A 56,728-nucleotide genomic window follows, 5' to 3' on the forward strand; every position below is an offset into this window, starting at 1 on the left:
CACGCGAAAACCCAGGTCGCTCTGAAAACGTGCGGCCACAATGCCGGTAAAAACGCGAGATTGACCCGCCGCAGGCTCGACGGTCGCCGTCCTGATGAGTGGCGGCCGGGAGCGCGGATCGTCAGCGGCTGATAGAGGTTCGCCGCAGCCAGTCAGAATGACCGGCAGCAGGCAGATGACGGACAACAAAGGGAGATGCCGGAGCATGGGTTACCTTACTCAAGGGAAGTATGAGGACGCCATTCTCTGACTAGTGACCAATTATGTCAATGGTCACAAACTACGGAGCGAGACTTCTAAGTACTAATGCAGCCAATTGGCTTGCATCTTCTCCGGCCGTATCAAGTGAGGATTGCAATTGAAGTGGATCGGCAAGAGGTCTGAGTACCAGATAGACGGCGGCGGCCGTTTCATCCAGCGGCGTTTTACGCTCAAATTCCCCGGCAGTACGTCCTGCGCGCAGGATGGCGAGCACGATTTCACGCAGGGAATCCTCATATTGCACAGCAGCAGGCCAGTGCTCACGCGAGGAGGCGGCGGCGATGTCATACAACCGACGCTCGCGGAAAAACAGCTCGCAGCCTGCCACAGCAAGCGTCTGAAACAGTTGCTTTATTTTTTCCGTGGCGGAAGGTGACTGCTCCAGCGCAGCGTTCAGCCTTTCCGTGATATCCGTAAGGCAATTGGCGCAGATGACTTCACCGATTTCCTGCTTAGAACCGAAAAACTTGTAAATATAGGCTTTGGAGAAGCCGATTGATCGCGCGAGATCGGATACGGTGGTTTTCTCAAAGCCGTAATGGCTAAAGTACTCCATGGCGGCAGCCACAATCTGATCGCGGATGGTGTGGTCGGAAGGCCCACGCGTGGCGGCGGTAGTTTTTTTCTCTGTCATATTTCAACTTTGCTCGGTGAGCTGATGTAAACGATGAGTGACCAGTGGATATTTTGGTCACAATTTCTCATCGCTTCAAGGCCTGATTGCTATCATCACAATCTCAGCGGAATCTCTGAAAAACCGCTTTCGGTAATGTCGTGCGCCCTGCCCGACATAACGCTGGCGTAAATTGGCCGGGCTGCGGGAATTATCATCTACGCTTCTTAAGTGAAATTTAACTTTTACCCGGAGAACGTAGTGCCAACTTTGAATTCCAGTCCTCAATCCGATCTGAAACGTTCATTCATAGCCACCCTTCCACTGGGTATCGGTATGATGGCGGCAATTGATGAAGTGGTATTTCATCAGATTCTGGCCTGGCATCACTTCTTTGACTGGGGCACACCCGCGTTTAGCCTGCTTTCAGATGGATTATTGCACGCAGGCGAGCTGATTCTTTTCGTGCTTGGTTTTTTCATGTTTGCGGACCTGCGAAGCCGTGGAAAACTCAACCGCACGGCAGCATGGGCAGGATTCATTGTGGGGTTGGGTGCGTTTCAACTGTTTGATGGAATTGTTGATCACAAGCTGCTCAGGCTGCATCAGATCCGCTATGTTGATAACGTGCTGCTTTATGACCTTATCTGGAATCTGTCTGCTGTGCTGTTATTGGTGGCAGGCTTGCTGATTTATCGTCACGCGCGGTCTGCTCTATCCGCTAAAACGGAAGTTTGATCCGTGGATCCCATGATGCATCCTGCGGCGATGCCCCATTCAGTCGCGCTATTTATTCTTTTGGTCATAGCTCCTGCTGTCATTCTCATTTTTTATTTGATCGCCGCTGTCCGTTTACGCCGGGTTGCCCACTGGAGCGCCTGGCGCATGGCCAGCTTCACCGCCGGCATCGTCATGATCGTGGCATCCATGCTGCCGCCTTTGGCTAACTGGGCGCATCATGACTTACGCGGTCATATGTTGCAGCATCTGTTACTTGGAATGTTTGGACCTCTCGGATTGGTATTTGGGGCGCCCGGCTCACTGATATTACGCACTCTATCCGCACGGTGGGCGCGCGCTATGATGGCTATTCTCCGCACCCGCCCGATACGCTTTTTAATCCATCCATTTACCGCTGCTTCGCTGGATATTGGCGGGATGTATCTTCTTTATCTCACTCCGTTATATGCGTTGAGCATGGCCATTCCTGCCTTGTTTATTTTCCTGCATCTGCATTTTGTCCTCTCCGGCTACCTGTTTACCTGGTCTGTTGCCGGGCCCGATCCCGCGCCTCACCGTCCATCGAGAACTGTGCGTCTGGCGGCAATTTTTTTTGCTACGGCCGCTCACGCTATTCTTGCGAAGTTGATGTACGGCTTCGGATACCCACGTGGAACCTTAGCCAGCGCTGAAGAAATTCAGCAGGCTGCGCAGTGGATGTATTACGGCGGAGATATTGCCGAGTTTTGCATTATCGTCGGCTTTTTTGCCGCGTGGTTCCGGCAACGCAGCACGCTGCCAGAAATGCTGGTGGGGAAATAATGACCATTTCATGACAAAATTATTTGCCAATATGAAAAGTAATAACATTTGTAGGTAAGACGTGGTTACCGTAATCAATAATGTGGCTATCATTGCCCTTTGAACACCCGCTGGCTCCAAAGGACTGTCTGCTGCTATGCCTGTAAACTTTGACCTTAACGATCTTTATGCCTTCCGTGCGCTGGTTGAATACAGTAATTTTCGGCTTGCCGCTGAGTCCATCTGCCTTTCTCAGTCAGCATTGAGTCGTAGGATAGAAAAGCTGGAATCCGCGTTAGGGATCAAGTTGTTCGATAGAACGACCCGGCGTGTCACGTTGACACTGTATGGGCGGACCTTTGCTGAACGCTCAGATCAGCTGCTGGCGAATGTTGAACTGGTATTAGCGGATATTAATAAGGTGAGTCAGGATCGTGTAGGGCTGGTCACCGTTGCCACTGTGCCCTCGGCAGCCTACTATTTTATGCCCGATGTTATCCGCCGTTTCCAGACACGCTATCCACGAGTGCGTGTGAAAATCATTGATAGTAGCGCTGGAAACGTCATTGAAGCAGTGGCCAGTGGTCAGGCAGACTTTGGCATCTGTTTTGCCAGAGATCTGCAAACCACTATCGAATTTATACCCTTGACGAGCGATGTCTACGTGGCGGCCTGCAGGCGGGATCATCCATTAGCCAATAAAAAAAACCTGACCTGGCGAGAGTTTTATCAGCAGGATTACATTGAGCTGGATAAGACCTCCGGTAACCGCCATCTACTTGATAAGATGCTGGATCACATCGTTCCTGAGCGCCCCAGTATCTGCGAAACCCGTCATGTGACCACCATGCTAGGTATGGTTGAAGCGGGTATCGGCATGGCTGCCGTACCCGCTATGTCGATGCCGATGTCAGAGCATTCAGTACTCACACACCTTTCACTCACTGAGCCGGTGGTAAAGCGTACGGTTGGCCTGATCAGGCGCAGTGGCCGTATGCAATCCTACATTGCAGCTGAGTTAGAGAAGCTGATCACTGAACAGTATCGTGTTGTTTAACTGGCAGTTCAGCCGTCACCGATCGCAATCCGGTAGCGCGCACAGTATCTTGCGCCTCAGCCGAAGAGAGGAAGTTGAGTAACGCTTTGCCCTCCTGCCCGTTTGTTGCTTTGGCGGTCACCGCACCGGCAAAACGGGTAACGTATTGCACATCTTCAGGCAGTTCACCCACAAAGGTGACGCCCGGCACAGGTAGCAATTCACTCACTTGCTGGAAACCGACGGCATAATTGCCTTTAGCCACTTCGGATGCCACCGGAATGCGCTCTACCCTATGCGCTTTTGTTTTTACCTGGTCTTCTATTCCCAGTTTCCTAAACAGTTGGCTGCTGACATAGCGGCCGCTGGCACTGTCAGAATAAGCAATAGATTTGGCCTGCAAAAGGGCATTACGCAGATCTGCATCCGTTTTAATATTTAGTTTAGGCTCACCTTCTTTAACGACCATACCAATTGAAGAGTCGGCTAGCTCAACGCGCGAACCCGGCTGAAGCCAGTTATCCTTCTCCAGGTTTTTCAGCGCATCACCGACCATAATCACCACATCCGCCTTCTCCCCGCGCGCCAGACGCGCAGGAATCGCCTGAGGCGTTCTCCCCATCGAGGGACCAGAGATCAAAATGATCTTGTCGCCGCTTTTTGCTTCAAATTGTGGGGCCAGTTTTTCCAGCGCCGCTTTAAATCCGCCCGAAATCATAACGGTGACATCTTTGGCCGCCGCTGAAAAACTAACGGAACTCACTAACAGCGTAATGAGAAGTGAACGATGTATTTTTTGCATGATGTTATTCCTGAACTAACCAGCGGTTTGAAGTGATAACGCGCTGCGACGGTATAAATAGAGGGTGGCCAGTAATGCACAAATCGCAGCAAAGCTCATCCAGTAGCCGGGTGAAGCCTTATCGCCGGTGTACTCAATCAGTGCAGTTGAAATGACTGGCGTAAATCCACCGAAAATAGCCGTAGCCAGGCTGTAGGCCAGAGAGAAGCCTGCAACTCGCACTTCGACCGGCATAATCTCTGTTAATGCCGGGATCATGGCGCCGTTATACAGACCGTAAAGGAAGGAGAGCCACAACAGCACTGTCAGCATCATGGAAAAGCTGGGTGCTTCAGCAAGCAGGTTAAGTGCCGGATAGGCAGTCATCAGCGCCAGCATCGCCATGGTCACCAATACAGGCTTACGGCCATAGCGGTCTGACAGGGCTCCCCCAACCGGTAGCCAGAAGAAGTTTGATACCGCAACCAGCAGAGTCACCAGCAGACTGTCAGAAGCGCTCAGCATCAGCACTTTTTTACCAAAGGTAGGGGCGTATACGGTGATCAGATAAAACGCGGTGGTGGTCATGGCGACCATCAACATTCCGGCGATAACCACCTGCCAGTTTGCTAACAGCGTTTTAAACACGTCACGCATCGCCAGGTGGTTGCGGCGAGCAGTGAACGCTTCGGTCTCTTCCAGTTTACGGCGCAGAACAAAAATGAACGGAACAATCAGGCAGCCGAACAGGAAAGGCAAACGCCATCCCCACTCGCGAAGGGTGCTTTCTTCCATGGCCGCATTCAGTGCGAAACCCATGGCCGCTGCCACCATAATGGCCACTTGCTGGCTGCCAGATTGCCAGCTGGTGTAAAAACCTTTACGGCCGGGCGTGGCAATTTCTGCCAGATAGACGGATACGCCGCCTAACTCTGCGCCCGCTGAGAAGCCTTGCAATAAGCGACCACACAGCACTAAAAAGGGTGCCCAGAGCCCAATCGTTTGATAAGACGGAATGAGAACAATCAGGAAGGTCCCCGCCGCCATGATCGACAAGGTAACAATGAGCCCTTTACGTCTGCCAACTTTATCAATATACGCGCCCAGCACAATCGCGCCGACCGGACGCATTAAAAACCCTGCGCCAAAGACCGCAAAGGTCATCATCAGCGAAGCAAATTCACTGCTGGCCGGAAAGAAAGTATGGGCGATATAAGTGGCATAAAACCCGAAAAGGAAAAAATCGAATTGTTCCAGAAAGTTGCCAGAAGTCACCCGCAGTATCGCACTGCATCGGGTTCGGGCCGTCATGGGTAGGTTAGAGGAATGCATGTTTATCTCCAGTTTGTCATTAGCGCTTTTACAGCGCCTGCTTCTGCAGACTGGATGAGCAAAACAAACTATATAAGCGCAATAAACTCATGGGTTGATGCGTTTGATGCATTAATCTGCGTTAACAAATTCATTAACAAGCTGCAACGGGCCTTTAACAGCCCCTCACTTCTTAGCGTTACTTTTTGAGGGCTAAAAACGTCATACCTATTTTGTGACAAGGCTCATATCTGGTGAGGATGAAAATGACGTCGGTCGGGAAACGTCGTTTTCGGAATCTTAAAATCGCCAGGAATGCGCTGCTGTTCACATTCCGTGCAAATAAAATTTCTGGCATAGCCTTCTTCGCTGCAAGAAAGATACGACGCGGTCAAAATATTTCTCTTTTGTTACTTTATTGGAGGTAAATTGTTAATAAAAATGGCTCATCACCTCTGAAATTCGGTATGCCGGGAAAGGGAAGAGTGTTTATTTACTTTTTATTAACACGATCAATCTTTAAATTTAACAAAAATGGGCATTGTTCACATTTTGACCACAACCATGCGAAAACCGGTGTCTCCTTCAGTTAATCTCTGAGTGTGAATTGAATACCGACCGTCCGCTCCCTACTGCAAACATCATAAGAAAGGTATCGCAATGAAATTTAACCTCGCATTAGTCAGTGCATGTGTGGTTTCAGCATGCATGTTATTCACAACACCCTCTTTCGCCGCTAAGCCTTACGATATTGCCGTGGTCGCCAAAGTCACCGGCATTCCATGGTTTACCCGCATGGAAGTCGGCGTGAAAGAAGCCGCGCAAAAACTGGATGTCAACGCTTATCAAGTCGGCGGCTCCACTCCAGACCCGGCCCAGCAAGTCAAAGTGATTGAAGATTTGATTGCTAAAAAAGTCGACGCCATCATCGTGGTGCCAAACGATGCCAAAGTATTGGAGCCGGTATTAAAGAAAGCGCGTGACCAGGGCATCGTGGTATTAACCCATGAATCGCCGGACCAGCAAATTGGTCAATGGGATATCGAAACCATCGACAGCCAGAAATATGCTGAAGCCAATATGGACGAACTGGCAAAAGATATGGGTAGCAAAGGAGGGTACGCCATTTATGTCGGGTCCCTGACTGTGCCGCTGCATAACGCGTGGGCGGATGCTGCGATCAAATATCAGAAAGAAAAGTACCCGGATATGCATGAAGTAACGTCTCGCCTGCCGGTGGCAGAAAATATTGATAAGTCATACTCCACCACATTGGATTTAATGAAGACCTATCCCGACCTGAAAGGGATTATCGGTTTCGGTTCGCTCGGCCCGATTGGTGCGGGTCAGGCGGTTCAACAGAAACGCGCTAAAAATAAAATCGCCGTTGTTGGTATCGCTATGCCCGCTCAAGCTGCTCCGTATTTAATGCGCGGTGATATTAAGAAAGCGCTGCTGTGGGATCCGAAAGATGCCGGCTATGCCTTAGTAACGGTCGCTGATCAGCTATTGCAGGGTAAAGAAGTCACCAAAGATCTGACTATCGAAGGGCTTGGGAAAGCCGACGTAGATATGGATAAAAAAGTCATTCGCTTTAATAAAATTCTGGAAGTGACACCAGAGAATGCGAAATCACTTGGATTCTGATCAGGCTTTTTAATTCAGGTATTTTCCGGAGACAGATTATCTCCAGCGCCACACCAGGCTAAGAGAAATAAATACGGCGTTGTATGTTGTGCCGTATTTAGACCTCGAATCAGACATGAAAATTTATACCCTAAATAATTCCAGCAGGGCAAAGCGGCCAATGAGAAAACGTAACTCATTGATTCAATTAAAACTGTGCAGACAGCGCCCACTGGAATTATAAAGGATATGCTTAAGGATCGGTGATGAATACGCTTAATACGTCCCCTGCCCCTTATGAGGCCTTTATCAGCCTTGAAAGAATCAGTAAAAAATTTCCCGGCGTACTAGCATTAGACAGTGTCAGCCTGACGTTGAATAAAGGCGAAGTGCATTGTCTTGCTGGTCAAAATGGCTGTGGCAAAAGTACCATCATTAAAGTCATTTCTGGTGTTTATCAGCCGGAAAAAGGCGCGGCCATTACGCTGGACGGAAAACTATTTCATACTCTGACGCCGCATCTCTCTTCGTATTACGGCATTCAGGTTATTTATCAGGATTTGTCTTTATTTCCCAATCTGTCAGTAGCCGAAAATATTGCCATTCACCGTTATTTACCAGGCGGAGATTTTTGGGTACATCGCGAGGCAATGCGCAAAAAAGCGGTGGCAGCGATGCAACGGGTCGGCATCTCTCTGGATCCAGATCGTAAAGTCGAAAAGCTGTCGATCGCCGATCGCCAATTAGTCGCCATATGCCGCGCTATCGCCGCTGACGCCAGTTTGGTGATTATGGATGAACCGACCGCATCGCTGACTCGTACTGAAGTGAATGGTCTATTGCGCGTGGTGAATGAGCTCAAATCCGCCGGTATCTGCGTGGTGTTTGTCAGCCACCGTCTTGATGAGGTGATGGAAGTGGCCGATCGCATCAGCGTGATGCGCGACGGCAAACTGGTTGGCACCTATCCGGCCAGCGAACTCGACAGTAATGAACTGGCGTTCCTGATGACCGGACAACGTTTTACCTACAGTCATCTGCCGCATCGTGCGCCAGCCAACGTAACGCCACTCCTTGAAGTCAGCCAACTAAGCCGCAAAGGTCAGTATCAGAATATTTCACTGGCGCTGCGCCAGGGTGAAATCACCTCGATTATTGGCCTGCTCGGTTCGGGCCGGACGGAACTCTGTCTGAGCCTGTTCGGCATGAGCCAACCAGATAGCGGAGAAATTCGCGTTAACGGCAATGTGGTGCAATTCCACAGTAACCGCGACGCCATCCGTCACGGCATTGCTTATGTGTCAGAAGACCGTCTGACGCAGGGTCTGATCATGGAGCAATCCATTTATGACAACACGCTGGTGTCCATTTTCGACAAGCTGCACACCGGCGCAGGATTAATGGACCATAAGAAAGCCGCAGCGGTGGTGAGAGACCTGATCCGCGATTTGAACATCAAAGTTTCGGATAGCCAGTTACCCGTTAAAACCCTTTCCGGCGGTAATGCGCAGCGTATCGCCATCGCCAAATGGGTCGCAACGCGACCCCATATTCTGATCCTCGATTCGCCGACCGTCGGCGTAGATATTGCCAACAAAGAGGGAATTTATCGCATCGCACGCGATTTAGCGGAATCTGGCATGGCGGTGCTGATGATTTGCGATGAAATTCCGGAAGCCTATTACAACAGTCATCGCGTGCTGGTGATGCGCAAAGGCGAACTGGTAGCGGAATTCGCGCCTCACCAAAGCAGCGAAGCGCAGATTGCGGAGGTGATTAATGGATAATAAATCTCTGTCGAAACTGTTTTCCCAGCACGAGTTCTGGCTGGGATTACTGGTTCTGCTGCTGGTAATTGGCTTAAGCGTCGGCACCAGTGAATTTATGACCCTGGGTAATCTGACTGACGTCGCCACCAGTTACGCCATTCTTGCCATTCTGGCCTGTGGTCTGTTTGTGGTGTTAATTGCCGGGGGCATCGACATCTCCTTCCCGGCCATTACCTCAATCGGTCAGTACGTGATGGCCAGTTACATCATCCATCACGGCGGTAGCTTTCCACTGGCATTTGCCCTGTCGATGGGCAGCGGGTTGCTGCTCGGGCTGGTCAACGGTTTTCTGGTGTACTGGCTGCGCGTTCCGGCCATCATTATCACCATTGCCACGTTAAACCTGTTTTACGGTCTGCTGGTGTATGTCACCAATGGCACCTGGTTATACGGGTTTCCCGACTGGTTTATGAACGGTATTAATTGGTTCTCCTTTACCGCCGCCGACGGTTACGACTATGGCCTGACACTGCCGCTGCTTAGCTTGCTGGGCGTGATCATCGCCACCGGCGTGTTGATGAACCGCACACGCGTGGGGCGACAGATTTATGCCATGGGCAGCAACCGTGACGCTGCGTCGCGTCTCGGCCTGAACATACTGCGACTGCATTTTTATGTATACGGATTTATGGGATTGCTGGCGGGTATAGCGGCCGTGGTTCAGGCGCAAATCACCCAGTCTGTCGCGCCTAATTCCCTGCTGGGTTATGAGCTGACGGTGCTGGCGGCGGTGGTATTAGGCGGCACCAGCATGACCGGTGGCCGTGGCTCGCTGACCGGCACCATTCTGGGGGTAATGCTGCTGGCCTTCCTGCAAAATGGTATGACCTTGCTGAGCATTTCATCTTACTGGCATCAGGTTTTCAGCGGCGTGATCATTCTGGTCAGCATCAGCAGCACCGCGTGGAATGAAAAACGCAAACTGGCAAAGGGAATGTGACATGACAACCTTAAACCGCTTCTTTCCGGGCGATCGCATCATCCGCTTGCAGTTATTGATCATCGTCGCCGTTGCCGTGCTGTTCTCGTTCACGCTGGGCGGCAGTTTTTACAGCGTCGGCAATTTCCAGTCGATCTCCTCTCAATTACCGATTCTGGGCATGCTGGCGCTGGGGATGGGTATCACCATGCTCACCGGCGGTATAAATCTTTCGGTCATTGCCGGAGCCAATGCCTGTTCGCTGGCGATGGCGGCCATTCTGGTGGCGCACCCGAACCAGCCAGAATATTTCGCGCTGGCGATGCTCGCGGGTCTGGTCATCGCTGTGCTCATTGGCGCGCTCAATGGCGCACTGATCGCCTATATCGGTGTTTCGCCGATTCTGGCGACCCTCGGTACCATGACGCTGATTGGCGGGCTGAATATTCTGCTAACCAATGGTGCTGTGATTTCCGGCTTCCCGGCAGCCATTCAATATCTCAGCAACGGCAGCCTGCTCGGCATTCCGGTTGCGCTGCTGTTATTCCTGCTGGTGGCGCTGCTGTTGTGGGTGTTACTGGAACATACCACGCTGGGACGCAGCCTCTATCTGATGGGTTCTAACGAACAGGCCACGCGGTTCAGTGGTGTCAATACCCACAAAGTTACTCTCGCGGTGTATGTGCTTTCCGCGCTGCTCGGATGGGGCGCGGCACTGCTGATGATGTCCAAATTCAACTCGGCCAAAGCAGGCTATGGCGACTCCTATTTGCTGGTGACCATTCTGGCTTCTGTACTCGGCGGAATTAATCCCGACGGCGGGTTTGGCCGGGTCATCGGACTGGTGCTGGCGCTGATCGTCCTGCAAATGCTCGAGAGCGGCCTTAACCTGATGGGCGTTAGCAGTTATCTGACCATGGCGCTGTGGGGTTGCGTTCTGATCCTGTTTATCGCTCTGCAAAACAGAAAATCATAAGCGAAAGATTTTTACGAAGGGAAAAAACATGGCGACATATTTTATTGGAATAGACGTAGGAACCGGCAGCGCCCGCGCAGGCGTCTTCGATATGACCGGCCGCATGGTCGGCCAGGCCAGCCGTGATATCACGTTGTACCGCCCGAAAGCCGATTTCGTCGAACAGTCTTCCGATGAGATTTGGCAGTCTGTCTGTAACGCCGTAAAAGACGCGGTTAATCAGGCAGATATCAATCCTATTCAAGTGAAAGGCATCGGTTTTGACGCCACTTGTTCGCTGGTGGTGCTGGATAAAGAAGGTAAACCGCTGACCGTCAGCCCGTCCGGGCGAAGCGAGCAGAACATTATTGTATGGATGGATCACCGTGCTATCACGCAGGCAGAACGCATCAATGCCACCGGCCACCGCGTGCTGGAATTTGTCGGCGGAATCATCTCACCAGAAATGCAGACACCAAAACTGCTGTGGCTGAAGCAACACATGCCGACGACCTGGAGCAACGTCGGACATCTGTTCGACCTGCCTGATTTTCTTACCTGGCGCGCCACGCAGGACACCACGCGTTCGTTGTGCTCCACCGTCTGCAAATGGACGTATATCGGTCACGAAGACCGCTGGGACTCGAGCTATTTCCGCCAGATCGGTCTGGAAGATTTGCTGGAAAACAACGCGTCGAAAATCGGTAGTGAAGTAAAAACCATGGGTGAGCCGCTGGGGCATGGATTAACTCAGCGCGCCGCTGAAGAAATGGGGTTGATTGCCGGTACGGCGGTTAGCGTCTCCATTATTGATGCCCACGCGGGTAGCCTCGGCATTCTGGGTGCCAGCGGCGTATCCGGCGAATCAGCGGATTTCGATAATCGCATCGCGCTGATTGGCGGGACATCCACCGCTCATATGGCGATGTCGCGTAGCGCGCGCTATATCGGTGGGATCTGGGGGCCATATTATTCGGCGATTCTGCCGGATTACTGGCTGAATGAAGGCGGACAATCGACTACCGGCGCGTTAATTGATCATGTCATTCAGTCACACCCGTGTTATCAGGATTTACTCAAACAGGGAAAAGACAGCGGCAAAACGATTTATGAAATTCTGAATGGTATTTTGCGTAAAATGGCGGGTGAGCCAGAAAATATCGCTTTCCTGACCAAAGACATTCATATGTTGCCCTATTTCCACGGCAACCGCTCACCGCGTGCTAATCCAACACTCACGGGCACGTTGACTGGCCTGAAATTGTCTCGCACGCCGGAAGACATGGCGCTACATTATCTCGCCACCATTCAGGCGCTGGCGCTCGGCACTCGTCATATTATTGAAACCATGAACCAGAGTGGTTATTGCATTGATACCATGATGGCGAGTGGTGGCGGCACTAAAAACCCGATTTTTGTGCAGGAGCATTCCAACGCGACAGGCTGCGCAATGCTGTTGCCGGAAGAGAGTGAAGCGATGTTGCTCGGCAGCGCCATGATGGGCACCGTTGCAGCGGGTGTCTATGATTCGCTGCCAGAAGCCATGGCTGCTATGAGCCGCATTGGTAAAACCATCACACCACAGACCAACAAAATCAAAGAGTATTACGATCGTAAATACCGCGTATTCCACGAGATGTATCACGACAGCATGAAATATCGTGACCTGATGCAGGGGAAAACCGAATGAATGCGGAAGAAGAATTTACTCAGGCATGTCAGGCCTGGCAGACCTATAGCGAGGAATTACTGGCGTTACAGCGTAATCTTGATGCCGAAACCTGGCATCAGCTCCTGATGCTGGTTACCGGATGTCACGGTAAAATTGTTGTGACCGGTGTTGGCACCTCGGGCATTGCCGCGCGGAAAATCGCCCATATGCTGGCGTGCGTCGAACAACCGGCAGTGTACCTCAACGCTACCGATGCAGCCCACGGTGACCTGGGATTTATGCGCAACAACGACCTGATGATCCTGATTTCACGAGGCGGTAATTCTGAAGAACTGACGCGCCTGCTGCCGACGCTTAAAACCAAAGGCGTTGCTATCATCAGCGTGACGGAAAACCTGGACTCAGCGATTGCCGACGCCGCTACGCTGGTGGTGAAAACGCATATCCAGCGGGAGATCGACCCGCTTAATATGCTGGCTACCACTTCTATCGTGCTGGTGCTGGCGGTGTTCGATGCGCTGTGCTGTAACATCATGCTGCGTAACGGCTTCGATCAGCAGCGGCTGCTCAACGTCCATCCGGGCGGAAATGTCGGCAAAATACTGCGCGAACAGGATATGTGATCGACACCTTCATCCTGTAATTTCTTCCGCTAATAACATGCCAACACTACTTAACCATTTGAGGAGTGATACCCGATCGACATCACTCCATAAAACCGTTAGTGCTGACTTCAGGCAGTGGTATTAATGTTGCGCCCAATTGCAGGGTTTGCAGGTAACTGAGGAATCGAATCCAGAATGCCGCTCGCCATCGATTGCTGATTATCTAACGTCCTCTTCAGTACTAACGTGCTTATTTTATTAGCCAGCTCCATGTTATCATGGCCGGTAGCCAGTGATGTAATTTGTGATACATCCATCTTGCTCTCCTGATTAATACGAATATTGAGTACAAAAACAGCTTTTAAAAGCCTGAAACGTTTATCGGCATGTGCACGCATTACTTTAACGTTCACTCGTAAGGCGATTTCGCAGAATCGCCCCTCAAGCCACTCACCGCATTATGAATGTCTGCGAGGCCAGCACCACAACAAAGCACAGCTGTAGGAGTCTGTAAGCCACAGCGGTACTGACGTGGTCAGAAATCAGCCCCATGAAATAGGGCATAATCGCGCAATGAATTGCGCCGCTACACTGTGTGCTCTCGGTAATTAGTCCCGTTAAAGAAAATCATGATCATCATCACAATATATAGAGTCGAACACAATTAAATAATGGACTCAATATTTGAAAACGCACGTCATTAATCTGATTAATAAAAAATCCCTTCACTAATCGGATATCAGCAGCCACACTGTCAACCTAATTAATTTAGCCTGCAGAATAAACAGTGATATTGGGTGTTTTTTTATATGAATATTTCGCAATAAAACACAACATTAATGCATATACAAGAAAGCTTCAATTTTTGCGGATGGCTTGTAAACAGTCCTTAACGCTATCAACACAGCTCTGTAGATGAGAGACATGCAATGTACTCTAACTCAATATGGATCATGTTAGAAAAGTCAGTCAATATCATCGGGCTACTATATATTAATGCGCTGATGGCAAAATACGTTGGCCCTGAAGACTATGGCAAAATAAACATTTCAACTTCTCTGTTTATATTTGTGCAAACGCTATCGTGGTTTGGCGGTCAGAACATCATCTTTAAACGCATGAGTGAAAAGAGTAAGTCTGGGATCGCATTAGCGATACACACACAAAATCAACGGCGATTTTTCTTTCTCCTGTCATCAAGCGCGGTGTTGATCTACCTCTACTTCTTCACTGACATCATTGTGTTTCTATTTGGTGTGGCCAACTGTATTGCCACTTACTACATTGTGATGGACTTCTTTTCCATCTACAACAACACGCAATTAAAATCAAAAATAAACACTATCACCAATGTGATCGGCTTATCTGTTGCCTTGTTGATTCGATTCTCTATTTCATACTTCAAAATGCCCGTGTACTACTTCACCATTCCTATCGTTATCATCCCGCTCATACCTTATTTCCTGCGTCTTATCTATTTTAACTACACCACAAAAGTAAATGAGAATCGTAAAGGCGCCGGAATGTATAACCGTCATATGTTATTCACCGGCGGTGCACTGATTTTATCGAGTCTATCGGCTGACATCTATACGCAGATATCGAGCATTTTTTTGGCAAAAATCCTTTCTTACTCAAATCTGGGCGTGTATAGCGTCGCGTTAACTCTAGGAGGTGCCTGGTCATTTATTGTGTTGGCGTTAATAACAAGCTTCTTCTCAAAGATATACAGTGAAAAAGATCAAATCACCGTTGAAATGCTACTCATTAAAATCAACCGAATTGTCATCTTGTGTTCGCTTATAGCGTTAGCTGGATTCTACTTTTTTGGTGAATACTTCATCCATTTGCTGTATGGCGATAAGTATATGGATTCCGTGAGTATCATTCCCATCATTATCATCGGCACCATGTTCTCTGCATTAGGTACAATTTGTTATCGCTATATGATCAAAGAGTCCGGATACAGTTACCTGGCTAAAAAGATGTTTTTATGTTGTGTCTTAACCATACCACTTTCATGGCTAATGATTAATTCCTTCGGCATTAATGGGGCCGCATACTGTTTTTTGATCGTTGAGATTATGTCTTGCACTTTACTCAATTACTTCTTCAGAAATAAAACAATCATCAAAATGCATCTTAACATTTTCAAACTGAGATAATTTTAATGAAAATGATAAAACACACAGTCAAATCAGCGTTAAAAATCAGCGCATACATGTACCCAGAATTTTGCGCTAAAACACATTACTATATCAAGTTCAAGAAAAAGCTGAACTTAACTAATCCAGTCAATTTCAATGAAAAAATTCAGTGGCTCAAATTCAATGAGTTAAATGGTGATATTTATACCTTGTGCGCGGACAAGTATAAGGTTCGGGAGTATGTGATAGCGAAAGGGTGTGGTGAAATCCTGAATGACCTCTACGGCGTGTATGATGACCCAATGGATATTGACTACCGCGCATTACCCAATAAATTCGCACTTAAGTGTAACCATGGCGCAGGTTACAACATAATCTGTGATAGCAAAGCATCACTGGACATTGAAAAAACCAACAGGCAACTCAGTAAATGGTTGAAGCAGGATTTCTCCTCCCATTTCATTGAGCCGCAGTATAAGAAAATTGACCGCAAAATCTTATGCGAAAAATACATTGAAAATGAACGTGGTGGATTTCCAGAGGATTATAAATTCTACTGTTTCAATGGAAAACCTTATGCGGTAATGGTGTGCATGGAGCGAGAGAAAGGTACACCTAAATTCTACTATTTTGATATGAACTGGCATCCGCTTCCCTTTGAAGATACTGTTGAATTAATCAATACCAACAGCTATCCAAAAATGCCGGAAGGTTTCAATAACATGAAAGAGTATGCGGTTAAACTGGCCGCTGATTTTAAATTTGTTCGTGCTGACTTCTACCTTCTCAACGGTAAGGTTATTTTTGGCGAATTGACATTTACGCCCTCTGCGGGACTCGATGTAACACTGCAGGAAGCCGATGCTATTTTAGGCAGCCAGCTAAAGTTGTAGTTTCAAAGTGATTGATTTACCTCCTTTCGTAACAGGTGCGCATCAATGCGCACCCTACAAAAACCTCGCCAAACTGCCTAAGGGTCGCCATTGGTGGCGACCGATGCATACGCCACCCATCCCCTGCCTGCTACAGCGTCTATACTGATAAGTATGAATAAATAATCTGCAGATAACCGATATCAGAATGGTTACTGAATTTTTTGACTTATCTGACAACCACGGTTGTTGGCTTAATAAAAGGGAAAGTAATGCCATTATTATTTGATGAGTTATCTGGTGCTCCAACATGGGTGCCTGCTGTTATGCTTGTCACTCTATCACTCGCAATAGGATTTCTGGCGCGATTTATTCTCCTTAGATTTATTCGTTACTGGCAAAAACGTGACAGAAAACTGTTCAAGTCACTGGAAAAGCATCTGCGCGGATCGCTGTTTCTGTTTATCCCTTTATTGTTAATTAGTGCTGGACTTAGTTATGTTAATATCCAGCCAGGATCCCTGAGCTTTATTACCACCACCGTTAATATTTTCATTATCTTATCCTTCTGCTCGGTGCTTATTCGATTGATCAATGTGGCGCAGGATATGCTATTTATTCGCTATGACATCAATCTTTCGAATAACCTTCGTGCGCGAAAAATTCGCACGCAGATAATGTATGTGAAAAAAGTCGCGATTGTCGTACTGGTGACACTGTGTCTTTCGCTAATTTTGCTCAGTTTCCCTGGCGTGCGAAAATTCGGCACGACCATTCTCGCCGGTGCCGGAGTTGCTGGTATAATCATTGGCTTTGCCCTGCAGAAATCGCTGGTTAACCTGTTCGCCGGGATTCAGATCGCCTTTACCCAACCGATAAAAATTGATGATGCTGTGGTGGTGGAAAATGAATGGGGCTGGATTGAAGAGATCAACCTGACTTATGTTGTGGTGCGTATTTGGGATCTGCGTCGTTTAGTTTTGCCCATCACCTACTTTACCGAAAATGCCTTCCAGAACTGGACGCGCAATAACGCCCAAATATTAGGCTCTGTTTTTCTCTACCTTGATTATTCGATGCCATTAGATCCTCTGCGTAAGCATTTTGAAAAAGTCCTCAGTGAAACCAAACTCTGGGATCAACAAACTCAGGTGCTGCAGGTTACGGATACCACTGACAAAACCATGACCATCAGATTATTAATGACGGCGCAGAATTCCCCCACCGCCTTTGATTTACGCTGTTACGTGCGGGAAAAGATGATTGAATTTATTCAGCAAAATTATCCGCAGAGTCTTCCTCATGTGCGGGCGACATTGACTGATGCCGGGTTTAGAGAGGCGAGTCAATGAAGTTGTTGTGGAAAATCTTATACAGCACATGCTCAGCTAGCGCGTGATCGGCAGGTAACGCGGGATGGAGAAAGATAGTTTGTTTCTGCATCCCCAATCGCTGCATCAGCTTCTCAGATGGCGTGTTATGAGTACTGGTGAACGAAACGACCTCGGGAAGATGCAAAACATTAAACGCGTAAGCCAACGATGCCTGGGCGGCTTCGTTGGCGATTCCCTGCCCCCAGAACTTTTTATTAATACGCCAGCCAATTTCCGTGCAGGGAGAAAAATCGAAGCGATCTGGCTGCTGTGCTAAACCCACGCTGCCGACAAATTCGCCGGTGGCTTTCATCTCAACGGCCCAAAAACCCCAACCCTGGTTTGCACCAATCATCGCCTTAAATCTTGCAACGACGTTGTCGCTTTCCTGACGACTCAGCGTTTTCGGGAAATACTTCATCACTTCGGGATCGGCATTGAGTTCGGCAAAGGGTTGTAAGTCTGTTTGCTGCCATTGTCGGAGGATCAGGCGGTTTGTCTCTAACATGGTAAATTTTCCCTTATACGTTATCCGATTCCTTAAGTTTACCTAACAGCCTTCGCTATAAACAAATTACACGGCCCCTATCCTTTCATGAAAATCGATTTCACCGATCGCAGGCGTTGTAGCGGCAATTCCTGATAGTCTGCTGATGTCATGTTCATTTTAAAAGGAGCATCAGTAATGGCAGCAAAAGAACACTATTATCAGGTCACGGTGCGCTGGACCGGCAACCGCGGCAACGGCACCGCATCTTATACCGCTTACGATCGTAACGCGGAGCTGATTGCCGCTGGCAAAGAGACGATAGCGCTAAGCGCCGATCCAGCGTTTCGCGGGGATGCCACGCGCTGGAATCCGGAAGAGTTATTGCTGGCTTCGGCCTCGGCATGCCACAAATTGTGGTATCTGCATTTATGTTCTGACGCCGGAATTGTGGTGGAAGCTTATGAAGATTCAGCAGAAGGGACAATGATTGAGGGCACGCGCGGTCGGTTTACCAACATCACGTTGAAACCGCGCATTGCGCTGCGCGATCCGGCGGATGCGGACCGCGCGCGTGAACTGCATCATCAGGCCCACGAAGCCTGCTTTATTGCTAACTCGCTTAACTTCCCAGTGAACTGCGAACCCGAGTTCGTGTAATTCAGGCCGCGCCGGCCAGCGACGGTTGCCACAAGCGCACGCCATTGCGTCCGGCGCGTTTCACCTCATACAGCGCTTCATCGGCATGCCGCAACCAGTGACGTATGGATTCTGCATGCGCTGCCGATGCAATACCTATACTCACCGAACAACGAAACTCCGCCGATGCCGGTAAACGCACCTGCGCAATCTTTTCCTGCAAACGTTGGGCCAGCGCCACCACCGATTCGTCGCTGGCATGATGCACAATCACGCCTAGCTCATCGCCGCCAAAACGCGCCGGAATATCCTGCAATCCCACATGATTCCGCAGCAGCGATGAAATTTCCGCCAGCAGGAAATCCCCCGCCTCGTGTCCCCACGTATCGTTTACCGATTTGAAATAATCGAGGTCTATAAGCAGTAAATAGCCAGCGCTGTCGCCACGACGCGTGCTGAGAAATTCGCTCTCCAGCCGACGTTCAAACAAGCGACGATTGGGAATCCCCAGACCGGGATCCATCAGCGCAATGCGCTCCAGCTCGCGGTTACGTTTACGCAGTTGCCAGGTGAGATTGTACGAGGTGACGCTAAGTACCAGCATGTAGCAGGTTGCCAGCGGCAGGCTCAGCCAGACAGTTCGCGTGCTGAACGCCAAATCAACGCCTGCGCCATCCACCAGCCATACCAGCACAAAGGCGCAGAGAAATGCCTGCATCGCTGCAATCAACTGGGCAGCACCGCCCGCTGCATAGCGGTCCGAGGCCAACACCGCCATGATGACAAAGGAAGGCAGCGGACTCAGCGCCATCAGCGCTACCCAAATGCCACCAAAGGCGGCATCAAGGGTTAAGTTGTGCCGCTCGGTGGCGGTGGAATCTTCGGCCCGCAGCGCGCGCTGATAAGCCAGCCACGGCCAGAGAAACGCATTCACAAATAACAGGGCGCTAAACGCCAGGCCACGATCCCGCTCCATCAGTACTGAGAGAATCGGGAAAAAACATAACATCGTGCCGAGCTGACGCATGATAAACATGCGGCGGACGAAGCGTTGGGAGCGCCGCTTCAAATGGCTATCGTCAGGTGAGTAGTAGTTCATGCAAGGAAAGTATCAGGACGACAAGAATTGCAGTTTAACGGGAAATATCGGCGGCAGGTCGCTTTATTTTAAGAATATTTACCTTGCATTTCTGCGGCCGCACAAAAGTGTCGCAAGCTGACCAAAAGAAAGACCGTGGAAGTAAATCTGGAGCTACTTCCACGCTGTTTTTCTAACGTGCAGCACTTTGCAGGCGGAACTGCGACACCAATCGCTCCAGCATCAGCGCCTGCTCTTCCAGGGAGTTCGCCGAGTGCGAAGAGGCGCTCACCAGCGTAGCGTTCTGCTGCGTGGTGGTATCCAGCTCGCCGACCGCACGGGCAATTTGCTCGATGCCGCGGCTCTGTTCATCCGACGCCGCGGAAATCTCTTCCATGATTTGATTCACACGCGCAATGCTGCCGAGAATCTGATCCATGGTTTCACCGGCGCGCGCCACCTGCTGATGGCCATTGCTGATGCGTCCGACCGATTCATTGATCAACTGTTCGATGTCTTTCGCCGCCCCGGCGCTGCGCTGTGCCAGATTGCGCACTTCGCTGGCGACCACGGCAAAACCGCGTCCCTGCTCGCCGGCACGCGCGGCTTCTACCGCCGCGTTCAACGCGAGGATGTTGGTCTGGAACGCGATGCTGTTAATCACGGCGGTGATATCGGCAATCTTCTTCGAGCTGTCAGAGATTTCGCCCATGGTGTTCACCACATCACGCACCGCGATGCCGCCTTTGTTGGCGTTGTACGAAGCTTCCGCCGCAATCTGACTCGCCTGTCGCGCATTGGCGGCGTTGTTTTTCACCGTGGCGGTGAGTTGCTCCATGCTGGCAGCGGTTTCCACCACCGCCGCCGCTTGTTGTTCGGTGCGTGAAGACAAATCGAGGTTGCCTTGATTAATGGCGCTGGCCGCCTGCGATACACTGCTAACGCTGCTCAGCACATCGCCGATCATGCTGCGAAGCCGTTCGTTCATGCGTCCCATCGCCGAAGTCAGCTTGCCGAGTTCATCATGCCGATCGGTGGCAAACTGCGAGCTGAGATCGCCATTGGCGATGCGCTCCGCCAGTTCCAGGTTATGGAATACCGGACGCGTGATCTGACGAATGATGTACCACGCCACCAGCACGCCGAACAAAATCGCCAGACCACCAATCAGCAGCGAAATCGCCGCTGAGCCGTTGGCCAGTTCATCGTTACGCGCTTTGACGATGGTAATGATCTGTTTGATCGCTGCACTGCTCTTGTCGCCCGCCACTTTGACGGTGTCTTCCGCCGCACGCAGCTGGCCATAGGCATCCGCCGCTTGCAGACTCAGGCTTTTGAATTTCTCGGTGTCCTGCCACAGTGCGGTGAATTCGCCCTGCTGTTCCGGCGGCAACTGCGCCAGCAGCGCTTTCATGCCTTGATCCGCCTGCTGGAAATGATTCTCCAGCGTTTTACGCAGCGCATCGCTGACGTTAAAACGCAACGCCCAGGCTTCTTCGCGCACATTGCTGATAGCGAACAGCTGCTGGTAAATTTGATTGGTAAGTTCAGGATTAGTAACAGGAGTGCGAATCAGTTGGGTGTAGCGCGTAGTCATGTCTTGCTGGCTTAAAGCGTCAATTTGCGAGCGCAGGCTATTCAGTTGCTGCGTGGCTTGCGTCATCGCGCCAATGCTGTTCTGGAAACTGGCGAGGTGCGTTCCCAGTTCATCCACCCGCGCTCTGGCACCTTCCGACCATGAAAGTTGCTTCGCATCGCTGGTGAGTTGCTGCGCATGCGTGACGTAATTCGCCATCACCTGGCCGGATTTGTCGTCCCCATAAAGATATTTGAGGCGGTTAATTTTGGCCTGGAACACTTCAATGTTGATGTCATAAATCAGGTTGGTTTTCTGATAGATGTCATGAATGGCGTTAAAGCGCTGCACGCTTAATCCGGTTGCCAGCGCCACTAACAACAGCACGATGCCGAATCCTGCCGACAGCTTACGCGTGATGCGCACATTACGTAATCGGGATACCAGCCCCATCTTCCCTGCTCCTGCGTTAATTATTTTTGTATGGTTTGTAAGGGAGTTATCGGAGCGTTGCGGTAAATGTTTATTCGGGATGGTGCAAAAAGTGATTGCAGGATGTGACGCGCTATTGAGAGCAGTGCGCAAAATTTAGGGGCAAACTTGTTGCGCTAACTGGCTGAAACCTAAACGGAGTGGTAACCCCATCACCCACGACTTTACTTTTTTTCCTGACTAACCCAAACCAGCTCGTCAGCAAAAGTTTGCTCTATTGGTTAGCATTTCACATTAAAGTATGTTGTAACTATATGAGCTAAAATCTACGTTTGTCGAAAATATTGGTCTGGCTTGCTTTAAAATTCAATGATATCAGCAGATTGTGTCTCGGCGAAGATGGCGATTTCAGGATGAACTCGCCTGCGGAAAAGCGCAGGCGTTAATGGTTTTACCAGCGTGTCGCTTGCATATCGATAACGAAACGATATTTCACATCGCCCTTCAACATGCGCGCGAAGGCTGTTTCGATCTCTTGACCGGCAATCACTTCAATATCGGCAGTAATATTGTGCTTGCCGCAGAAATCCAGCACCTCCTGAGTTTCCTGAATGCTGCCAATTGATGAGCCGCTAATGCTCAAACGACGATTTACCATCGGCGTCACATTTGGAGACTGGTGCGGTTGCTCCGGGATACCCACCAGCACCAGACGACCGTTGGTTTTCAGCGTGGCAAGGTAAGGATCGAGATCGTGCGGAGCCGAGACGCAGTCTACGATGAAATCCAGTGAAGTTTGCGCGGCGGCCATCTGCCCGGCGTCACGTGAAACCACCACGCGCGTCGCACCCAAGCGCAGCGCATCTTCACCTTTGCCGGGTGAAGTGGTGAAAAGCGTGACTTCCGCGCCCATTGCGCTCGCCAGCTTAACGGCCATATGCCCTAATCCGCCCAAACCGACTACGCCAACTTTATCGCCGGCTTTTACGTTAAAGTGACGCAGCGGCGACCACACGGTAACGCCCGCACACAGCAGCGGTGCAACGCCAGCCATTGGCAAGGTTTGCGGTACGGACACCACAAAGTGCTGATCGACCACCACATTCTGCGCATAGCCGCCCCACGTGCTGTCGCCGGTGTATTTGTCGATGCCGTTATAGGTCGCCACAAAGCCGGATTCACAATATTGCTCTTCTTGCTGCTGACAGAAATGGCATTCGCGGCAGGAATCGACCATTACGCCGACGCCAACTACATCACCGGCTTTGAAATTCGTTACGTCCGCGCCGGTTTCTACCACGCGTCCGACAATTTCATGTCCCGGCACCAGCGGATAGCGGCTGACCGCCCATTCGTTACGGGCCATGTGCAGATCCGAATGGCACACACCGCAATACAGAATTTCAATTTTGACATCCTGCTGTTGCAGCGGTCGCAGTGCAATCTGGCCTGAAGAGAGCGGTTGGGCCGCGTCGTGCGCGACTAATGCATTGATTTTCATAGGGCCTCCGAAATGAGTTGGCTTTGGCTAGCTGAAGGCGGCAGACTATAGTGATCATGGTGCAAAATTGATAGTAGTTACCTTTTGGTAACCATTAAGGAGACGAGAACTATGCCCGCGATGGTAGACGGTAAACTGTTTTTTTATGCGGATTCGCCGCCGCGACGGTTAATGGATCTGTTTTCGGTGAAATGGAGCAGCATGGTTCTGCATGCGCTCTATCATTGGCCTAACCATCGCGCGCGCACCGGCGAGCTGCAGCGCAGCCTGCAGGGAATTTCGAAAAAGATGCTGTTTCAGACGTTGAAAGAGCTGGAGCAGCGCGGGCTGATTGCGCGTCACGTTTATGATGTGGTGCCGCCAAAAGTCGATTATCGCCTAACACCGCTCGGCATGACGTTCGCGGCACCGATCGAGCAGATGTATCAATGGGGGCTGGAGAATCAGGCGGCGCTGGATGAGATGGAAGCCCACTTTCGCGCTGCTACGGACGCGCCATCAGCCGCGCCACACATTCCCGATCGTGCTGCTGACGCGGATTAAACACCACCAGGCTTAAACTCGGTTTACCCTCAACCGCAAAGGTGCTGTATTCCAGCTCGAGCACGCCTTCGTCCGGCAGCCACAGCTGTTTAACACCTTCGCCATGCTGACTCACTTCCTGTGATTGCCACAGCTGGCGGAAGGTGTCGCTCATCTCGCACAGCTCCTCCACCAGCGCGCGCACATGCTCGCTGGCGCCGGTGCGTGCCACATCTGCGCGGAAGTTGGCCACCATACCGCGTGTCACTTTATGCCAGTCCGGCAGACGCTTTTTCATCTCCTCGTTGCGAAACATCATCAGCAGGATATTGCGCTGGGCAGGCGGCAGTTCAGCGTAATCGACAAAAACTTTGGTTGCCGCACGGTTCCACGCCACCACTTGCCACTCTGCGGTTTTGACCAGCGCTGGCGTGTTCTCCATGCTGTCGAGCACGCGCTGCAGCGATGGCGAAACATCCACGCCCGCCTGCCATGTCACGCCAGGCAGACGATTTTGCGCCAGCAAAAACAGATGATCGCGCTCGGCGGCGCTCAGCTCTAATGCGCGGGCTAAGCGTTCCAATACTTCTTCCGATGGCGCGCCGCCTCTGCCCTGCTCCAGCCACGTATACCAGGTAGTGCTGACACACGCGCGCACCGCCACTTCTTCCCGGCGCAGGCCCGGCGTGCGGCGACGAAGTAGAGTGTAACCAAGTTTCGCCGCATCCAGCCGCTGGCGACGTTCACGCAGATAGTTGCCGAGCAGGTTGTCATCTTGGGGAGTCATGCCTTTATCCTGTTAGTGCGTATACCTGTATAAGCTCACGACTTTTCGTCGCGTTGCAGACTTTTATGATAGTGCTTCAACTTTGAAAAAGTGGAGCACCAATATGCGAATTTTTGTGACCGGGGCGAGCGGCTTTATCGGTTCCGCCATTGTGAAAAAACTGCAGGCACGCGGTTATCAGGTGCAAGGTCTGGCGCGCAGCGAGGCTTCCGCAGAAAAACTGCAGCAGCAAGGTGTGCAGGTGATTCGCGGCGATCTGCAAGATCTCGACGGCCTGCGTAAGGCGGTCGAACAGAGCGATGGCGTGATCCACGCAGGATATATTCATGATTTCAGCCGCATGGATCATGCCGCCGAAGTCGACCAACGCGCGATTATGGCGATGGGTGACGTATTGGCAGGTTCAGATCGCCCGCTGATTGTCACCACCGGCACCGCGCTGGTGTCGCCGGGACGTCTCGCCACCGAACAGATTCAACCAGCAGCGGGCGCGCATCCACGTTCCAACTCCAACGTCGCCGCGCTGGCGCTGGCCGACAGCGGTGTGCGCGTGGCGCTGGTGCGTTTACCGCCAACCGTACATGGCGCAGGCGATCACGGATTTATTCCGATGATCATCAATATGGCGAAGGAAAAAGGCGCAGCGGTGTATGTCGGCGAGGGTGAGAATCGCTGGCCCGCGGTGCATCGCGATGATGCCACTGAACTGTTTTGCCTCGCGGCTGAAAAAGCTGAGCCGGGCGCGATTCTGCATGCAGTACAGGAAGAAGGGGTGCCATTCCGGCAGATTGCCGAAACCATCGGCACCGGATTATCACTGCCGGTGAAAAGCCTGACGCTGGAAGAAGCAAAAGCGTGGTTAGGCTGGATGGCATTTTTCGCGTCAACTGACAATCCGTCATCCAGCGCGTGGACGCGTCAGACGTTTAACTGGCAGCCGAGCGGGCCGGGGTTATTGCAGGATATGCGTGAAGGCGGGTACTTTGCATAAGGTTTAAAAGAATGAGTAGCGCACCTTGATTGGTGCGCTTATGTCTACTTTCATTATCAAAAATTTCAAAAATATGGCGCAGTTAAAAAAAGAGAATTGGTATGTTAACTTTCATATTCATATCATGAATAAGATAATCATCAGGGATAATATATCGATCATTCAGATTACCTGGCTCAAGTTCTTTCATTACAAAACTTTCAACTTCTTGCTTATAAGTTGCATCATCCTCGATCTCTTCAAGCCCTTCTATTTCCTTAATAAGGGCATGCAAGCCAGTCAAACACTTTTCAAAATCCATTATAGCTTTGCCAGAAGAATCGCAAATGCTAATACCATGCCCTCGGTGTTTAAGCCAGGAGAACAATAAAACCCCAGTTGCCGCATCAAAATTACTCGTCGCATCGTGTTGAGCAGGGTAACGGACCAACCTCTCAAATAAAATAAACTCGGTCACTTCTCGCCACCAAGGATAATGCTGCTGTTGCACTCTAATAATGGTTTGGCAATCAACTTTTATTTCTTCTAAAACACCTACCCAAAAATTCATTTTAACGTGAATATTTTTATTAAAAGGACGGGGTCCGCAGTGGTGATAATAGTCGTGCAAGTATCCCCATACCGAGCGCGCTGCATAGCAATTCTCTGCGCTTAGTAAATGAGATGATTTCCCTTCAAACTCCAATAATGATTCTACTCTACGCAATGTGTCTTTTTGATAGATAGCATGAAATTTATTAAAAAAGAACATCGCAAAATGTTGTTTAACAACCCTATTTTTTGTTTTAACGTTTTCTGGAAAGAAGACTAAGCAGTGTCCAACACTAAAACCAGAAGACGAAGCAATCAGGTGCATTGTTTGGCTGACATTTTGTGGATGTGGTAAATCAGACATAATTGGCAGCAAGACATCGGGTTGTTTTCGTTGAGCCAAAAAGCACTCCAGCCAATATCCTTTTTCTTTATGACTATTAGGTGTAATGATTGTAGCCAGGTAAAAAGTTTTGCCGCCATCTACAGGTGGTTCATAGCTATCTAATGACCGTTTAAAACATGGTACAGTATTTAATCCAGCTCTTTTCCATTCACGAAGGTCGGTATTCAATTGTAGGGCATAATCGGATTGTTTCAGAGCAGACAATATCTCATCAGCCAAACCTATAATTTCATCCAGCAAATACTCAGCTTTATCTATGTTACATACTACCGCGCCTGTAGCACTTTGCAATTTATTGAACTCATGTATTCGAGGACATAATTCAATAATAACCTTATCCTTAACCCATTCCATAAAAATACTCCTTAGCGTCTATGACCATGAAGAGTGAAACACATTGGCACTTCACCAAAGTCTTGAATGACCTTTAAATTATTATCTTGTGCAGCTTTTAATGTTGTTATACACGCGGAAGCCTTTCCACTAACACACTCCAGCGCTGCCTGTACATTACTTGATACAAAACGAACATCCTGGCTGTATGTATACGCGAGATGGGATGGCGCTGGATGACAAACAATTGTAAATTGTTCCATATTTGACGAACTACGATGATTTTTTGCTAATACCATGTTCCATGTTGGCATTACAAAACTATCCTGAATTTCTAAAAAGTCTAAGTTCTCAAATACAATTTTATGTAAGTCTGGATAGACGGCACATCCTAATAATAGATCATGTGAATTCTTCCTGACTTCAATGAGAGCATCCTCAAGAGTTGAATAAAGCTTAACATCACCATAAACCTTCTTACTTTCCAGCCAAAGATAACCTGCTTTCTCACAATTAGTTCCTTCTGGCCCCAAAGTGTGAATTATTATTTTGCGATCCATATCATTCTCCTTAACTATGGAATCTATAAATATTTTATTTTTAGATTTTTTTGTAAATCGTTATAAAAAGATTCACAAGCTTCATGGGCAGTATGACGTGTTAAAATAAATCCTGGGTAACCTGAAAAATGAGGGTATGGAAGAACTTTATGCCCAGGCTCCATAAATTCAAAAACATATTCCACCTCAGATTTCTCACGGACATTTGCTAATCCATCAATCTCGACAAAGATTCCATCTCCCTGCACAGGAATAATATAATTTCCGGCAGTAGATATCGCCTTTACTAATGCCCCCATTTTTTGGGGAAATTCCATACCCAAAGCGTGGCAAATAACCAACTGCAGGAAGTTTATATCCGTGCTTGCTTTCACAATATAATGTGATATTCCGGATCCACCCACGCGTGGTGCGACTTCTATAACAAAAGGCACTTGCTTTTGGTCAATACGCAGTTCCACATGTGCTGGTCCCTCATTAATTCCTAGCGCCTTAACTGCACGTCTAACTTCATCTACGATTTCATCTCGCAGTTTCTCATCAATATCAGCAGGTGCGATATAAACACCTTCTTCAAAGTATGGACCTTTGCCATTACCTTTATCGCCGATTGAGAGCACTGTTACCTCACCACGATGCGAAAATGTTTCGATTGCGAACTCCGGCCCATCGATAAATGACTCAAGTAAAACACCACCCTTGTCATAGATGAAATTTTTCAATTGCGTGCGGTTAATTTCCCATACTTTATCAATAGCATTTCTCAATTCATCAGGGTTGTTAGCTCGTGTAACACCTTGACTGGAAAATCCATTAGTAGGCTTCACTACAAGCGGAAATTTTATTTGATCAATGTCTGGGTATTCTCCTTCTTTAATCTCAATAAAGGAGGGTGTGTTTAGGCCGTTATCATGCAGAACGCGCCGAGTCATATTTTTGTTTCTACATTGCTCTACTACGAATTCAGGTAAGAAAGGTAATCCCAACCTGTTAGCAATTTTAGCGGCGAAATCTAACGCCGGTTCAAATAGTGTTAAAACACCATCAATTCGGCGCACCTTATTTTCTAACATGACTATATCTAGTGCTTTATCTTCATCTTCAAACAATGGCAAAGCAATGCTTCTCACAACACCGGGAATTTCCGGTGGTGGAGACTCATTATCGTTATAAAAAAATGTAATTTCGACACCCATTGCCTTAGCTTCTTCAAACACAAATGGTAGCTTTCTATTCTGACAGATTATGGCCAGGTTTTTTTGTAGAGTTGACATTAAGAGTTTCCTTTTCGCGTTTTGGCAAAACGATTAACATTACTCCGAGAACAACAACCGCGGTGCCTATAATCACAGTCGTGGTAATATTTTCATCAAGAAGTATGAAGCCCATATACAATGCAATAACTGGGGAGATGAATAAATGAGATGTAGCTTTAGAAATATGCCAATGTTTAAGCAAAGTAATATTAAGCGTAAATCCTAATACTGATCCTATTACTGCTAAATAAAGGAGCGCTCCTAAGCTCTCCCCATAAAAGAAACGGTTACCACTTTCAATTATTAAGCTCGTAATCAAGAGTAAAAAACCACCACTCAGCATGGAAAATGCAACAAAACTAAGAAGTGGAAGAGTTTTAATATGCTTTTGAACTTTGAGCGTTATAGCGGCTGAACTGCCCATAGCTCCTAACACTGCTAACATAGCAATTATACTTTTTTCATTGCCCGGTAAAGATGCTCCTTCACCAAAAACCACACATACACCTATGATGGCAAAGAAAACACCTGATAATTGCCTTCCAGTTGCTGGCTTTCCGCGTAAGAAATGGTTTAGAAGCAGTGCATATACGCTAATTCCAGAAGCTAAAACAGCTACCAATCCACTAGGTATATATGTTGATGCCCAATAAACTGTTCCAAATGGAATCGAAAAATAAAACAGGCCGTTAGCTGCAGCAAGACTGAAAACGGCGTAATTAATATAAATTCTTTTACTTAAAATTAAATAAAAAATAACAATTACACTTGCAATCAAAAACCGCATCCCTGCTGACCACAATGGAAGGCTATTATTTAGCCCAAGCTTTTGCAATGCCCATGTTGTGCCTCCAATAAAGCAAAGAAGGATGAAAAACAAATAAAAACGAATTCTTATTAGAAAGTTAAATGGAGATGACATAACTCGAGCACTCCCTGCGTTGAATATTAATGCATAAGATTGAATAAAGATATCATCTTAAGATTAAAATCAATCCTCTGCGATCTAAAAGTTAATCTCAGCTTATCAAAGCATAATTAAAGCTGTAACCATTATTTAATTACTTTTAAATTAAAAGAAAAAAACACTCAGTTAATCGAGTCAGCATCGAGCATTAAATTGCCTTTCAATTGTAATCATTATTTTTTCAACTGGATGAACTTATAAAAACAGAGTAATAAATTAATTCGAGGGAATTTTCCTACCTAATTATAAGACAAGTGAAGTTATCGCAAGATGTGTTGAAGGTAAAAAAGCCCTCAAACCATTGCATTATAATGCTTTTATCTTAACAGTAAATTTTGGATTAAATTCCAATAACACTTGGTTGTCTTATATATAAAGGAAAGATTAGAACGACAACACTGGTCACTTTTGACAAATCAGGCGGGTATATGCGTTATAACCCTTTCTCAATGAGGTATATGACGGGTACTAGTAAGTGAGATGAATTAACAACTACCATTCTGCTTGAGCGTCATTGCCTGCAATGACGCTCCGCATCAGTAACATCAGCCAAACGGCACTTCGCGCGCCAAAATGCGAGCGATCACGTTAAGCGCGCCTTCGTCATTGTTGCTTTCGGTTCTGTAACGCGACACGGCGCTGACTGGCGCGGCGGCGTTCGCCATTGAGAAGCTGTAGCACGCCTGACGCAGCATTTCGATGTCATTGGCGCTGTCGCCTATCGCCACCACTTCACAATCATCAATGCCCCATTTTTCCTGCAGCAGCGCGATGCCATGCGCTTTGTGGCAGCCGGGAATGATCAAATCCACAAACCCAAAACCGCTGGAAACCGGATGCATGATGTTTTCAATCGCGCCCAACTCAGCGTGCAGACGTTCCATCAAGGCATCAACGCCTTCGTGCGCCAGATTCAGCGAGAACTTAAAGATGGTGTCGTCGATATCGTAGAGATTGTCGCGCTTTTCCAGACGATGATAGTGATTCGCCAACATGGCAATCACTTCGTCGGACATTGAGGTGTGCACGTACGCGCCGTTGCGGCCACAGACCACGGTGCTGATGTCCGGTTCTTTGGCGAGGATGTCGAGAATTTGATGCACGCGCTCCTGCGCCAGTTCGCCGCAGAAGATCTCTTCATTACTGTCAGAAACCCAGGCGCCGTTTTCCGCAACAAAAGCGATCTCGTCTTTGATATCAGGAAAGTAGCGCAGCAACTGATAATACTGATTGCCGCTGGCGACCACGAAACGAATGCCCTTCTCTTTCAGCAACGCATACTGACGCGCAAAGCGCTGCGCGTTGTATTGTTTGTTGTCATCGAGAAAAGTGCCATCCATATCCACCGCAATCATCTTCACTGCCATTTTGCTCTCCCGTTTGCTCATTCGGCTCAATAAAGTTTTGTTAAGCTTACTCGCGGTGTGGATTATTGAGAATGTGAATAATGAGTTTGTTAACCGCTTTCAGAGATTTCCAGTCCATCTTTTACTGTAAATCGGCGCCTTTTTCCCTGATCCAGGCACAAAACATCGCCGCCATCTCTTGCGCGTAAGCCTGAATCTCTGCTGGCGTGCGCGGCGATTCGGAAAAATGTTTCCCAACATTGCCCAGCGTACTGTTCAATAAATCTGCGGCGCGCGATCGTTCACTTTCCTCTGAGTGCGGTAATACTTCACGCAGAAAATCACTGATGACGTTTTGACCCGCCGCGCGCGCTTCCTGCACTTCCGGCGCATCACGATACAAAGGTGCGGCGTCATTCAGCGCGGTGCGCATCGCCGCCTCTTCACATTCCGAATGCAAAAACGCCAGTGTGAGATCGTGCAGTCGTTGACGAGGCGTGTTGGCGGTATTGCGCAGAATCGCACCTAACAAATCGCTAGTGCGTAGCCACTCTTCGCTTTGTAATCGGAAAAGAATAGCTGCCTTATTGGGAAAATATTGATACAGCGATCCAATACTGACGCCCGCGCGTTCCGCCACCCGCGCCGTGGTGAAACGCGTGGCGCCTTCCAGCTCCAAAACCTGAGTAGCTGCCTGCAAAATGGCGGAAACCAGCTCGCTGGAACGCGCCTGCCTGGGTCTTTTTCTCTCTGAAATCTTAATGTTACGTGGTTCAGTCACTATCATCTCCTGAACACGAATAGTGAAATGCGAATGATTCATCGTATTCTGTTTGCACAGCAAAATCCATTTGTCTGCACGGAGAACAACATGAATACCTTAACCTCTGCGCCACTGGCGCCGCTGCTGAATTACTTGTTTGAACTGGCCGATAATATGGCGCATCCAACCAATAACGCCTTCAGAACCATGACTGACGCCGAACAACATCGCCTGCTACACAGCAAAACCGATTACCTGGAACTTTATGGACATCTTGAAGAGGTGCCGTTAGCGGTATCGCGTGAAACCGGCAAGTTGCTGTATATGCTGGCGCGCAGCAGCAATGCCAAAACCATCGTTGAATTTGGCACCTCATTCGGCATTTCCACGCTGCATCTGGCGGCGGCGCTGCGCGATAACGGCGGCGGTAACATCATCACCTGCGAGTTTGAACCGGGGAAAGTGGCGTTAGCTCGTAACCATTTCGCCGATGCCGGCGTCAGCGATTTGATTGAGGTGCGCGTGGGCGATGCGTTGCAGACATTGAGCCGCGATCTACCGGCCACCATCGATATGCTGGTGCTGGACGGTGCAAAAGCGATTTACCCGGAGATTGTAACGTTGGTGCAGCCGTTTTTGCGTCCCGGCGCGCTGATTGTTGCCGACGATGCCGACTTCAGCCCGGAGTATCTGGAGCTGGTGCACAGTAATCGTGGTTTTATGTCGCTGCCGTTTAACGATGGGGTTGAGGTGTCGATGTGGGTTGGGAATGTGTAATTATGAAGGTCGCCAGGAATGGCGACCTGACTAATCAGTTAAACCATGGCTGGAACGGGTCGGGGAATTCCACCCAGTTATCGGGTCCGAGCGCCATTTCCTCATCGGTTAACAGCGCCTGTTCCAGTTTGCTAAGCAGCGCGTTTTCATCCATTTCTATGCCGATAAACACCAGTTCCTGTCGCGCGTCGCCGCTGCCGTCAACCCAGTTCTCTAAGATGTAGCCAAGGTTTTCCGCATCTTCCGGCCAGCGATCTTTTGGCACGCTGGCCCACCACATGCCGGCTAAACCCTGACGCGATACGCCGCCTGCCTGCGACCATGAACCGGCATGACGCGGACGGCTGGCAAGCCAGAAGTAGCCTTTGGAACGCACCACGCCGTGCATCTCATTTTCAATCAAGTGAGCAAAACGCATCGGATGGAATGGACGACGCGCGCGGAACACGAAGTTACGAATGCCGTACTCTTCGGTCTCGGGCGTGTGTTCTCCACGCAACTCCTGCAGCCAGCCCGGCGCCTGCGCGGCGGCATCAAAATCAAACAAACCGGTGTTGAGCACCTGATCCAATCCCACTTTGCCGAATTCAGAGGTGATAATGTTGGCGCGCGGGTTGAGTGACGTCAGGATTGCCATTAGCCGCGCTTTTTCCGTCTCGTTAATCAGGTCGGTTTTATTAAGGATCAGTACATCGCAGAACTCGATTTGATCGACCAATAAATCCACCACCGTGCGCTCATCCTCAGCGCCCAAGGATTCTCCGCGCGACTGAATGCTCTCATTCGATTCATAGTCACGCAGAAAGTTAAAGCCATCGACCACCGTCACCATGGTGTCGAGCGAGGCAACTTCAGACAGACTTTGCCCCTCTTCATCGGCGAAGGTGAAAGTCTCCGCCACCGGCAACGGTTCAGAAATGCCGGTCGATTCGATCACCAAATTATCGAAGCGGCCATCTTTCGCCAGACGATTGACCTCCAGCAGCAAATCTTCACGCAATGTGCAGCAGATGCAGCCGTTACTCATTTCCACCAGCTTTTCGTCGGTGCGCGACAGCTCTGCCCCGCCCTCGCGCACCAGCGCGGCATCGATATTCACTTCCGACATATCATTGACGATCACCGCCACACGACGGCCTTCGCGGTTATTGAGAATATGATTGAGCAGCGTGGTTTTACCTGCGCCAAGAAAGCCGGAAAGCACGGTGACGGGAAGTTTTTTGAAACCATCCTGATTTTGGGTTAATGCTGACATAGCAACTCCTCTAAATGACAAGGTTCACAAAACGTATAGGCATACGCGCAATGGTGTTTTTAGTTATGTTATAACATAACAATTAACGTTGTCATTGAGGAATGTTGATGGAGCGGATTGGTCGCCATGAATGGCGACCTTACGGCGAATGGGGAAAACCTGCGATTACTGGTTGTCGGGATAACTCAAATCGATCGCGTTATCCGGCAACGTGGTGAAGTTTTTAACGATGGTGCGGAAATCCGCGTTCGGTTTGAGATCGGCAAACTGTTGCGGATAGAGATCTTTCGCCAGAATTTCCATGCCGATGATGTTGTACGGATGATTATAGAAGTGGTGGTAAACGCCATACACGCGGCCCTGTTTCACCGGCTCGATCTGCGCCAGGCCGGTGCGCTTCAGCAGCGTCTGGAAGGTGGCTTTCACTTCTTCCGGCTGCACGCCATAACCAAACGGCAACACATTAGCGTTTGGACGTTTCGATCCGGTCATGATGTAGACATCCGGTTTCATGGCGATGATTTTTTCCAGCGCCACAAATCCGGCATTGCCCGGCAGCAGTTCAGAGCCGATATTTTTGCCGCCCACCGCTTCCACCAATCCGCCCCAGCCATTGTGGCTGTGCGTAAAGCAGCAGTTGTCGCTATTCCCGGCTATCGGCTCGATAAACACCGTTGGCTTATTTTTTACTTGCGCCACGCCTTGGGTGATGCGCGCGAATTTCTGCTGATAGAAATCGGTATAAGCCCTGGCCTGGCTTTCGCGGTTCAGCACCTTACCAAGCAGCGCCACGCTCGGCGCGGTGTTCTGCGCGGGATGCAGTTCATAATCCAGGAACACCACCGGAATATGCAGATTCTGCAAGGTGCCGAGCACGCCCGATTGCTGTAACGCCGGTTTGGCGCGCAGTTGCGCAATCATCAAATCGGGTTTCTGCGCCAGCACGCTTTCGAGATTAACCTGGCCCTGATCGTTAAAACCCATATCGACGATTTTCGTCGCTTTCGGCCAGCGCCCTTTCAGTACATCCCAGGTTTGCGTGTCCTGTTTTTTCGGCAGATTGTTCCACGCCACCACGCGCTTAAACGGATCGTCGCGATCCAGCAGCGCCAGCGTCAGAATGTCGCGCCCATCCTGCAATATGATGTGCTGCGGCTCTTTGTTGATGGTTTGCGTGTTGCCGTCCATGTCGGTGACGGTCAGCGGATACGTGGAGGCAGCCGCCGCCGTTGAAGCCAGTAATCCCATTGCCAAAAGCAGGCGCGTTTTCATGCCATAACTCCGTGGTAAAAAGAATAGTTATTATTATCAATTACCTTAACACAACCTTAAGTGGCGAGAATAAACGCCACTTCAATCAGTTGTAACAGAGTTTTATGCGGATGCTGTTAGGTGAAATCAGAGAGTTTTTGTCCGGAAGTGATCAGTTCCTGCAGCAGCATCTGGCGACGCTCCTGCGGCGTATCGCGGCTGACCATAAAACAGATTGCCGCCACCGCCTGACCGCTGCGCGAACGGATCGGCGCCGCCATGCAGCAGGTAAAGCTTTCCGACAAGCCTTCGGTCATGCAGTAACCGAGTTTTCCAGCGTGATGAATTTCATCAAGAAACGCCTGCTTATCGAGGATCTGGCCGCTGGCGAGGCGATAATCCTCCTCAGGGATCAAATCCAGAATCGCGCTGTCCGACCAGTTACTCAGCAGCAAACGCCCGGTCGCGGTCCAGGTAATCGGCACACGCACGCCGATATCCGAAGTGATTTTGAACGGATGCGCATTGCTCTCAGAGAGCACCACGGTGTATTTGTTGCCCTCCAGCATGCAGAGCTGCACGGTTTCACCGTGGCGCGCCACAATCTCCACCATGAGTTGATGCGCCCGACGGATCAGATCGTTATGCGCCATATAATCCGCACCGTAATAGTGCATCTCACGGCCAAAGAACACTGCGCCTTCGGCATCCAGCTCCACCAAGCCGGCTTCACTTAGCAGGCTGACTAATTCATAGATGCTGGAACGGGGTGCGCCGGTGGCGTCGATCAACGCGCGCATCGACATCGGCTGACGTGCGCTGTGCAACTGCCGAAAGATATCAATAACCCGGTCAACGCCGCGCGCCCGCGAGGGTTTTTCGTCCGGCATGAACTCACTCCTTGGTGGCTTGGGTACAACAGATAAAGGCAATGAAAGAAGGGCATGATACACCGCGCATCGGCTTTTACCCATCCCGGATTAAATAAATATTAATTACCTGCCATTAATTAGCACGATCAATTTTGGTGCCTCATTATGGCGCAATACGCTCACTCAACGTTTATAAAATACGATAACGATCACACTCCAATATAAACACAGACAAAAGTTAATTTTATTTTGCGATCCCGACGACATCACAAAAAATTAAATCGCTATGCACATATTGCAAAAGAAAATTTCCTGTGCAAATCTTGCACTATCCAGTATTGCAGATAGCAGTCTGGTATATCAGACAACACAGTAAGCAGATATTCGCTGCAACAGGAGCAGAAAGGGATGACGATTAAACGTTATGGCGTAGAAGGCGGAACCGGTACCGGCGGGCAGAAACTGCCGTTTGCCCGCGCGGTGGAAGCCGATGGCTGGCTCTACATCTCCGGCCAAACGCCGATGCGCGACGGTGAAGTGGTGGAAGGTGGCATCATCGAACAGACGCAGCTGGCGTTCGAAAACTGTCTCGCCATCATGCGCGAAGCCGGTTATCGCGTCGAGGATGTGGTGCATGTCACGGCGGTATTAACCGATGCGCGTTATTTCAGTTCATTTAATAAAGTATTCAGTGAGATATTTAGCGGAAATCCCCCGGCGCGTATTTGTAGCGTGCAGGATTTAGTCGTCGACTGCAAAGTTGAAGTCGATATGAAATGCTTCCGCGCCGATCGTAAATAAATATTACGGTTAAAACAGGCTGACGAATCTTTACTTTCTCCGACCACACCAGGACAGCCTGTTATTAATTGATGCCTTTCTATTTTGCTGTGAAATAACGGTATTACACCGTCTCGTCAAAATTTCTAAAGAGAGCATAACAATGAAGACAACATCGCTAAAAGTGAGCCTCAACGCGCTAGCCGGCGCGCTGGTATTACTGACGCTGGCGGGCTGTACGCCAACCGAAGAGAAAAAAGAAGCGGGCGCCGCGCCGCAATCAGCGCTGCAGACCGTGTTGCAACGTGGCACGCTGCGCGTCGGTGACTGCCTGAGTTTCGCTCCGTTCGGTTTTTACGATAAAGACGGTAACCCGGACGGCTACGATGTTGATCTCGCCAAAGCGCTGGCCAAAGAGATGGGCGTGAAACTGGAAATGGTCAACACCACCAGCGCCAACCGCATTCCTAATCTGCAAACCAATAAAGTGGATGTGGTGTTCTGCAACTTCACCCGCAATCTGGAACGCGCCAAAGAGATCGGCTTCACCAAACCGTATGTGGTGGCGAGTGAAGCGATGCTGGTGCGCAAGAACAGCGGCATCCAGTCCGCACACGATATGGGCGGCAAAACCATCGCCACGGTGAAAGGCTCGACCAACGGTGACGAAGTGCGCAACCTCGGCATTGACGTGAAGATTCAGGAGTACGACTCATCGCAGGCTGCCATCCTCGCGGTGAAACAGGGGCAGGCTGATGCGATGATCGAGGATAACAACTTCCTCGCCTATCAGGCCAAGCTCGACCCAACGTTAACCGTGACCAATGAAGCGCTGGTGCCGCTGGAATACAACGCCTTTGGCGTGAAGCAGGGCGATCAGGTCTGGACCAACTACCTCAACGAATTCTTGTTTGAAATTAACGCCTCCGGTGAAAACGCCCAGCTGTATCAGAAATGGTTCGGCAACAAACCGCGTTATCCGCTGAATCCGCAATATTGATCCCCATGCGGCGCGGCAACTGCTGCTGCGCCGCACGAAGGAGCAGAACCATGAGTTATCAATGGCTAACCCTGTGGCGCTACGCCGACACTTTTCTTGCCGCCGCGTGGCTCACCTTGCAAGTGACATTGCTGGCGTTTGCGCTGGCGGTGGCGCTCGGTTTGCTCTCGGCGCTGGCGAAAGCGTCGCCGCTGGCCCCGCTGCGCTGGATCAGTCACTGCTACGTTGAGTTCATCCGCAACACGCCGGTGCTGCTGCAGATCTTCATCATCTTCTTTGGTCTGCCATCGCTCGGCATCACCATGAGCGCCTTTACCGCTGGCGTGCTGGCGCTGGGGATTAACGTCGGTGCCTATCTGTCCGAAACCTTCCGCGCAGGCATTCAATCGGTGCCGAAAGGCCAGCTTGAAGCCGCATGGGTGCTGGGCATTCCCCGTCGTCAGGTGTTTCTCACCGTGGTGCTGCCGCAGGCGGCGCGCGCGGTGTGGCCCGCCATTATCAACAACCTGATTCAGCTGCTGCTCGGCACCTCTTTGCTGTCAGCGATTGCGCTGCCTGAACTGACCGGCACCGCCACAGTGATTAATGCGCGCACGCTGCTGTATATCCAGACATTTAGCGTCGTTGCCCTGGTCTATCTGGTGCTGAGCAACCTGTTCTCCTGGCTGGGAACGATGGCAGGACGGCGCATGTTCCACCCGCCGCTGGTGACCCCGGTAAAAAAGTCCGCCTGGTGGTGGGCAAGAAAATGGCTGACTAATCCGGTGAAACGGGAGAACGCGCTATGAACGAGTTAATCATTAGTTCGTTACCGATTCTGCTAAAAGGGCTCGGTATCACGCTGCTGCTGTCGGTGGCCGCGATCATTGGCAGCACGCTGCTGGGCTTGCTGGCGGCGGTGTTGCGCACCAGCCGCTTGCCCGTTCTGAAGCAGATTGCGGTGATCTACACCGAGCTATTTCGCGGCACGCCGGTGCTGATCACGCTGATGTTCATCTACTTCGGCGTCGCCTATTTCGGCTATGACATCAACCTGTTTGCCGCCGGTATTCTTGGCCTGAGCATCTATCAGGGCGCGTATATCGCGGAAGTGTTCCGCGCCGGCATCGAAGCGGTGCCAAAAGGCCAGTGGGAAGTGTCGTGGATTTTGGGCCTGTCGAAGCGTCAGACCTTTATGAGCGTGATCCTGCCGCAAACGCGCGGCATCGTGCTGCCGCCGCTGGCGGGTCAGTATCTTTCCCTGATCAAAGACACCTCGATCGTCAGCATGATCGGCATGTCCGAACTGATGCATCAGGGCCAGGCGATTGTCGATCGCATCGGTCAGCCGGTGGTGGTTTACGGTCTGGTCGCCCTGCTCTACTTCGCCGTCTGCTTCCCGCTTTCCCGTTGGGTTCAACATCATCAAACCAGGAGCCAAATCTCATGAGCAAATCCGCGATTACCTTAAGCCGGATAACCAAATCGTTTGGCGCAACCCAGGTGCTGAAAGAGATCAGCCTGGATGTTTCACCGGGCGAAGTGCTGGTGCTGATTGGCGCATCCGGCTCTGGCAAAAGTACCGTGCTGCGCATCATGAGCGGGCTGGAAGTGGCCGACGGCGGTGAAGTGTGGGTCAACGACGTGCCGCTGCACCAACGCAGGCGCGCCAGCGAAATCTGCGGTCACGTTGGCATGGTGTTCCAGCAGTTCAACCTGTTCCCGCACAAAACCGCGCTCGGCAACGTCACGCTGGCGCTGATCAAAGCGCAAAAGCTGTCGGAAGCCGAAGCCAATAAACGCGGCATGGCGGCGCTGACGCGCGTCGGACTGGCCGAGCGCGCGCATCACTATCCGGCGCAGCTTTCCGGTGGTCAGCAGCAGCGCGTGGCGATTGCCCGTGCGCTGGCGGTAGAACCGAAAATCATGTTCTTCGATGAAGCTACCTCGGCGCTGGACCCAGAACTGGTAGGCGAAGTCATGGAAGTGATGCGCAGCCTGGCGCGTGAAGGCATGACGATGGTGGTGGTGACACACGAAATGGGCTTCGCGCGCAAAACCGCTGACCGCGTGGTTTTTATGGATCAGGGCGTGATTGCCGAACAAGGTTCGCCCGAGCAGATTTTCGTCAATCCACAGAACCCGCGTACGCAGCAGTTTTTATCGCGCGTACTTGAGCACTAACAGGAGGATCTATGTCGATTCGCTTTCCGCTGCAGGCGGATGGATTACTGGATGCGCAGCAAACCGCGCCACGTTTTAAATCGGTTGCCGGAGCCGGCGAGTCGCCGCTGGCTCTCGGCACGGCGGTGCTGAGCAGCGATCAGGTGTTTTCGCCGCTGATGATCATGAAACAGTCGGCGCTGGAGAACAATCTGCGCCAGCTGGCAGACTTCTGCCGCGAAAACGGCGTGATACTGGCCGCGCACGGGAAAACCTCTATGTCGCCTGCCGTTTTGCGCCGCGCGATTAGCGCAGGCGGCGCGTGGGGTTTGGGTGCCGCCACGCCCGCGCAGGTGCGCGCGTTGCGTCAGTTCGGTATACGCAATGTGTTTCTCGCCAACGAGCTGGTCGATCCGGCGGGTATTCGCTGGATTGCGCGATGGCAGCAGCAGCACCCCGATCATGGCTTCCTGTGCTACGTCGATTCGCTGCAAGGCGTGAAGCTGTTGGCGCAGAACCTCGGCGACAGCCAGATTTCGGTGCTGCTGGAGATGTCTGTCAGCGGCGGCCGCACCGGTTGTCGTTCTCAGCAAGATGCGCTGGCGATTGCCGAAGCGATCGCCGCCTGCCCGGCGCTCAAGCTGGTGGGCGTGGCCGGTTATGAAGGCGCGCTCGGTGCAGGCCGCGATGAAAGCGGCATTCAGCGCGTGAAAGATTACTGCCAGATGATGATCGCTACCGCTGAATTGCTGGCGGAAAAGCAGCTGTTTGCCAGCGATCACATCATCCTCAGCGCCGGTGGCGGCGCCTGGTTTGATGTGGTGACAGCGTGCTTCACCGCGGCGAAACTGCCGCTGCCGATGACGCCGCTGATCCGCTCCGGCGCCTATATGGCGCACGACAGCGGACTCTATGCACGCATCGCGCCCTTTGCTCAGCCGGGCGCAACGCATCATTTTGCTGCCGCGCTGGAGATTTGGGGCCGCGTATTGTCGCGTCCGGAGCCGGGCCTGGCATTCGTCGATTTTGGCCGCCGCGATGTCCCGTTCGATCAGGATCTGCCCAATCCGCTGTGGATCCGCAACGCCGATGGCAGCGCGCCACGCGCGGCGACGCATTTGCGTATCAGTGATGTGAACGATCAGCATGCTTATCTGTTATTGCCGGAGGATGAGCCGCTGCAGGTAGGCGATTGGGTCGGCTGCGGTATTTCGCATCCTTGTACCGCCTTAGATAAATGGCGCTATCTGCCGCTGGTGGATGATGATTATTGCGTCACAGATTCACTGGAAACAGCGTTTTGATGGGTAATTAGTCGGTGTTCGTAGCGGGGCAATTTATTGCGCGATAAATCGCGCCGCTACGGAATGGTGCATCTGTTGTAGCAACGCAATTTATTACATCAACGCCAACCCAACTCCGGTGCAACGTGGGTCAAAATGCTCTCAATCACGTGCGCACAGTAATCCACGCCTAACTGATTCGGGATAGTCAGCAACAGCGTATCCGCTTCGGCAATCCCTTCGTCCTGCGCCAGCTGTTTGATCAACTGATCCGGCTCGGCGGCATAACTGCGACCAAAGATGGCGCGGGTTTTCTCGTCGAGGAAACCCACCGAATCCCGATCCTGGCCACTGCGACCAAAGTAGGCGCGGTCGGTGTCGTTGGTCAGCGCAAAAATGCTGCGGCTCACCGAAACACGCGGCGTACGCTGATGGCCCGCCGCTTCCCACGCCTGACGATAGGCACGAATCTGCTTCGCCTGCTGCACGTGGAACGGTTCGCCGGTTTCATCATCTTTCAGTGTAGAGCTTTGCAAGTTCATGCCCTGCTGCGCCGCCCAGATAGATGTCGCGTTGGAGCCAGAACCCCACCAGATACGCTCACGCAAACCGGCCGAGAACGGCTCAAGACGCAGCAAGCCCGGTGGATTGGGGAACATCGGCTGCGGATTGGGTTTAGCAAAACCTTCACCGCGCAGCACTTCCAACAGTTCCTCGGTATGGCGACGGCCCATATCGGCATCGCTCTCACCGTTTTGCGGATCAAAGCCAAAGTAGCGATAGCCTTCGATAACCTGCTCCGGCGAGCCACGGCTCAGGCCGAGCTGCAGACGACCGTTGGAAATCAGATCCGCCGCACCGGCATCTTCCGCCATATACAGCGGGTTTTCGTAGCGCATGTCGATCACGCCGGTACCAATTTCAATCTTTTTGGTGCGCGCACCGACCGCCGCCAGCAGCGGGAACGGCGAGCTTAACTGACGCGCAAAGTGGTGCACGCGGAAGTAAGCACCATCGGCACCCAACTCTTCGGCGGCGACTGCTAAATCAATCGATTGCAGCAGCACGTCCTGCGCCGAACGGGTGGCGGATTGTGATGATGGGGTCCAGTGACCAAAAGATAAGAAGCCAATCTTTTTCATGCTGAAATTCTCCTCGTGAGCCGAGCCGGCTCGAACGTTTTCAATGCAGCAAGGTTACGCCACAGACGAGGTGACTGATAGCCAATAGATTTCGCGCGCTTCATCAACTTTTTTGCATAACTAAGAAAAAGAGATTCTTTGTGTTCATCACGGTGATCAATCATCGTCAAAAGCCTAATCACTGTTTACAGGTTCGGCTTCACCATGAGTAAAGGGACATCCGCCTATCTCAGTGCGCAACAGCGTGACTTAGTGCATCAACTGGCGCGCAGCTGGCTGTGGCGCAGCGAATTGCCAACGTGGCTATTGTTGGTGGCGGTGTACGGCGGTTGGTTCGCCAGCGTTGTCTATTGGCGAACGTTGGGGTTAACGCTAAGCACGCTGCTGCTGATCCTGTTTACCACCTGGTATATGTCGCTGCAGCACGAGTTGATTCACGGCCACCCGACGCGTTTTCCCCGTTTCAACCAGCTGTTCGGCACGCTGCCGCTGGCGGTGTGGTATCCGTATGGCTTATACCGCGACTCGCATCTGGCGCATCACCGCAACCACACGCTGACCGATCCCGATGAAGATCCGGAAACCTACTACCTTTCGCCTGAGCGCTGGGCGCAACTCAAGCCGTGGCAGCAGCAGGTGATTCATCTGCGCAACACCTTTCCCGGACGTTTGCTGATCGGCCCGCTGCTGGATATGGCCGCCACCCTCAAAACATTGGTGCATGCCTTTATCCAGCGCGATAAACCGGCGATGGCGATGTGGATTATTCATCTCACCTTACTGAGCGGGCTGTTTTACTGGATGACGCTGCATGGCTTCTCGCCGCTTTGGTTGGTGCTGACGGTGAGTTATCCGGCGCTGATGCTGACCAAAGTACGATCCTTCTACGAGCATCGTGCCGACGAGGAGCCGCTGGCGCGCTCGGTCAATAACGAAGCCGCGTTGCCGTGGCGTTTGCTGTTCCTCAATCTCAACTATCATTCTGTACATCACGATCTACCCGGTTTGCCGTGGTACGGATTACGCAAAGTCTATTTGCTGTATCGCGATGGTTATCACCAGCGTAACCACGGTTTTCGCGTCGCCGGTTATGGCGAATGGATAACCCGCTTCTGGCGCAAATCGGTCGAGGTTAATGCCCATCCGGGTACGCAAAAGGATGCACAGGATGCCCACTCTTTCGTTACCGATGTACGACATCAACCATCAGGCGACTCTCGGCCTGACCTCAGCGCTAACGACGCTGTTGCAACAACGCGGCGTGCAAGCTGAGGTTGGCTGGCCGCAGGATTTACTGCCGCACTGGCGCGATGACCAGCTGCTGCTGAGCCAAACCTGTGGTTATCCGTTGGTGGAGCTGCTGCCCGATGTGCAGCTGGTTGGCACCTTCCTCTCCAGCGCCCAGGGCTGCGACGGCCAGCGTTATCGCAGCTGGCTGGTAGCGCGCAGCGCAGATGAGAACCTGACGCTAAGCGACTTTCGCGGACGGCGCGCGGTGTGCAACAGCAACGATTCCCACTCCGGTTTCAACTCGCTGCGCTACGTGATTGCGCCGCTGGCGCAGGACGGGACATTCTTCAGCGCAACCCGCTTCAGCGGCAGCCATCGTCAGTCGCTGGCGGCGTTGCGCGCGGGCGAGGCGGATATCGCGGCGATTGATTGCATCACCTGGGCGCTGCTGCGCCGCAATTTCCCGCAGGAGCTGGCGGGGCTGGAGATCATCGGCGAAACACCGCTGTGCGCCGCGCTGCCGCTGATTACGTCAGCCAAAACCGATGCAGCAACCCTCGAGAAATTGCGCAGTGCGTTGAGCGAACTGACCAGCGATAAGCGTTATCAGGATCTGTTAGCGGAGAGTTTGATTAGTGGATTCAGCGTGAGCGATCGGGCGTTTTATGACGAAGTGCGGGAGTGGAAAGATCGCGCCGCCGCGCTGGGCGTGACGGCGTTGTGATGTTCAACATTGCGCAATAAATTGCGCCGCTACGGAATGTGCGGTGATTGATTACCGTACACATAAAGCGCACATATTCGTAGCGGCGCGATTCATCGCGTTCATTTGACCTTTAAGCCACTTCGACCCTGTGCCGCTGCGCCGCAAACTGATTCTCGGGCTCGGGCAAGCCGAGGTTTTCACGTAGCGTCTCGCCTTCATACTCTTTGCGATAAATACCCCGCGCCTGCAACAGCGGAATGACCTGCGCCACAAAATCATCAAACGCCGTTGGCGTACCGCCACGCACGATAAAACCGTCGGTTGCGCCCTGCAGGAACCAGTTTGCCAGCCCTTCGGCAACCTGCTCCGCCGTACCCAGGAAACTCGGACGCGGCGTCGCTTCTTCCAGCGCCGCCTGGCGCAGCGTTAAGCCACGTTCGCGCGCGTTCTGTTTGATCTTGTCGGTGGTGCTGCGGAAGCTGTTGCTGCCCAGCTCGCCAATGTCCGGGAAAGCTTCATCCAGCGCGTACTGGCTGAAATCGTGATGCTCGAAGTAGCGACCAAGATACTCCAGCGCTTTATCGATGGTCACCAGCTCGGCGGTTTGCTGATAGCGGCGCTCGGCATCCTGTTCCGTTTCGCCAATAATCACGCTGATGCCCTGGAACACACGGATATCATCGGCATCGCGCCCGCGTGCCACCAGCCGGCGGCGCACGTCTTCACGAAACTCGCGCGCCTGCTCCAGCGTTTCCTGGCGCGTATAAATGGCATCGGCGGCTTCGGCGGCAAAGGCTTTGCCCGCTTCCGACGCGCCCGCCTGGAACACAATCGGGCGGCCCTGCGGCGAGCGACCGACGTTGAGCGGTCCCTGCACCGAGAAGTAATGTCCTTTATGATTTAGCGTATGCAGCTTGTCGGCGGCGAAGAATTCTCCGCTCTGTTTGTCGCGCACAAAGGCATCGCCTTCCCACGAATCCCATAGCCCTTTCACCACCTGCAAATACTCGCTGGCAACGCGGTAACGCTCGTCGTGCTCTGGATGGGTGCTGCGCGAGAAGTTTTTCGCCGATCCTTCCAGTGGCGACGTCACCACGTTCCAGCCGACGCGACCGCCGCTCAGATGATCGAGGCTGGCGAACTGGCGCGCCACGGTAAACGGCTCGCTGTAGGAGGTGGAAAGCGTAGCGACCAGACCGATTTTTTGGGTCACCAGCGACAGCGCCGACAGCAAGGTGATCGGCTCAAAACGGTTGAGGAAGTGCGGGATCGACTGCGGCGTGATGTACAAGCCATCGGCGACAAACAGGAAATCGATCTTCGCCTGCTCAGCTTTACGCGCCAGATCAAGCACGTAATCGATGTTAATGCTGGCATCCGCCACCGCATCGGGATGACGCCATGCCGACATGTTGCCGGATACGCCCTGAATAATCGCGCCCAGCCGCAGCTGGCGTTGTGTCTGACTCATTCTGCTCTCCTTAATATGCGTTCGCGGGCTGCCAGTCAGGAATGACCGGCAGCGCCTGTAACAGTTTTTGCGTCCACGGATGCTGCGGCGCGGCGAACACCTGCTGTAGCGCCCCGCTCTCCACCACTTGTCCGTTCTGCATCACCAGCACGCGATCCGCCAGATGCTGTATCACGCCAAGATCGTGAGAGATAAACAGCAGTGCGGTGCCGTGTTCAGCCTGCATATCGGCCAGCAGATCCAGCACCTGCGCCTGTACCGAAACATCGAGCGCGCTGACCGGTTCATCGGCCACCAGCAGCGCCGGATTCGGTGCAAAAGCGCGCGCAATCGCCACGCGCTGGCGCTGACCGCCGGAAAGCTGTTGCGGATAACGCTGCAGGAAGCGGTCGCCGAGCTGCACTTCATCGAGCAGTTGACGCACCCGCTGACGCCGCGCATCGCCGAAAATCCCGGCACTATCGAGGCTTTCGCCGATAATTTTCTCTACCGTGTAGCGCGGGTCGAATGAGCTGAACGGGTCCTGCGCGATCAGTTGCAGCCGCGCACGCCGGGCGCGGCGCGCTTTCTCCGGCAGACGATCCCAGCGCTCACCTTCCAGCAGCAGCGTGCCGCTGTCCGGTTCGGTTAAGCCCATCACCACTTTCACCAGCGAGGTTTTGCCGGAGCCGGATTCGCCGACCACGCCAAGCGTCTCTCCGGCGTGCAGCGTGAAGTTGATGTCGTTGAGCACCAGGCGATCGCCATAGGCTTTATGCAGGCCGATGCCTTCCAGCAACGGTGCGCTGCTGCATGTCGGGCGCGGCGGCAGCGGCGTCGGCTCAGCCGCGCTCAGGCGCAGACCGCGCGTGGCGGGCGTTGGCACCGTACGCAGCAGGCGCTGCGTCCAGGCGTGTTGCGGACGATGGAGCAGCGGGCCGCTGTTGCCCTGCTCCACCACTTCGCCATCGCGCATCACCAGCACGCGATCCGCCAGTTCCGCCACCACCGCCAAATCGTGGCTGATCAGCAGCAGGCCGTGGCCGTCGCGGCGGCGCTGCGCCAGCAGTTGCAGAATCTGGCGCTGCACCGTCATATCCAGCGCGGTGGTCGGTTCATCGGCGATCAATAAGGTTGGCGTACCGGCCAGCGCGGTAGCAATTAACGCGCGCTGGCGCTGGCCGCCCGAGAGCTGATGCGGATAGCGTTCGAGGCGGCTTTCGGCATCGTGAATGCCCGCCGCCTTCAGCAGTGCGAGGCTTTTGTCCTGCAAATTGTCGCGATGACCGGCGGCGCTTAGGGCATCACTCAGCTGCTGACCAATGCGGCGCAGCGGATCGAGCGACACCAACGCGTCCTGCAACACATAGCCAATGCGGCGACCGCGCAGCGCGCGCCAGTCGCTGCGGCTGGCGTGGCGCATATCGCGACCGTCGATGGTGAAACGGTCAGCGGTTAACACCGCGCCTTCCGGCAGCAGGCCAAGCAGGCTGCGCGCGGTCAGGGTTTTACCGGAACCAGATTCCCCGACCAGCGCCACCGATTCGCCCGCCGCGACCTGCAGGTTAAGGTTTTTCACCACCTGCTGCGGCCCGAAACGGATCGAGAGATTCTGGATATCAATAAACGGCTGGCTCATGCGGATCGTCCTTCAAAACGTGCCTGCCAGTAACGACCCAGCGTATTCACCGCAATCACCGTCAGCGTGATAAACACGCCCGGCCACACGGCGATCCACCACGCGTTACGCAGATAATTGCGTCCTTCCGCCAGCATCAGGCCCCATTCGGCGGTCGGCGGCTGCGGCCCCATGCCGAGGAAACTCAGTCCGGCGGTGCCGATAATCGCGGTGCCCAGCCCCAGCGTGGCCAGCGCCGGCACCTGCGCAATGGCGTGCGGCAAAATGTGGCGCGTGATCAGCGTGAAGCGTGACAGGCCAAAGGTGCGCGCCTGTTCAACATAGCCGGAGGTCATCACGCTGTAGGTTTGTGCCCGCACCACGCGGGCAAAACGCGGCACCGATGCGACGCCGAGCGCGATAATCAGGTTGTTAGTGCCGGGCCCGGTAAAGGCGATCAGCATCAGCGCTAGCAGCAGATCGGGAAAGGCGGAAATCACATCCACCGCGCGGCTCAACAGCTCATCAACTACGCCACGCGCCAGCGCCGCCGCCAATCCCAGCAAGGTGCCAAACACCACCGCCAGCGCCATCGCCGCCACGCTGATCAGCAGCGAATAGCGGCTGCCGTAGATCACGCGCGTCAGCAGATCGCGTCCCAGCTGATCGGTGCCCAGCCAATGCTGCGCCGACGGCGGCAGCTGCGCGTTAACCGGATCGGCCAGCAGCGGATCGCTGTGCGCCAGCCACTGCGGCGCGATCACCGCGATTGCCAATACAATGAGAAACAGAATCGCTGCCCACACCGCGGCGGGCAGCGCAACCGGAAGACGTTGCAGCACGGCAATCATGATTTGCTCTCCCCGCGCAGACGCGGATCAATCCATAGCGACAGGATGTCAACCAGGGTGCTCATCACCACGTAGATCAGCGCCGAGAGAATGGCTACCGCCAGCACCACCGGCAGATCCTGCGCCAGCACGGCATCGACGGTCAGTTTGCCGAGACCGGGACGACCAAATACCTGTTCAGTAATCACCGCGCCGCTCAGCAATCCGCCCACCAGCCAGCCGGTTAACGTGACGGCAGGCAGCGCCGCATGACGAAGCGCGTGGCGCAGACGAAGGGTGGTTTCTCCCACGCCCCATGCGCGCAGCGTCAGGGTGAATGGCGCATCCAGCGCGCGCTCCAGCTCGCGGCGCAGCAGTTGAGCGATCACCGCGCCCTGCGCCAGACCGAGCGCCAGCGCCGGTAGCACCAGCGACGACAGCGAGCGATCGCCCGCCACCGGGAACCAGCGCAGCGTAAAGCTGAAAATAAACAGCAGCACGATGCCCATCCAGAAAGAGGGCGTGGAGGCCAGCAGCAGCTCGACACCGTTAGCCACGCGGCGACCAATGCGACGATGCGCGGTGCCGACGGCAATCACTACCGCAAAAATGATGCTGACCAGCAGCGCCGCCAGCGTCAGCTTGATGGTGGGCCACAGCTGCGTGGCCAGCAGATGGCTGACTTCAGTGTTGAGCATGTAAGAACGGCCAAAATCGCCGTGCAGCACGCGCCACATATAGTGCAGATATTGCCACCACAGCGGTTCGTTCAGGCCCCATTCGGCGCGGACCGCCGCCTCAATGGCTGGCGTACGCAGCTGCTCACCGATCAGCAGGCTGACGATATCGCCCGGCGCCAGATGCACGCCGAGAAAGGCCAGCGAAACCGCCGCCCACAGCACCAGAACGCCGCCCAGCAGGCGGCTGACGATGCGGCGCGTCAGGTCGCTGCGCCACACCGATGGCCGACGCGCGCGTGGCGTGCGGGTGACAATGCTTTCCAGACTCATCTTCGCCTCCTGTTAGTGGTCGCTGAGCCAGATGTCGTACGCGTTCTCCGGCATCTGTTTAAAACTGCGGAAACCGGCACCGTGCACGTAGCTGGCGGTGGCGATCTGGTCTTCTGGTTCATACAGCGGGATCGCCAGCGCCTGCTGTCGCAGCGCGTATTGCTGCAGCTGGCTGTAGAATTTACGGCGCTGATTAATATCCAGCGTCGCTGCCGCCTGATCGAGCCAGCCGTTGATTTGCGGGCTGTTGACGCGGCTGTAGTTAATCGGCCCGCCAGCTTTCACCGGGCGATAGTGGTTTTCGATATCGATGCCGTCGGTTTCGGTATTCGAGTTAGCAATCGAGCCGAAGTGGCCGGTGTTGCGCACCTCGGTGTAGGTGCCAGAATCGACGTAGCGCAGTTTGATCTCCACGCCGAGACGCTGGCGCGCCTGCGCCTGAATCGCCTGCAGCAGCACATCGCGTTGATCGCGCACCGTTGCCTGCGCCTGAATCACTTCAATGCTCAGGCGCTGGCCGTCTTTGGTGCGGAAACCGTCGCTGTCGCGCGTTTGCCAGCCCGCTTCATCCAGCAGCTGGTTGGCGGCAGCGGGATTGTTACCATACTGACCTTCGAGATCGTTGTTGTAGAGCGGATCGACCGGCGAAGTAATCCCCCACGCGCGGGTGCGTTCGCCGCGATACACCGACTTCAGCAGCGTATCGATATCCAGCCCTTGTAGTAATGCCTGACGCACGTTCACATCCTGCGTCGGGCCGTATTCCACATTAAGGAACAGTGAATATGGCGTGCCGGTATTCAGCGCGTGCTGATAAGTGAAGTCGGGATTGTCTTTGAATTCACCGGCGTCATTGCCGGAAATCCCTTCAATCGCATCCAACTGCCCGGACAGCAGCGCGCCGGTACGCACCGAGGATTCCGGCAGGAAGCGATAGGTCACGCGTTCCAGATAGGCCGGGCCTTGATGCTTAGCGGTGGCGGGCGCCCAGTTGTAGTGCGGGTTGCGTACGAATGTCACCTGCTGGCCTTTTTCGTAGCTCTCGATAATAAACGGCCCGGTGCCCGCAATCTCTTTGCCACCGGCTTTCAGCTGCGGCGAGTTCCAGCTGGCCGGTGCCAGAATCTGCAATTTGGCGGCGAACGACAGGAACGGCGAATAGCCCTGCTTCAGTGTGATGGTGACGGTGTGATCGTCTGGCGTCGCCACGCTGGCAATTCTCGCGCCCAATGCGCAGATGCTGCTGCCGGCGCAATACTTTGCATCCTGCACATGGCGGAAATTCTCGGCCACCGCATTGGCATCCAGCTTCTCGCCGTTGGAAAAGGTGACGTCGCGGCGCAGGCTAAAGCGATACGCTTTGCCGTCCGGACTGACCTCATAACTTTCTGCCAGCCAGGGTACGAAACTGCCGTCGGTTCGACGCGCCAGCAGCGATTCCCACACGTTACGCAGCGTCACTTCCGCTTTGGATTGCCCATTCAGCTGCGGGTTAAACGGCACGGGTTCAGTTTCGACGCCGAAGGTTAAGCTGCCGCCGCTGCGCGGTTGCTCAGCGGCAGAAAGAGATGCGCTTCCCAGCAGGCAAGTCACACCCAGCGCGAGAGTGATTGAATTCGCTTTCATAAGATCCTTGGTGGTTGCAGGTGCTTTTTTAGTTATTCAGGCGATTTTGGCGATGGGTTGATCGGCTGGCGGGTTGAATTCCTTTTTCAGAAACACCAGCGCTTCGCCTAATGGATTGGTGCGGTGATGGAACGGTTGATAACCGCGACGCAGATAGAGCTCGCTCAGCCATGGATGCTTGGTGGCGGTGGCGAGATAGACGCCCGGCGCTTTCAGCGTCTCTTTCAGCAGGGTTTCTTCGGCGTAGGTAATGATGTCGCGGCCGTAGCCCTGCCCTTTGTAATCAGGGTCGACGGCGAACCAGTGAATAAACGGCAGCGACGAAGGCGCATGTTCATCCTGCTGCCACGGAAAACGCACCGTGACGGTCGCCACCGCGCGTTTCCATTTGCGTAGCACCAGCACGGTTTCCTGCTCGATGACGCGGCGCACCTGCTCGACGTTGCCCTGTGAAATGGTGAAATGCACATCCAGCGCCACCAGCGCAGCATAGGCGCGTTGCAATAGCGCAAATATTTCCTCCGCATCGTCGGGCTTTGCAACTTCAATTAGCTGACTCATGGTGACCGTTTCCTTATTCAATCCTGCCGAAAGTATTAAAATCCGGCGGATTAAAGTAAACCGAGAATAACGGCAATCGATTTGTTGAATATGGGAAATGGTATTTTATTGCGATGCAATAATGCCCACGGAAATAAAACTCTCGTAGGGTCGCCATTAATGGCGTAATGACTGTCAGTTAAGCAAGCATTTTGCTTTGAACAGGTAGCGGGCTCTGACACATCTGCTGCGTCACGGGCCGTCCTCGCGCCGCTTACGCGGTACCTTCGGCTTCAACGTTGTGCCAAACGGACCGTTCGCGGATCGGCCGTCCTGGCCGGCCCCGAACTGCCTCACGCATCCCTGCGTGAGGCTCCTGGCCCAACGTAAAAGCCTCAGCGCTGCGGATAGCCCTTATGCCGCAGCAGACGCGCCAGCGCCTTTAGCAAATGTGCCCTTTTCAAAAACACGCACAGAAGTTTAAGCAGGCCGGGGCCACTTTTGGGCAGGCAATCCGCAGCGCTGAACGCAGCGAGGAAGCCAGGAGAGCCCGCAGGACGCGGGCGAAAGGCGGTGACCGAACGGGCGATATTACGGTTTAGTTACCCACACATCGTAAACGCTTTCTGGCATCTGCTTATAGCTGCGGAAACCGTAGCCGTGCACGTAGCTGGCGGTGGCTAACTGATCTTCCGGTTCGTAGAGCGGCACTGCCAATGCCAGTTGCGGTAATGCGACCTGCTGCAGTTGGCTGTAGAAATCGCGGCGTTTCTTAAGATCCAGCGTGCTGGCGGCTTTATCCAGCAAGCCATTGATCTTCTTATCGTTGACGCGGCTATAGTTAATTGCGCCGCCCTGAGCGATCGGACGATAGTGGTTTTCGATATCCACGCCATCGGTTGGCGTGTTGGAGTTAGCGATGGTGCCGAACTTACCGCTTTTACGCACATCGGCATAAGTACCAGAATCAACGTAGTTCAGCTTGAGATCCACGCCAAGACGCTGACGCGCCTGCGCCTGAATCGCCTGCAGCAGCACATCGCGCTGGTCGCGCACCGTTGCCTGTGCCTGAATCAGCTCAATGCGCAGACGCTGGCCATCTTTGGTGCGGAAGCCTTCACCATCACGGGTTTTCCAGCCCGCTTCATCCAGCAGCTTGTTGGCCGCATCCGGATTGTTGCCGTATTTGCCCTCTAGCTCTTTGTTGTAAAGCGGATCGATGGGTGACGTGATGCCCCACGCGCGGGTGCGTTCGCCGCGATACACCGACTTCAGCAGCGGATCGATATCCAGACCTTGCAGCAACGCCTGGCGCACTTTCACATCCTGCGTCGGGCCATATTCCACGTTGAGGAACAGGGAATATGGCGTACCGGTGTTCAGCGCATGCTGATAGGTAAAGTCGGGATTGTCTTTGAACTCACCGGCATCGTTACCGGAAATGCCTTCAATAGCATCAACCTGACCAGACAGCAGCGCGCCAGTGCGCACCGAAGATTCCGGCAGGAAGCGATAGGTCACGCGATCGAGATACGCCGGTCCCTGATGCTGCGCGGTGGCTGGCGCCCAGTTGTATTTTGGATTTTTAACGTAGGTCACCTGCTGGCCTTTCTCATAGCTTTCGAGAATAAAAGGCCCGGTGCCCGCCAGATCTTTGCCGCCCGATTTCAGCTGTGGAGATTTCCAGCTGGCCGGCGCCAGAATCTGCAAGCCCGCAGCGAAGGACAGAAACGGTGAGTAGACCTCTTTCAGGGTGATCACCACCGTGTGATCGTCCGGCGTTTCAATCTTCTCAATATGCGAACCCATCAGGCACAAACTGGTGCCGGCGCAGTATTGCGCGACCTGAGTTTGACGGAAGTTATCTGCCACCGCGTTGGCATCAAACTTCTCGCCGTTAGAGAAGGTGACGTCCTGACGCAGATTAAAGCGGATCACTTTACCATCCTGGCTGGCTTCATAACTCTGCGCCAGCCACGGCACAAAGCTGCCATCCGGGCGGCGCGCCAGCAGTGATTCCCAGAAGTTACGCAGCGTGATTTCCGCTTTGTCCTGACCGTTAAGCTGCGGGTTAAAAGTGGTCGGCTCGGTTTCAACACCGACCGTCAGGCTGCCGCCGCTTACCGGTTGGTCGGCGGCCACCGCGTTAATCGTGCTTCCCAGGAGGCTAAAACCTAATGCCAAAGCTATTGAAGTGAATTTCATAGTGTCCTTGGTAATTGCAGGTAAATATTATGTAAGGCCTTAATCTGGCCTGTATTAATTCCCGCTGAATTATTAAAACCCGGACAAATAAATGTAAAACGACAATAGTGGCAATCGATTTGTTGAATTTGGCAATTCACCAGTCAGCGAAAAAACAGATTATCGTGACAGGCTCGCCGGTAGTGGAGGCACACCCGATAAACCGCGTAATCCGTACTCGACCATGGCCATATAGACCGCAAAATAATCCAGCGCCATGTGCATAAAGGAGAGATGCAAAATGAGCTTATTACTGGTTCTATTCAGCGTCAGCAACCCGGCTGCTTCAGCGTCCTGCAGGCAGCGTTTAATGTGCGAACGCGAAACCCCACATTTCACCGACGCTTTCAGGTAGTTGTACTCAATAACAGTGGTTTTTTGTTGCAGACTCTCGATGTACAGATCCATCAACAGCATGTGCCCGGCATCCCTGAAAATGAAGGCTTTACTCTCTGGCACCATATCGAACAAGTAAACATGCTTGAGCGTGATTTCAGCGTAATTTTTGAAGTATTCCGCATGAAAGTTTTCCATTTTCAGGCAAGCCGAAACATCGAAATCGTCGTACAACATACCGTAAGGAATCATCATGGTATTAATTAAAGCCCGCGTTTCATCCAGCGCTTTGCGGGTCACCGTGTAGGTTAATTTTCGTTTATCCTGCGCGTCCTTTTTAACTTCCATACGCCCACCTACCCGAATAAAGAGCAGAAAGGAATCAATAGTGTTGTCGCTAATCAGACCGGTTTTTTTACAAAAGTCTTTTACATCACGCAGCGTTGGGTTTGCTGAGGTGAAGGCGTACGCCATGATGGCCGAGCCAATAATAAAGCGATTAGCTTTAAAAATGACTTTAAAATAGAGCGGCTTAGTCAGATACAGTCTGAACAATAGTTTGTAATGCTTCTGCATAACTAATGAGATGTTGTCATTTGACTTAATCTCGGCTGCGCGTTGGTGAATTAATGCTGTGAGTTGCTGTTTGCTTTTCATATTGCTGTGTGGTGTGCCTGGTTATCAATTATAAAATTTTTTAAAAATCACCCTCATGCTCCTGGATTTATTTAAATCCTGTTGAGAGGCGGTTGATGATGCTTTATGGAGGTATTATTTCTGAGGTTAATATTTTAAGATTCACATGGGTCTTTTTGCCCTTATGGGCACGATCTTACCATCAATGGACTATTTTATGTAAAGCTTGATTTATTCTGAGCTGACATGCCCGTTTCTAATGCCTGAAATTGATCTTTATTTTTACAATTATTTCATTAAGTTAGGTCGCGATATTTCCTCAAGTATTCCCTTTGTAGCACGGCTTAAAAAAATTAACCACAAAAATGGACAGTGACTTAACAAAGCCCATATGAGAACTTTCTTAACGCACGGTTATTCCACTTGGTTAAGTGAGACCGGTTTATAGCTAAGCCGATTCATACAGGGAATATCCGACAGATTTTTGATGGAATTTATAAGGATTTATCATGGACGACTCACCGCATAAGACACTGCGTCACGGCCTTTCAATGGCTATTTTAAGCCATAATACTCTGGTAAAAAAATTCGCTTACCCACTGATTCTAATGGGTTTTATTTCCATGCCAGCGGCATGGGCGAATATGAGTATCTATCCGATGGAAGTCACCCTAAATAATCAGGGTGCGGCACAGGTGCAGACATTATCGCAAAGCGGTGAAGCGCAGTTTATTCGCGTCAGCATCAAGCGAATTGAGCGCCCTGCAACACCGTTTGAAAAAGAAATATTGGTTGAAGATGCCGTTTCCCCATCGCTTATCGCCACTCCGGATAAATTCGCGCTGGCTTCCGGTTCACAACGCATTATTCGGCTGATTTCATTACAACCGCCAGAAAAAGAGACTGCCTGGCGCGTTTACTTCGAGGCCGTGGCTGCCCCGGATGAATTGAAAGATAAATCGCCGCAGAATAATAAAATCAGCAACCAGGTCGGCATCAATTTAGTCTGGGGCGTGCTGGTACATATTCCGCCGCGTAATGCCAGATTATCGCTCACGCAATCAGCATCAGGCGAAGTCAAAAACGCTGGCACGGTTCGCGTAGTGATTCGTGAGGTCGCGGTTTGCTCAAAACAACATAGCAGCAGCAGCTGTCAGTGGAAAAAAGAACACGCCACGGTTTATCCGGATGAGACATTGCGTTTTAAAGCCTGGAGTTCGGCAGAATTAGCCGCTGCTCAGGAAGTCAGAATAAAACATGTTGATCTCAATACGCGGAATATCGCCGAGTACGTTATCGGACACTGATCAACACGTATTAAAGGAATAACAACCTGTTTGTTATAAAGCAGTTCATTACCCATGAGACGGTCATTTACGGCCAGTACAAGGATTTTCACGGAGCTACAAATGCAAAAATTAATCAAACCATTAGTCATCGCTGCTGCGTTAACGGCTGTATTTAATGCACAGGCGGTGCAGAAAGATATTACGGTGAATGCGAATGTTGATTCGACGGTGGATATGACGCAGGCGGACGGAACCGCATTACCCGGCACCATTAATATGCAATATATTCCGGGCCGTGGTTTATCTACCTATTCTCTGGACACCAAAATCTGGTCGAACTCGCAAACTGCCAATATCAACGTTGCGCTGGTGAGTGCCGCTCAGCTTAACAATACCGTTACCGGTACAGCGGTACCTTTGACCGTCACGCTGGGTGCGGATTTAAAACCGATCACCACCACGAACACGGCCCTGACTTACGCCTCGCTGTTCCCGGCGGGCACCGCAAACGGTTCGTCAGTATTGCCACTGAAAATTTCGCAGACCACGCCGGGCGTGCTGGCAACCGGCACCTATTCCGGCGTTGTGAGCCTGTTAATTACGCAGGCCACCACGCAGAGCTAATTTGTCGGCATTGACTGATCAATTATTTCGGGGGCCGCTCGGCCCCCTTATTATTCTTTTTCAGCAGGATGCTGTAATGAAGGTCAATATTCACGTCGCTTTAATAGCCTCTTTCATTACCCTGATCCCTTCTCTTGCTCCTCGTGCTGCCACGCAGGTTCCGCCTGGTTTCGAATCGCTGGTCACCGGCCAGACGCTGTGGGTCAACCTTTCTGTTTACGGGCAATCGCTCGGCTTGTTTGAAGCTTCTGTTTCGCTGGATAGCGTCAGGTTCTTGAAACCGCATCAGGTTGCGCGGGCGGTGATGCAGCATTATCAAAAGGATCCGCAGCAGGAAAAGCGCTTAGACCATCTGATCAGTGAACCTTTGGCACGCAACGGTAATAAGGCA

Annotated in this window: 55 protein-coding genes (2 of these 55 running past the window's edge); 27 read left to right on the forward strand and 28 right to left on the reverse strand. The window is 52.1% G+C overall.

Annotated elements, in window-relative coordinates:
- Together ACFQW4_RS02860 and ACFQW4_RS02865 are read right to left on the reverse strand one after the other, a co-directional pair.
- On the reverse strand, positions 1–207 hold the 5' portion of the coding sequence (locus tag ACFQW4_RS02860; protein WP_350262293.1) for an efflux RND transporter periplasmic adaptor subunit. The gene continues 894 nt to the left of window position 1, outside the view; the window shows 207 of its 1,101 coding nt (coding positions 1–207); it begins with the start codon at positions 205–207; its stop codon lies beyond the left edge, outside the window.
- A gap of 73 nt (positions 208–280) precedes the next feature.
- Positions 281–895 carry a TetR/AcrR family transcriptional regulator gene (locus ACFQW4_RS02865; RefSeq protein WP_101761235.1) on the reverse strand — a complete coding sequence of 205 codons (615 nt, stop codon included), beginning with the start codon at positions 893–895 and terminating at the stop codon, positions 281–283.
- 240 nt (positions 896–1,135) lie between these two features.
- Between ACFQW4_RS02865 and ACFQW4_RS02870 the strand changes: the two genes are divergently transcribed.
- The 3 genes from ACFQW4_RS02870 to ACFQW4_RS02880 all read left to right on the forward strand — a co-directional run bounded on the left by ACFQW4_RS02870 (position 1,136) and on the right by ACFQW4_RS02880 (position 3,452).
- Positions 1,136–1,612, forward strand: a complete 477-nt coding sequence (locus ACFQW4_RS02870; protein ID WP_217547842.1) for a DUF2243 domain-containing protein — start codon at positions 1,136–1,138, stop codon at positions 1,610–1,612.
- 12 nt (positions 1,613–1,624) lie between these two features.
- Positions 1,625–2,416, forward strand: a complete 792-nt coding sequence (locus ACFQW4_RS02875) for a cytochrome c oxidase assembly protein (protein WP_377723674.1) — start codon at positions 1,625–1,627, stop codon at positions 2,414–2,416.
- A 136-nt stretch (positions 2,417–2,552) separates the two neighbouring features.
- Positions 2,553–3,452 (forward strand): LysR family transcriptional regulator, encoded by a 900-nt coding sequence (locus tag ACFQW4_RS02880; RefSeq protein WP_110867105.1) that lies wholly within the window; start codon positions 2,553–2,555, stop codon positions 3,450–3,452.
- On the opposite strand, the gene ACFQW4_RS02885 is transcribed toward ACFQW4_RS02880, so the two are convergent.
- Positions 3,427–4,233 (reverse strand): substrate-binding domain-containing protein, encoded by an 807-nt coding sequence (locus ACFQW4_RS02885; protein WP_377723675.1) that lies wholly within the window; start codon positions 4,231–4,233, stop codon positions 3,427–3,429. The two genes, ACFQW4_RS02880 and ACFQW4_RS02885, sit on opposite strands and share 26 nt — an antisense overlap.
- A gap of 15 nt (positions 4,234–4,248) precedes the next feature.
- Positions 4,249–5,544: an MFS transporter gene (locus tag ACFQW4_RS02890; protein WP_192235286.1), complete on the reverse strand. Its 1,296-nt coding sequence runs from the start codon at positions 5,542–5,544 to the stop codon at positions 4,249–4,251.
- Between the two features lie 639 nt (positions 5,545–6,183).
- On the opposite strand from ACFQW4_RS02890, the gene ACFQW4_RS02895 reads away from it, so the two are divergent.
- The 6 genes from ACFQW4_RS02895 to ACFQW4_RS02920 all read left to right on the forward strand — a co-directional run bounded on the left by ACFQW4_RS02895 (position 6,184) and on the right by ACFQW4_RS02920 (position 13,147).
- Positions 6,184–7,170 carry an autoinducer 2 ABC transporter substrate-binding protein gene (locus tag ACFQW4_RS02895; RefSeq protein WP_192235288.1) on the forward strand — a complete coding sequence of 329 codons (987 nt, stop codon included), beginning with the start codon at positions 6,184–6,186 and terminating at the stop codon, positions 7,168–7,170.
- 245 nt (positions 7,171–7,415) lie between these two features.
- Positions 7,416–8,936, forward strand: coding sequence for a sugar ABC transporter ATP-binding protein (locus ACFQW4_RS02900; RefSeq protein ID WP_377723677.1), 1,521 nt, complete (start codon positions 7,416–7,418; stop codon positions 8,934–8,936).
- Entirely contained in the window at positions 8,929–9,918 is a 990-nt protein-coding gene (locus tag ACFQW4_RS02905) for an ABC transporter permease (protein ID WP_210080148.1), read from the forward strand. The genes ACFQW4_RS02900 and ACFQW4_RS02905 overlap by 8 nt, the downstream gene beginning before the upstream one ends.
- Before the next feature lies 1 nt (position 9,919).
- Positions 9,920–10,873 (forward strand): ABC transporter permease, encoded by a 954-nt coding sequence (locus ACFQW4_RS02910; protein WP_110867099.1) that lies wholly within the window; start codon positions 9,920–9,922, stop codon positions 10,871–10,873.
- 28 nt (positions 10,874–10,901) lie between these two features.
- On the forward strand, positions 10,902–12,542 hold the full coding sequence (locus ACFQW4_RS02915) for an FGGY-family carbohydrate kinase (RefSeq protein WP_377723679.1): 1,641 nt from the start codon (positions 10,902–10,904) through the stop codon (positions 12,540–12,542).
- Complete coding sequence (locus tag ACFQW4_RS02920) at positions 12,539–13,147, forward strand: SIS domain-containing protein (protein ID WP_377723681.1); 609 nt, start codon at positions 12,539–12,541, stop codon at positions 13,145–13,147. Before ACFQW4_RS02915 ends, ACFQW4_RS02920 begins: the two co-directional genes overlap by 4 nt.
- Positions 13,148–13,257: 110 nt before the next feature.
- Here ACFQW4_RS02920 and ACFQW4_RS02925 read toward each other — a convergent pair whose 3' ends face one another.
- Positions 13,258–13,446, reverse strand: coding sequence for a YjfB family protein (locus ACFQW4_RS02925; protein WP_377724003.1), 189 nt, complete (start codon positions 13,444–13,446; stop codon positions 13,258–13,260).
- Between the two features lie 612 nt (positions 13,447–14,058).
- Here ACFQW4_RS02925 and ACFQW4_RS02930 point away from each other — a divergent pair.
- The 3 genes from ACFQW4_RS02930 (at position 14,059) to ACFQW4_RS02940 (ending at position 17,500) form a co-directional block, all read left to right on the forward strand.
- Positions 14,059–15,294, forward strand: a complete 1,236-nt coding sequence (locus tag ACFQW4_RS02930; RefSeq protein ID WP_377723683.1) for an oligosaccharide flippase family protein — start codon at positions 14,059–14,061, stop codon at positions 15,292–15,294.
- A 5-nt stretch (positions 15,295–15,299) separates the two neighbouring features.
- On the forward strand, positions 15,300–16,169 hold the full coding sequence (locus ACFQW4_RS02935; protein WP_377723685.1) for an ATP-grasp fold amidoligase family protein: 870 nt from the start codon (positions 15,300–15,302) through the stop codon (positions 16,167–16,169).
- Between the two features lie 251 nt (positions 16,170–16,420).
- Positions 16,421–17,500, forward strand: a complete 1,080-nt coding sequence (locus tag ACFQW4_RS02940) for a mechanosensitive ion channel family protein (protein ID WP_101761222.1) — start codon at positions 16,421–16,423, stop codon at positions 17,498–17,500.
- Here ACFQW4_RS02940 and ACFQW4_RS02945 read toward each other — a convergent pair.
- The gene (locus ACFQW4_RS02945) at positions 17,481–18,029 is read right to left on the reverse strand and encodes a GNAT family N-acetyltransferase (RefSeq protein WP_377723687.1); all 549 of its coding nucleotides are present in this window, start codon (positions 18,027–18,029) and stop codon (positions 17,481–17,483) included. The genes ACFQW4_RS02940 and ACFQW4_RS02945 overlap by 20 nt on opposite strands.
- Positions 18,030–18,206: 177 nt before the next feature.
- Here ACFQW4_RS02945 and ACFQW4_RS02950 point away from each other — a divergent pair, with 177 nt between their 5' ends.
- A complete protein-coding gene (locus ACFQW4_RS02950) occupies positions 18,207–18,668 on the forward strand; it encodes an OsmC family protein (protein WP_377723689.1) in 462 nt (153 codons plus the stop codon).
- Between the two features lies 1 nt (position 18,669).
- Here the strand turns inward: ACFQW4_RS02950 and ACFQW4_RS02955 are convergent, their stop codons facing one another.
- From ACFQW4_RS02955 to ACFQW4_RS02965, 3 genes are all read right to left on the reverse strand, one after another.
- Positions 18,670–19,746, reverse strand: a complete 1,077-nt coding sequence (locus tag ACFQW4_RS02955; protein ID WP_101761219.1) for a diguanylate cyclase — start codon at positions 19,744–19,746, stop codon at positions 18,670–18,672.
- A gap of 172 nt (positions 19,747–19,918) precedes the next feature.
- The gene (locus ACFQW4_RS02960) at positions 19,919–21,754 is read right to left on the reverse strand and encodes a methyl-accepting chemotaxis protein (protein WP_377723692.1); all 1,836 of its coding nucleotides are present in this window, start codon (positions 21,752–21,754) and stop codon (positions 19,919–19,921) included.
- Between the two features lie 430 nt (positions 21,755–22,184).
- Complete coding sequence (locus ACFQW4_RS02965) at positions 22,185–23,234, reverse strand: NAD(P)-dependent alcohol dehydrogenase (RefSeq protein ID WP_377723694.1); 1,050 nt, start codon at positions 23,232–23,234, stop codon at positions 22,185–22,187.
- A gap of 111 nt (positions 23,235–23,345) precedes the next feature.
- Here ACFQW4_RS02965 and ACFQW4_RS02970 point away from each other — a divergent pair, with 111 nt between their 5' ends.
- Complete coding sequence (locus ACFQW4_RS02970; RefSeq protein ID WP_192414610.1) at positions 23,346–23,777, forward strand: helix-turn-helix domain-containing protein; 432 nt, start codon at positions 23,346–23,348, stop codon at positions 23,775–23,777.
- Here ACFQW4_RS02970 and ACFQW4_RS02975 read toward each other — a convergent pair.
- Positions 23,719–24,543 carry a helix-turn-helix transcriptional regulator gene (locus ACFQW4_RS02975; RefSeq protein WP_336768013.1) on the reverse strand — a complete coding sequence of 275 codons (825 nt, stop codon included), beginning with the start codon at positions 24,541–24,543 and terminating at the stop codon, positions 23,719–23,721. The two genes, ACFQW4_RS02970 and ACFQW4_RS02975, sit on opposite strands and share 59 nt — an antisense overlap.
- 103 nt (positions 24,544–24,646) lie before the next feature.
- Between ACFQW4_RS02975 and ACFQW4_RS02980 the strand changes: the two genes are divergently transcribed.
- Positions 24,647–25,534 carry an SDR family oxidoreductase gene (locus ACFQW4_RS02980; protein ID WP_377723697.1) on the forward strand — a complete coding sequence of 296 codons (888 nt, stop codon included), beginning with the start codon at positions 24,647–24,649 and terminating at the stop codon, positions 25,532–25,534.
- An 82-nt stretch (positions 25,535–25,616) separates the two neighbouring features.
- Here the strand turns inward: ACFQW4_RS02980 and ACFQW4_RS02985 are convergent, their stop codons facing one another.
- The 6 genes from ACFQW4_RS02985 to ACFQW4_RS03010 form a co-directional block, all read right to left on the reverse strand.
- On the reverse strand, positions 25,617–26,825 hold the full coding sequence (locus tag ACFQW4_RS02985) for a DUF6421 family protein (protein ID WP_377723699.1): 1,209 nt from the start codon (positions 26,823–26,825) through the stop codon (positions 25,617–25,619).
- An 11-nt stretch (positions 26,826–26,836) separates the two neighbouring features.
- Positions 26,837–27,364: a hypothetical protein gene (locus tag ACFQW4_RS02990; RefSeq protein WP_336768010.1), complete on the reverse strand. Its 528-nt coding sequence runs from the start codon at positions 27,362–27,364 to the stop codon at positions 26,837–26,839.
- Positions 27,365–27,387: 23 nt separating this feature from the next.
- Complete coding sequence (locus ACFQW4_RS02995; protein ID WP_377723701.1) at positions 27,388–28,638, reverse strand: ATP-grasp domain-containing protein; 1,251 nt, start codon at positions 28,636–28,638, stop codon at positions 27,388–27,390.
- Entirely contained in the window at positions 28,595–29,542 is a 948-nt protein-coding gene (locus ACFQW4_RS03000) for a DMT family transporter (protein ID WP_377723703.1), read from the reverse strand. Before ACFQW4_RS03000 ends, ACFQW4_RS02995 begins: the two co-directional genes overlap by 44 nt.
- A 590-nt stretch (positions 29,543–30,132) precedes the next feature.
- Positions 30,133–30,954 carry a Cof-type HAD-IIB family hydrolase gene (locus ACFQW4_RS03005; RefSeq protein WP_101761208.1) on the reverse strand — a complete coding sequence of 274 codons (822 nt, stop codon included), beginning with the start codon at positions 30,952–30,954 and terminating at the stop codon, positions 30,133–30,135.
- Between the two features lie 121 nt (positions 30,955–31,075).
- Positions 31,076–31,714, reverse strand: a complete 639-nt coding sequence (locus ACFQW4_RS03010) for a TetR family transcriptional regulator (RefSeq protein WP_336768007.1) — start codon at positions 31,712–31,714, stop codon at positions 31,076–31,078.
- Positions 31,715–31,804: 90 nt separating this feature from the next.
- On the opposite strand from ACFQW4_RS03010, the gene ACFQW4_RS03015 reads away from it, so the two are divergent.
- Positions 31,805–32,473, forward strand: coding sequence for an O-methyltransferase (locus ACFQW4_RS03015; RefSeq protein WP_336768006.1), 669 nt, complete (start codon positions 31,805–31,807; stop codon positions 32,471–32,473).
- 34 nt (positions 32,474–32,507) lie between these two features.
- On the opposite strand, the gene zigA is transcribed toward ACFQW4_RS03015, so the two are convergent.
- The 3 genes from zigA to ACFQW4_RS03030 all read right to left on the reverse strand — a co-directional run bounded on the left by zigA (position 32,508) and on the right by ACFQW4_RS03030 (position 35,869).
- The gene (gene zigA / locus ACFQW4_RS03020; protein WP_336768005.1) at positions 32,508–33,728 is read right to left on the reverse strand and encodes a zinc metallochaperone GTPase ZigA; all 1,221 of its coding nucleotides are present in this window, start codon (positions 33,726–33,728) and stop codon (positions 32,508–32,510) included.
- A 165-nt stretch (positions 33,729–33,893) separates the two neighbouring features.
- A complete protein-coding gene (locus ACFQW4_RS03025; protein WP_377723706.1) occupies positions 33,894–35,000 on the reverse strand; it encodes an ABC transporter substrate-binding protein in 1,107 nt (368 codons plus the stop codon).
- Between the two features lie 116 nt (positions 35,001–35,116).
- Entirely contained in the window at positions 35,117–35,869 is a 753-nt protein-coding gene (locus ACFQW4_RS03030; protein WP_176973282.1) for an IclR family transcriptional regulator, read from the reverse strand.
- A gap of 390 nt (positions 35,870–36,259) precedes the next feature.
- On the opposite strand from ACFQW4_RS03030, the gene ACFQW4_RS03035 reads away from it, so the two are divergent.
- The 6 genes from ACFQW4_RS03035 to ACFQW4_RS03060 all read left to right on the forward strand — a co-directional run bounded on the left by ACFQW4_RS03035 (position 36,260) and on the right by ACFQW4_RS03060 (position 41,077).
- Positions 36,260–36,652 carry a RidA family protein gene (locus tag ACFQW4_RS03035; RefSeq protein WP_217547803.1) on the forward strand — a complete coding sequence of 131 codons (393 nt, stop codon included), beginning with the start codon at positions 36,260–36,262 and terminating at the stop codon, positions 36,650–36,652.
- A gap of 142 nt (positions 36,653–36,794) precedes the next feature.
- Entirely contained in the window at positions 36,795–37,631 is an 837-nt protein-coding gene (locus ACFQW4_RS03040; protein WP_377723709.1) for a transporter substrate-binding domain-containing protein, read from the forward strand.
- Positions 37,632–37,681: 50 nt separating this feature from the next.
- Positions 37,682–38,419: an amino acid ABC transporter permease gene (locus tag ACFQW4_RS03045; protein ID WP_101761202.1), complete on the forward strand. Its 738-nt coding sequence runs from the start codon at positions 37,682–37,684 to the stop codon at positions 38,417–38,419.
- Positions 38,416–39,060, forward strand: coding sequence for an amino acid ABC transporter permease (locus tag ACFQW4_RS03050; protein ID WP_154156654.1), 645 nt, complete (start codon positions 38,416–38,418; stop codon positions 39,058–39,060). The genes ACFQW4_RS03045 and ACFQW4_RS03050 overlap by 4 nt, the downstream gene beginning before the upstream one ends.
- The gene (locus ACFQW4_RS03055) at positions 39,057–39,794 is read left to right on the forward strand and encodes an amino acid ABC transporter ATP-binding protein (RefSeq protein ID WP_377723712.1); all 738 of its coding nucleotides are present in this window, start codon (positions 39,057–39,059) and stop codon (positions 39,792–39,794) included. Before ACFQW4_RS03050 ends, ACFQW4_RS03055 begins: the two co-directional genes overlap by 4 nt.
- A gap of 11 nt (positions 39,795–39,805) precedes the next feature.
- Positions 39,806–41,077: an alanine racemase gene (locus ACFQW4_RS03060; protein ID WP_377723713.1), complete on the forward strand. Its 1,272-nt coding sequence runs from the start codon at positions 39,806–39,808 to the stop codon at positions 41,075–41,077.
- A gap of 98 nt (positions 41,078–41,175) precedes the next feature.
- Here the strand turns inward: ACFQW4_RS03060 and ACFQW4_RS03065 are convergent, their stop codons facing one another.
- Positions 41,176–42,198 (reverse strand): LLM class flavin-dependent oxidoreductase, encoded by a 1,023-nt coding sequence (locus ACFQW4_RS03065; protein WP_137387124.1) that lies wholly within the window; start codon positions 42,196–42,198, stop codon positions 41,176–41,178.
- Between the two features lie 204 nt (positions 42,199–42,402).
- Here ACFQW4_RS03065 and ACFQW4_RS03070 point away from each other — a divergent pair, with 204 nt between their 5' ends.
- Complete coding sequence (locus ACFQW4_RS03070; protein ID WP_377723714.1) at positions 42,403–43,470, forward strand: fatty acid desaturase; 1,068 nt, start codon at positions 42,403–42,405, stop codon at positions 43,468–43,470.
- A complete protein-coding gene (locus tag ACFQW4_RS03075; protein WP_377723715.1) occupies positions 43,367–44,152 on the forward strand; it encodes a phosphate/phosphite/phosphonate ABC transporter substrate-binding protein in 786 nt (261 codons plus the stop codon). The genes ACFQW4_RS03070 and ACFQW4_RS03075 overlap by 104 nt, the downstream gene beginning before the upstream one ends.
- 112 nt (positions 44,153–44,264) lie before the next feature.
- Here the strand turns inward: ACFQW4_RS03075 and ACFQW4_RS03080 are convergent, their stop codons facing one another.
- The 8 genes from ACFQW4_RS03080 to ACFQW4_RS03115 form a co-directional block, all read right to left on the reverse strand.
- Positions 44,265–45,605, reverse strand: coding sequence for an LLM class flavin-dependent oxidoreductase (locus ACFQW4_RS03080; RefSeq protein ID WP_377723716.1), 1,341 nt, complete (start codon positions 45,603–45,605; stop codon positions 44,265–44,267).
- A gap of 10 nt (positions 45,606–45,615) precedes the next feature.
- On the reverse strand, positions 45,616–47,223 hold the full coding sequence (locus ACFQW4_RS03085) for a dipeptide ABC transporter ATP-binding protein (protein ID WP_377723717.1): 1,608 nt from the start codon (positions 47,221–47,223) through the stop codon (positions 45,616–45,618).
- Complete coding sequence (locus ACFQW4_RS03090) at positions 47,220–48,053, reverse strand: ABC transporter permease (RefSeq protein ID WP_192235350.1); 834 nt, start codon at positions 48,051–48,053, stop codon at positions 47,220–47,222. The genes ACFQW4_RS03085 and ACFQW4_RS03090 overlap by 4 nt, the downstream gene beginning before the upstream one ends.
- Complete coding sequence (locus ACFQW4_RS03095; protein ID WP_377723718.1) at positions 48,050–49,042, reverse strand: ABC transporter permease; 993 nt, start codon at positions 49,040–49,042, stop codon at positions 48,050–48,052. The genes ACFQW4_RS03090 and ACFQW4_RS03095 overlap by 4 nt, the downstream gene beginning before the upstream one ends.
- Before the next feature lie 12 nt (positions 49,043–49,054).
- The gene (locus ACFQW4_RS03100) at positions 49,055–50,668 is read right to left on the reverse strand and encodes an ABC transporter substrate-binding protein (protein ID WP_377723720.1); all 1,614 of its coding nucleotides are present in this window, start codon (positions 50,666–50,668) and stop codon (positions 49,055–49,057) included.
- Between the two features lie 36 nt (positions 50,669–50,704).
- Positions 50,705–51,229 carry a GNAT family N-acetyltransferase gene (locus ACFQW4_RS03105; protein WP_110867071.1) on the reverse strand — a complete coding sequence of 175 codons (525 nt, stop codon included), beginning with the start codon at positions 51,227–51,229 and terminating at the stop codon, positions 50,705–50,707.
- A 570-nt stretch (positions 51,230–51,799) separates the two neighbouring features.
- On the reverse strand, positions 51,800–53,413 hold the full coding sequence (locus tag ACFQW4_RS03110) for an ABC transporter substrate-binding protein (protein WP_377723723.1): 1,614 nt from the start codon (positions 53,411–53,413) through the stop codon (positions 51,800–51,802).
- Positions 53,414–53,572: 159 nt separating this feature from the next.
- Positions 53,573–54,445 (reverse strand): hypothetical protein, encoded by an 873-nt coding sequence (locus ACFQW4_RS03115; RefSeq protein WP_377723725.1) that lies wholly within the window; start codon positions 54,443–54,445, stop codon positions 53,573–53,575.
- Between the two features lie 488 nt (positions 54,446–54,933).
- On the opposite strand from ACFQW4_RS03115, the gene ACFQW4_RS03120 reads away from it, so the two are divergent.
- The 3 genes from ACFQW4_RS03120 to ACFQW4_RS03130 all read left to right on the forward strand — a co-directional run.
- Entirely contained in the window at positions 54,934–55,731 is a 798-nt protein-coding gene (locus ACFQW4_RS03120) for a fimbrial protein (protein ID WP_377723727.1), read from the forward strand.
- Positions 55,732–55,833: 102 nt separating this feature from the next.
- Positions 55,834–56,337, forward strand: coding sequence for a CS1 type fimbrial major subunit (locus ACFQW4_RS03125; RefSeq protein ID WP_101761189.1), 504 nt, complete (start codon positions 55,834–55,836; stop codon positions 56,335–56,337).
- A gap of 76 nt (positions 56,338–56,413) precedes the next feature.
- Positions 56,414–56,728: the start of a TcfC E-set like domain-containing protein gene (locus ACFQW4_RS03130; RefSeq protein ID WP_377723729.1), read on the forward strand. The gene runs 2,424 nt beyond the window's last position; only the first 315 of its 2,739 coding nucleotides appear in the window; the start codon lies at positions 56,414–56,416; its stop codon lies off the right edge, out of view.

The sequence above is a fragment of the Pantoea sp. GCM10028869 genome (assembly GCF_042666835.1).
Taxonomy (GTDB): Bacteria; Pseudomonadota; Gammaproteobacteria; order Enterobacterales; family Enterobacteriaceae; genus Pantoea; species Pantoea leporis.

Excerpts from the sequence above, each read along its gene's own strand:
- ACFQW4_RS02865 (WP_101761235.1), bottom strand. The coding sequence starts at position 895 with ATGACAGAGAAAAAAACTACCGCCGCCACGCGTGGGCCTTCCGACCAC.
- ACFQW4_RS02875 (WP_377723674.1), top strand. The coding sequence starts at position 1,625 with ATGATGCATCCTGCGGCGATGCCCCATTCAGTCGCGCTATTTATTCTT.
- ACFQW4_RS02880 (WP_110867105.1), top strand. The coding sequence starts at position 2,553 with ATGCCTGTAAACTTTGACCTTAACGATCTTTATGCCTTCCGTGCGCTG.
- ACFQW4_RS02885 (WP_377723675.1), bottom strand. The coding sequence starts at position 4,233 with ATGCAAAAAATACATCGTTCACTTCTCATTACGCTGTTAGTGAGTTCC.
- ACFQW4_RS02890 (WP_192235286.1), bottom strand. The coding sequence starts at position 5,544 with ATGCATTCCTCTAACCTACCCATGACGGCCCGAACCCGATGCAGTGCG.
- ACFQW4_RS02895 (WP_192235288.1), top strand. The coding sequence starts at position 6,184 with ATGAAATTTAACCTCGCATTAGTCAGTGCATGTGTGGTTTCAGCATGC.
- ACFQW4_RS02900 (WP_377723677.1), top strand. The coding sequence starts at position 7,416 with ATGAATACGCTTAATACGTCCCCTGCCCCTTATGAGGCCTTTATCAGC.
- ACFQW4_RS02905 (WP_210080148.1), top strand. The coding sequence starts at position 8,929 with ATGGATAATAAATCTCTGTCGAAACTGTTTTCCCAGCACGAGTTCTGG.
- ACFQW4_RS02910 (WP_110867099.1), top strand. The coding sequence starts at position 9,920 with ATGACAACCTTAAACCGCTTCTTTCCGGGCGATCGCATCATCCGCTTG.
- ACFQW4_RS02915 (WP_377723679.1), top strand. The coding sequence starts at position 10,902 with ATGGCGACATATTTTATTGGAATAGACGTAGGAACCGGCAGCGCCCGC.
- ACFQW4_RS02920 (WP_377723681.1), top strand. The coding sequence starts at position 12,539 with ATGAATGCGGAAGAAGAATTTACTCAGGCATGTCAGGCCTGGCAGACC.
- ACFQW4_RS02925 (WP_377724003.1), bottom strand. The coding sequence starts at position 13,446 with ATGGATGTATCACAAATTACATCACTGGCTACCGGCCATGATAACATG.
- ACFQW4_RS02930 (WP_377723683.1), top strand. The coding sequence starts at position 14,059 with ATGTACTCTAACTCAATATGGATCATGTTAGAAAAGTCAGTCAATATC.
- ACFQW4_RS02935 (WP_377723685.1), top strand. The coding sequence starts at position 15,300 with ATGAAAATGATAAAACACACAGTCAAATCAGCGTTAAAAATCAGCGCA.
- ACFQW4_RS02940 (WP_101761222.1), top strand. The coding sequence starts at position 16,421 with ATGCCATTATTATTTGATGAGTTATCTGGTGCTCCAACATGGGTGCCT.
- ACFQW4_RS02945 (WP_377723687.1), bottom strand. The coding sequence starts at position 18,029 with ATGTTAGAGACAAACCGCCTGATCCTCCGACAATGGCAGCAAACAGAC.
- ACFQW4_RS02950 (WP_377723689.1), top strand. The coding sequence starts at position 18,207 with ATGGCAGCAAAAGAACACTATTATCAGGTCACGGTGCGCTGGACCGGC.
- ACFQW4_RS02955 (WP_101761219.1), bottom strand. The coding sequence starts at position 19,746 with ATGAACTACTACTCACCTGACGATAGCCATTTGAAGCGGCGCTCCCAA.
- ACFQW4_RS02960 (WP_377723692.1), bottom strand. The coding sequence starts at position 21,754 with ATGGGGCTGGTATCCCGATTACGTAATGTGCGCATCACGCGTAAGCTG.
- ACFQW4_RS02965 (WP_377723694.1), bottom strand. The coding sequence starts at position 23,234 with ATGAAAATCAATGCATTAGTCGCGCACGACGCGGCCCAACCGCTCTCT.
- ACFQW4_RS02970 (WP_192414610.1), top strand. The coding sequence starts at position 23,346 with ATGCCCGCGATGGTAGACGGTAAACTGTTTTTTTATGCGGATTCGCCG.
- ACFQW4_RS02975 (WP_336768013.1), bottom strand. The coding sequence starts at position 24,543 with ATGACTCCCCAAGATGACAACCTGCTCGGCAACTATCTGCGTGAACGT.
- ACFQW4_RS02980 (WP_377723697.1), top strand. The coding sequence starts at position 24,647 with ATGCGAATTTTTGTGACCGGGGCGAGCGGCTTTATCGGTTCCGCCATT.
- ACFQW4_RS02985 (WP_377723699.1), bottom strand. The coding sequence starts at position 26,825 with ATGGAATGGGTTAAGGATAAGGTTATTATTGAATTATGTCCTCGAATA.
- ACFQW4_RS02990 (WP_336768010.1), bottom strand. The coding sequence starts at position 27,364 with ATGGATCGCAAAATAATAATTCACACTTTGGGGCCAGAAGGAACTAAT.
- ACFQW4_RS02995 (WP_377723701.1), bottom strand. The coding sequence starts at position 28,638 with ATGTCAACTCTACAAAAAAACCTGGCCATAATCTGTCAGAATAGAAAG.
- ACFQW4_RS03000 (WP_377723703.1), bottom strand. The coding sequence starts at position 29,542 with ATGTCATCTCCATTTAACTTTCTAATAAGAATTCGTTTTTATTTGTTT.
- ACFQW4_RS03005 (WP_101761208.1), bottom strand. The coding sequence starts at position 30,954 with ATGGCAGTGAAGATGATTGCGGTGGATATGGATGGCACTTTTCTCGAT.
- ACFQW4_RS03015 (WP_336768006.1), top strand. The coding sequence starts at position 31,805 with ATGAATACCTTAACCTCTGCGCCACTGGCGCCGCTGCTGAATTACTTG.
- zigA (WP_336768005.1), bottom strand. The coding sequence starts at position 33,728 with ATGTCAGCATTAACCCAAAATCAGGATGGTTTCAAAAAACTTCCCGTC.
- ACFQW4_RS03025 (WP_377723706.1), bottom strand. The coding sequence starts at position 35,000 with ATGAAAACGCGCCTGCTTTTGGCAATGGGATTACTGGCTTCAACGGCG.
- ACFQW4_RS03030 (WP_176973282.1), bottom strand. The coding sequence starts at position 35,869 with ATGCCGGACGAAAAACCCTCGCGGGCGCGCGGCGTTGACCGGGTTATT.
- ACFQW4_RS03035 (WP_217547803.1), top strand. The coding sequence starts at position 36,260 with ATGACGATTAAACGTTATGGCGTAGAAGGCGGAACCGGTACCGGCGGG.
- ACFQW4_RS03040 (WP_377723709.1), top strand. The coding sequence starts at position 36,795 with ATGAAGACAACATCGCTAAAAGTGAGCCTCAACGCGCTAGCCGGCGCG.
- ACFQW4_RS03045 (WP_101761202.1), top strand. The coding sequence starts at position 37,682 with ATGAGTTATCAATGGCTAACCCTGTGGCGCTACGCCGACACTTTTCTT.
- ACFQW4_RS03050 (WP_154156654.1), top strand. The coding sequence starts at position 38,416 with ATGAACGAGTTAATCATTAGTTCGTTACCGATTCTGCTAAAAGGGCTC.
- ACFQW4_RS03055 (WP_377723712.1), top strand. The coding sequence starts at position 39,057 with ATGAGCAAATCCGCGATTACCTTAAGCCGGATAACCAAATCGTTTGGC.
- ACFQW4_RS03060 (WP_377723713.1), top strand. The coding sequence starts at position 39,806 with ATGTCGATTCGCTTTCCGCTGCAGGCGGATGGATTACTGGATGCGCAG.
- ACFQW4_RS03065 (WP_137387124.1), bottom strand. The coding sequence starts at position 42,198 with ATGAAAAAGATTGGCTTCTTATCTTTTGGTCACTGGACCCCATCATCA.
- ACFQW4_RS03070 (WP_377723714.1), top strand. The coding sequence starts at position 42,403 with ATGAGTAAAGGGACATCCGCCTATCTCAGTGCGCAACAGCGTGACTTA.
- ACFQW4_RS03075 (WP_377723715.1), top strand. The coding sequence starts at position 43,367 with ATGCCCACTCTTTCGTTACCGATGTACGACATCAACCATCAGGCGACT.
- ACFQW4_RS03080 (WP_377723716.1), bottom strand. The coding sequence starts at position 45,605 with ATGAGTCAGACACAACGCCAGCTGCGGCTGGGCGCGATTATTCAGGGC.
- ACFQW4_RS03085 (WP_377723717.1), bottom strand. The coding sequence starts at position 47,223 with ATGAGCCAGCCGTTTATTGATATCCAGAATCTCTCGATCCGTTTCGGG.
- ACFQW4_RS03090 (WP_192235350.1), bottom strand. The coding sequence starts at position 48,053 with ATGATTGCCGTGCTGCAACGTCTTCCGGTTGCGCTGCCCGCCGCGGTG.
- ACFQW4_RS03095 (WP_377723718.1), bottom strand. The coding sequence starts at position 49,042 with ATGAGTCTGGAAAGCATTGTCACCCGCACGCCACGCGCGCGTCGGCCA.
- ACFQW4_RS03100 (WP_377723720.1), bottom strand. The coding sequence starts at position 50,668 with ATGAAAGCGAATTCAATCACTCTCGCGCTGGGTGTGACTTGCCTGCTG.
- ACFQW4_RS03105 (WP_110867071.1), bottom strand. The coding sequence starts at position 51,229 with ATGAGTCAGCTAATTGAAGTTGCAAAGCCCGACGATGCGGAGGAAATA.
- ACFQW4_RS03110 (WP_377723723.1), bottom strand. The coding sequence starts at position 53,413 with ATGAAATTCACTTCAATAGCTTTGGCATTAGGTTTTAGCCTCCTGGGA.
- ACFQW4_RS03115 (WP_377723725.1), bottom strand. The coding sequence starts at position 54,445 with ATGAAAAGCAAACAGCAACTCACAGCATTAATTCACCAACGCGCAGCC.
- ACFQW4_RS03120 (WP_377723727.1), top strand. The coding sequence starts at position 54,934 with ATGGACGACTCACCGCATAAGACACTGCGTCACGGCCTTTCAATGGCT.
- ACFQW4_RS03125 (WP_101761189.1), top strand. The coding sequence starts at position 55,834 with ATGCAAAAATTAATCAAACCATTAGTCATCGCTGCTGCGTTAACGGCT.